General features: G+C 70.7%; 55 protein-coding genes and 1 tRNA gene (1 of these 56 cut by a window edge). 18 read left to right on the forward strand and 38 right to left on the reverse strand.

Features of this window, described 5'->3' with window-relative positions:
• The first annotated feature begins 237 nt into the window (after window positions 1–237).
• Together ACFY6U_RS26855 and ACFY6U_RS26860 are read left to right on the forward strand one after the other, a co-directional pair.
• Window positions 238–1,098 carry an aldo/keto reductase gene (locus ACFY6U_RS26855; protein WP_390042204.1) on the forward strand — a complete coding sequence of 287 codons (861 nt, stop codon included), beginning with the start codon at window positions 238–240 and terminating at the stop codon, window positions 1,096–1,098.
• Between the two features lie 48 nt (window positions 1,099–1,146).
• On the forward strand, window positions 1,147–2,079 hold the full coding sequence (locus ACFY6U_RS26860; RefSeq protein WP_390042206.1) for an aldo/keto reductase family oxidoreductase: 933 nt from the start codon (window positions 1,147–1,149) through the stop codon (window positions 2,077–2,079).
• A gap of 93 nt (window positions 2,080–2,172) precedes the next feature.
• On the opposite strand, the gene ACFY6U_RS26865 is transcribed toward ACFY6U_RS26860, so the two are convergent.
• Window positions 2,173–2,246 (reverse strand) — tRNA-Thr (locus ACFY6U_RS26865).
• A gap of 229 nt (window positions 2,247–2,475) precedes the next feature.
• Between ACFY6U_RS26865 and ACFY6U_RS26870 the strand changes: the two genes are divergently transcribed.
• The 3 genes from ACFY6U_RS26870 (at window position 2,476) to ACFY6U_RS26880 (ending at window position 5,139) form a co-directional block, all read left to right on the forward strand.
• On the forward strand, window positions 2,476–3,612 hold the full coding sequence (locus tag ACFY6U_RS26870; protein ID WP_390042208.1) for an ABC transporter ATP-binding protein: 1,137 nt from the start codon (window positions 2,476–2,478) through the stop codon (window positions 3,610–3,612).
• A gap of 237 nt (window positions 3,613–3,849) precedes the next feature.
• Window positions 3,850–4,311 (forward strand): hypothetical protein, encoded by a 462-nt coding sequence (locus tag ACFY6U_RS26875; protein ID WP_352360789.1) that lies wholly within the window; start codon window positions 3,850–3,852, stop codon window positions 4,309–4,311.
• 96 nt (window positions 4,312–4,407) lie between these two features.
• Entirely contained in the window at window positions 4,408–5,139 is a 732-nt protein-coding gene (locus ACFY6U_RS26880) for a nucleotidyltransferase family protein (RefSeq protein ID WP_351484376.1), read from the forward strand.
• A 229-nt stretch (window positions 5,140–5,368) separates the two neighbouring features.
• On the opposite strand, the gene ACFY6U_RS26885 is transcribed toward ACFY6U_RS26880, so the two are convergent.
• The 6 genes from ACFY6U_RS26885 to ACFY6U_RS26910 all read right to left on the reverse strand — a co-directional run bounded on the left by ACFY6U_RS26885 (window position 5,369) and on the right by ACFY6U_RS26910 (window position 11,693).
• The gene (locus ACFY6U_RS26885) at window positions 5,369–7,039 is read right to left on the reverse strand and encodes a DoxX family membrane protein (protein ID WP_390042210.1); all 1,671 of its coding nucleotides are present in this window, start codon (window positions 7,037–7,039) and stop codon (window positions 5,369–5,371) included.
• Window positions 7,040–7,156: 117 nt separating this feature from the next.
• Complete coding sequence (rlmB, locus tag ACFY6U_RS26890) at window positions 7,157–8,098, reverse strand: 23S rRNA (guanosine(2251)-2'-O)-methyltransferase RlmB (protein WP_390042212.1); 942 nt, start codon at window positions 8,096–8,098, stop codon at window positions 7,157–7,159.
• A gap of 100 nt (window positions 8,099–8,198) precedes the next feature.
• Entirely contained in the window at window positions 8,199–9,596 is a 1,398-nt protein-coding gene (gene cysS / locus ACFY6U_RS26895; protein WP_390042214.1) for a cysteine--tRNA ligase, read from the reverse strand.
• A 117-nt stretch (window positions 9,597–9,713) separates the two neighbouring features.
• Window positions 9,714–10,205: a 2-C-methyl-D-erythritol 2,4-cyclodiphosphate synthase gene (gene ispF, locus ACFY6U_RS26900; protein ID WP_351484383.1), complete on the reverse strand. Its 492-nt coding sequence runs from the start codon at window positions 10,203–10,205 to the stop codon at window positions 9,714–9,716.
• Window positions 10,195–10,959, reverse strand: coding sequence for a 2-C-methyl-D-erythritol 4-phosphate cytidylyltransferase (ispD, locus tag ACFY6U_RS26905; protein WP_390042216.1), 765 nt, complete (start codon window positions 10,957–10,959; stop codon window positions 10,195–10,197). Before ispD ends, ispF begins: the two co-directional genes overlap by 11 nt.
• Window positions 10,960–11,210: 251 nt before the next feature.
• Complete coding sequence (locus tag ACFY6U_RS26910; RefSeq protein WP_003953493.1) at window positions 11,211–11,693, reverse strand: CarD family transcriptional regulator; 483 nt, start codon at window positions 11,691–11,693, stop codon at window positions 11,211–11,213.
• A 638-nt stretch (window positions 11,694–12,331) separates the two neighbouring features.
• Between ACFY6U_RS26910 and ACFY6U_RS26915 the strand changes: the two genes are divergently transcribed.
• On the forward strand, window positions 12,332–13,009 hold the full coding sequence (locus ACFY6U_RS26915; protein ID WP_390042218.1) for a DUF461 domain-containing protein: 678 nt from the start codon (window positions 12,332–12,334) through the stop codon (window positions 13,007–13,009).
• Window positions 13,010–13,281: 272 nt separating this feature from the next.
• Here the strand turns inward: ACFY6U_RS26915 and ACFY6U_RS26920 are convergent, their stop codons facing one another.
• Window positions 13,282–13,962, reverse strand: coding sequence for a response regulator transcription factor (locus ACFY6U_RS26920; RefSeq protein WP_010358452.1), 681 nt, complete (start codon window positions 13,960–13,962; stop codon window positions 13,282–13,284).
• A complete protein-coding gene (locus ACFY6U_RS26925; RefSeq protein ID WP_390042220.1) occupies window positions 13,959–15,215 on the reverse strand; it encodes a sensor histidine kinase in 1,257 nt (418 codons plus the stop codon). Before ACFY6U_RS26925 ends, ACFY6U_RS26920 begins: the two co-directional genes overlap by 4 nt.
• Before the next feature lie 222 nt (window positions 15,216–15,437).
• On the opposite strand from ACFY6U_RS26925, the gene phoU reads away from it, so the two are divergent.
• Both phoU and ACFY6U_RS26935 read left to right on the forward strand, forming a co-directional pair.
• A complete protein-coding gene (phoU, locus tag ACFY6U_RS26930; RefSeq protein ID WP_390042222.1) occupies window positions 15,438–16,127 on the forward strand; it encodes a phosphate signaling complex protein PhoU in 690 nt (229 codons plus the stop codon).
• A gap of 156 nt (window positions 16,128–16,283) precedes the next feature.
• Window positions 16,284–16,439 (forward strand): hypothetical protein, encoded by a 156-nt coding sequence (locus ACFY6U_RS26935; RefSeq protein WP_177233040.1) that lies wholly within the window; start codon window positions 16,284–16,286, stop codon window positions 16,437–16,439.
• A gap of 44 nt (window positions 16,440–16,483) precedes the next feature.
• Here ACFY6U_RS26935 and ACFY6U_RS26940 read toward each other — a convergent pair whose 3' ends face one another.
• Complete coding sequence (locus ACFY6U_RS26940; protein ID WP_390042224.1) at window positions 16,484–17,014, reverse strand: hypothetical protein; 531 nt, start codon at window positions 17,012–17,014, stop codon at window positions 16,484–16,486.
• A 100-nt stretch (window positions 17,015–17,114) separates the two neighbouring features.
• Between ACFY6U_RS26940 and ACFY6U_RS26945 the strand changes: the two genes are divergently transcribed.
• Window positions 17,115–17,363 (forward strand): SCO4226 family nickel-binding protein, encoded by a 249-nt coding sequence (locus ACFY6U_RS26945; RefSeq protein ID WP_390042441.1) that lies wholly within the window; start codon window positions 17,115–17,117, stop codon window positions 17,361–17,363.
• 245 nt (window positions 17,364–17,608) lie between these two features.
• Complete coding sequence (locus ACFY6U_RS26950) at window positions 17,609–19,660, forward strand: PA14 domain-containing protein (RefSeq protein ID WP_390042226.1); 2,052 nt, start codon at window positions 17,609–17,611, stop codon at window positions 19,658–19,660.
• A 35-nt stretch (window positions 19,661–19,695) separates the two neighbouring features.
• Here ACFY6U_RS26950 and ACFY6U_RS26955 read toward each other — a convergent pair whose 3' ends face one another.
• Both ACFY6U_RS26955 and ACFY6U_RS26960 read right to left on the reverse strand, forming a co-directional pair.
• On the reverse strand, window positions 19,696–20,892 hold the full coding sequence (locus ACFY6U_RS26955) for a CapA family protein (RefSeq protein WP_390042228.1): 1,197 nt from the start codon (window positions 20,890–20,892) through the stop codon (window positions 19,696–19,698).
• A gap of 136 nt (window positions 20,893–21,028) precedes the next feature.
• Window positions 21,029–21,436 carry an NUDIX domain-containing protein gene (locus ACFY6U_RS26960; protein ID WP_390042230.1) on the reverse strand — a complete coding sequence of 136 codons (408 nt, stop codon included), beginning with the start codon at window positions 21,434–21,436 and terminating at the stop codon, window positions 21,029–21,031.
• Window positions 21,437–21,669: 233 nt separating this feature from the next.
• Between ACFY6U_RS26960 and ACFY6U_RS26965 the strand changes: the two genes are divergently transcribed.
• A complete protein-coding gene (locus tag ACFY6U_RS26965; protein WP_390042232.1) occupies window positions 21,670–22,212 on the forward strand; it encodes a DUF4262 domain-containing protein in 543 nt (180 codons plus the stop codon).
• A gap of 231 nt (window positions 22,213–22,443) precedes the next feature.
• Here ACFY6U_RS26965 and ACFY6U_RS26970 read toward each other — a convergent pair whose 3' ends face one another.
• Window positions 22,444–23,205, reverse strand: coding sequence for a phosphoglyceromutase (locus tag ACFY6U_RS26970; protein WP_351703278.1), 762 nt, complete (start codon window positions 23,203–23,205; stop codon window positions 22,444–22,446).
• 165 nt (window positions 23,206–23,370) lie between these two features.
• On the opposite strand from ACFY6U_RS26970, the gene ACFY6U_RS26975 reads away from it, so the two are divergent.
• On the forward strand, window positions 23,371–24,636 hold the full coding sequence (locus ACFY6U_RS26975) for an MDR family MFS transporter (protein ID WP_390042234.1): 1,266 nt from the start codon (window positions 23,371–23,373) through the stop codon (window positions 24,634–24,636).
• 75 nt (window positions 24,637–24,711) lie between these two features.
• On the opposite strand, the gene ACFY6U_RS26980 is transcribed toward ACFY6U_RS26975, so the two are convergent.
• Together ACFY6U_RS26980 and ACFY6U_RS26985 are read right to left on the reverse strand one after the other, a co-directional pair.
• Window positions 24,712–25,830 carry a hypothetical protein gene (locus tag ACFY6U_RS26980; RefSeq protein ID WP_390042236.1) on the reverse strand — a complete coding sequence of 373 codons (1,119 nt, stop codon included), beginning with the start codon at window positions 25,828–25,830 and terminating at the stop codon, window positions 24,712–24,714.
• 131 nt (window positions 25,831–25,961) lie between these two features.
• The gene (locus ACFY6U_RS26985) at window positions 25,962–26,447 is read right to left on the reverse strand and encodes a DUF2000 family protein (protein WP_390042238.1); all 486 of its coding nucleotides are present in this window, start codon (window positions 26,445–26,447) and stop codon (window positions 25,962–25,964) included.
• Here ACFY6U_RS26985 and ACFY6U_RS26990 point away from each other — a divergent pair.
• The gene (locus ACFY6U_RS26990; protein ID WP_390042240.1) at window positions 26,446–27,264 is read left to right on the forward strand and encodes an AraC family transcriptional regulator; all 819 of its coding nucleotides are present in this window, start codon (window positions 26,446–26,448) and stop codon (window positions 27,262–27,264) included. The genes ACFY6U_RS26985 and ACFY6U_RS26990 overlap by 2 nt on opposite strands.
• Here ACFY6U_RS26990 and ACFY6U_RS26995 read toward each other — a convergent pair.
• From ACFY6U_RS26995 to mshA, 3 genes are all read right to left on the reverse strand, one after another.
• Window positions 27,243–28,919, reverse strand: a complete 1,677-nt coding sequence (locus ACFY6U_RS26995; protein WP_390042242.1) for a glycosyl hydrolase family 28-related protein — start codon at window positions 28,917–28,919, stop codon at window positions 27,243–27,245. The two genes, ACFY6U_RS26990 and ACFY6U_RS26995, sit on opposite strands and share 22 nt — an antisense overlap.
• A 131-nt stretch (window positions 28,920–29,050) precedes the next feature.
• Window positions 29,051–29,560, reverse strand: a complete 510-nt coding sequence (locus tag ACFY6U_RS27000) for a YbjN domain-containing protein (protein ID WP_390042244.1) — start codon at window positions 29,558–29,560, stop codon at window positions 29,051–29,053.
• The gene (mshA, locus tag ACFY6U_RS27005) at window positions 29,553–30,890 is read right to left on the reverse strand and encodes a D-inositol-3-phosphate glycosyltransferase (protein ID WP_390042246.1); all 1,338 of its coding nucleotides are present in this window, start codon (window positions 30,888–30,890) and stop codon (window positions 29,553–29,555) included. The genes ACFY6U_RS27000 and mshA overlap by 8 nt, the downstream gene beginning before the upstream one ends.
• A gap of 310 nt (window positions 30,891–31,200) precedes the next feature.
• On the opposite strand from mshA, the gene ACFY6U_RS27010 reads away from it, so the two are divergent.
• From ACFY6U_RS27010 to ACFY6U_RS27020, 3 genes are all read left to right on the forward strand, one after another.
• Complete coding sequence (locus ACFY6U_RS27010) at window positions 31,201–31,968, forward strand: class I SAM-dependent methyltransferase (RefSeq protein WP_390042248.1); 768 nt, start codon at window positions 31,201–31,203, stop codon at window positions 31,966–31,968.
• A 183-nt stretch (window positions 31,969–32,151) separates the two neighbouring features.
• Window positions 32,152–33,270, forward strand: a complete 1,119-nt coding sequence (locus ACFY6U_RS27015; protein ID WP_390042250.1) for an NlpC/P60 family protein — start codon at window positions 32,152–32,154, stop codon at window positions 33,268–33,270.
• 286 nt (window positions 33,271–33,556) lie between these two features.
• Window positions 33,557–34,867, forward strand: coding sequence for a PP2C family protein-serine/threonine phosphatase (locus ACFY6U_RS27020; RefSeq protein WP_390042252.1), 1,311 nt, complete (start codon window positions 33,557–33,559; stop codon window positions 34,865–34,867).
• Between the two features lie 121 nt (window positions 34,868–34,988).
• Here the strand turns inward: ACFY6U_RS27020 and ACFY6U_RS27025 are convergent, their stop codons facing one another.
• From ACFY6U_RS27025 to ACFY6U_RS27075, 11 genes are all read right to left on the reverse strand, one after another.
• A complete protein-coding gene (locus ACFY6U_RS27025; RefSeq protein WP_362598354.1) occupies window positions 34,989–35,339 on the reverse strand; it encodes a DUF2516 family protein in 351 nt (116 codons plus the stop codon).
• A 109-nt stretch (window positions 35,340–35,448) separates the two neighbouring features.
• Window positions 35,449–36,081, reverse strand: coding sequence for a hypothetical protein (locus ACFY6U_RS27030; protein ID WP_390042254.1), 633 nt, complete (start codon window positions 36,079–36,081; stop codon window positions 35,449–35,451).
• 77 nt (window positions 36,082–36,158) lie between these two features.
• Window positions 36,159–36,632 (reverse strand): helix-turn-helix domain-containing protein, encoded by a 474-nt coding sequence (locus ACFY6U_RS27035; RefSeq protein ID WP_390042256.1) that lies wholly within the window; start codon window positions 36,630–36,632, stop codon window positions 36,159–36,161.
• Between the two features lie 105 nt (window positions 36,633–36,737).
• The gene (locus ACFY6U_RS27040; RefSeq protein WP_390042258.1) at window positions 36,738–37,262 is read right to left on the reverse strand and encodes an HAD domain-containing protein; all 525 of its coding nucleotides are present in this window, start codon (window positions 37,260–37,262) and stop codon (window positions 36,738–36,740) included.
• A 33-nt stretch (window positions 37,263–37,295) separates the two neighbouring features.
• Window positions 37,296–39,302, reverse strand: coding sequence for a HelD family protein (locus tag ACFY6U_RS27045; RefSeq protein ID WP_390042260.1), 2,007 nt, complete (start codon window positions 39,300–39,302; stop codon window positions 37,296–37,298).
• Window positions 39,303–39,353: 51 nt separating this feature from the next.
• On the reverse strand, window positions 39,354–39,959 hold the full coding sequence (locus tag ACFY6U_RS27050) for a TetR family transcriptional regulator (RefSeq protein ID WP_390042262.1): 606 nt from the start codon (window positions 39,957–39,959) through the stop codon (window positions 39,354–39,356).
• A gap of 24 nt (window positions 39,960–39,983) precedes the next feature.
• Window positions 39,984–40,787: a hypothetical protein gene (locus ACFY6U_RS27055; protein WP_390042263.1), complete on the reverse strand. Its 804-nt coding sequence runs from the start codon at window positions 40,785–40,787 to the stop codon at window positions 39,984–39,986.
• Between the two features lie 159 nt (window positions 40,788–40,946).
• A complete protein-coding gene (locus tag ACFY6U_RS27060) occupies window positions 40,947–43,160 on the reverse strand; it encodes a phosphotransferase (RefSeq protein WP_390042265.1) in 2,214 nt (737 codons plus the stop codon).
• A gap of 244 nt (window positions 43,161–43,404) precedes the next feature.
• Window positions 43,405–44,277, reverse strand: a complete 873-nt coding sequence (locus tag ACFY6U_RS27065; protein ID WP_390042266.1) for a winged helix-turn-helix domain-containing protein — start codon at window positions 44,275–44,277, stop codon at window positions 43,405–43,407.
• Window positions 44,278–44,542: 265 nt separating this feature from the next.
• A complete protein-coding gene (locus ACFY6U_RS27070; protein ID WP_390042268.1) occupies window positions 44,543–45,256 on the reverse strand; it encodes an HAD family hydrolase in 714 nt (237 codons plus the stop codon).
• Window positions 45,257–45,285: 29 nt separating this feature from the next.
• Complete coding sequence (locus ACFY6U_RS27075) at window positions 45,286–46,155, reverse strand: FadR/GntR family transcriptional regulator (protein ID WP_390042270.1); 870 nt, start codon at window positions 46,153–46,155, stop codon at window positions 45,286–45,288.
• A gap of 145 nt (window positions 46,156–46,300) precedes the next feature.
• On the opposite strand from ACFY6U_RS27075, the gene ACFY6U_RS27080 reads away from it, so the two are divergent.
• The gene (locus ACFY6U_RS27080; RefSeq protein WP_093501330.1) at window positions 46,301–46,492 is read left to right on the forward strand and encodes a hypothetical protein; all 192 of its coding nucleotides are present in this window, start codon (window positions 46,301–46,303) and stop codon (window positions 46,490–46,492) included.
• 14 nt (window positions 46,493–46,506) lie between these two features.
• On the opposite strand, the gene ACFY6U_RS27085 is transcribed toward ACFY6U_RS27080, so the two are convergent.
• From ACFY6U_RS27085 to ACFY6U_RS27095, 3 genes are all read right to left on the reverse strand, one after another.
• Window positions 46,507–47,427, reverse strand: coding sequence for a winged helix-turn-helix domain-containing protein (locus tag ACFY6U_RS27085; protein ID WP_390042272.1), 921 nt, complete (start codon window positions 47,425–47,427; stop codon window positions 46,507–46,509).
• A gap of 387 nt (window positions 47,428–47,814) precedes the next feature.
• Complete coding sequence (locus tag ACFY6U_RS27090; protein WP_390042274.1) at window positions 47,815–49,059, reverse strand: GNAT family N-acetyltransferase; 1,245 nt, start codon at window positions 49,057–49,059, stop codon at window positions 47,815–47,817.
• Window positions 49,060–49,189: 130 nt separating this feature from the next.
• Window positions 49,190–49,783, reverse strand: coding sequence for an aerial mycelium formation protein (locus ACFY6U_RS27095; protein WP_390042276.1), 594 nt, complete (start codon window positions 49,781–49,783; stop codon window positions 49,190–49,192).
• A 157-nt stretch (window positions 49,784–49,940) separates the two neighbouring features.
• On the opposite strand from ACFY6U_RS27095, the gene dtd reads away from it, so the two are divergent.
• A complete protein-coding gene (gene dtd, locus ACFY6U_RS27100) occupies window positions 49,941–50,366 on the forward strand; it encodes a D-aminoacyl-tRNA deacylase (RefSeq protein ID WP_294005195.1) in 426 nt (141 codons plus the stop codon).
• 27 nt (window positions 50,367–50,393) lie between these two features.
• Here dtd and ACFY6U_RS27105 read toward each other — a convergent pair whose 3' ends face one another.
• From ACFY6U_RS27105 to ACFY6U_RS27130, 6 genes are all read right to left on the reverse strand, one after another.
• Window positions 50,394–51,359 (reverse strand): YgfZ/GcvT domain-containing protein, encoded by a 966-nt coding sequence (locus ACFY6U_RS27105; RefSeq protein WP_390042278.1) that lies wholly within the window; start codon window positions 51,357–51,359, stop codon window positions 50,394–50,396.
• A gap of 10 nt (window positions 51,360–51,369) precedes the next feature.
• Window positions 51,370–51,846, reverse strand: coding sequence for a transcriptional repressor (locus tag ACFY6U_RS27110; protein WP_350779213.1), 477 nt, complete (start codon window positions 51,844–51,846; stop codon window positions 51,370–51,372).
• Window positions 51,847–51,880: 34 nt separating this feature from the next.
• A complete protein-coding gene (locus ACFY6U_RS27115) occupies window positions 51,881–52,456 on the reverse strand; it encodes an FABP family protein (RefSeq protein WP_390042280.1) in 576 nt (191 codons plus the stop codon).
• Window positions 52,457–52,688: 232 nt separating this feature from the next.
• Window positions 52,689–53,720 carry a hypothetical protein gene (locus ACFY6U_RS27120; RefSeq protein WP_390042282.1) on the reverse strand — a complete coding sequence of 344 codons (1,032 nt, stop codon included), beginning with the start codon at window positions 53,718–53,720 and terminating at the stop codon, window positions 52,689–52,691.
• A complete protein-coding gene (locus tag ACFY6U_RS27125) occupies window positions 53,717–54,646 on the reverse strand; it encodes a hypothetical protein (protein WP_390042284.1) in 930 nt (309 codons plus the stop codon). The genes ACFY6U_RS27120 and ACFY6U_RS27125 overlap by 4 nt, the downstream gene beginning before the upstream one ends.
• Window positions 54,643–54,995: the 3' portion of a hypothetical protein gene (locus ACFY6U_RS27130; protein ID WP_390042286.1), read on the reverse strand. The gene runs 319 nt beyond the window's last position; 353 of the gene's 672 nt are visible here — the last part of the coding sequence; its start codon lies off the right edge, out of view; it ends in the stop codon at window positions 54,643–54,645. Before ACFY6U_RS27130 ends, ACFY6U_RS27125 begins: the two co-directional genes overlap by 4 nt.

Here is a 54,995-nt window from a genome sequence, read left to right on the forward strand (position 1 = left end):
GGACGGGCCCGCGGCCTGCGCCGCGACGACCTCCCCGAGCACACGCTTTATTCATCCATGCCGCTTCTCAATGTCATGACGAGCGACTGTTGGACTTGTGAATCATCGATTCCTAGGCTCGCTCAGGCAGGCCTTCGGTGAGCGAAGCCCCCGCGCGAGACGACCGCGCGAGACGACTTCGTACGAGAAGGCTTGGGCCACCTGTCTTCTGTCTTCCACATCCGGAGGAGACGTTCGATGATGCAACGCACGATCGGCGGGCGGACGGTGTCGGCGATCGGGCTCGGCGGCATGCCGATGTCCATCGAGGGCCGGCCCGACGCCGGCAGATCGATCGCGACGATCCACGCCGCGCTCGACGCCGGTGTCACGCTCATCGACACGGCGGACGCGTATCACCGCGACGCCGGCGAGGTCGGACACAACGAGGAGCTCATCGCCCGGGCGCTGCGCGAGTACGGTCCGGGAGCGGGCGATGTGCTCGTCGCGACGAAGGGCGGTCACCTGCGGCCCGGTGACGGCAGCTGGACCGTGAACGGCGACCCGGCCCACCTCAAGCAGGCCGCCAAGGAGTCGGCCAGACGCCTGGGCGTCGAGGCGATCGGCCTCTACCAGTTCCACCGCCCCGACCCGCGCGTCCCGTACGCCGATTCCGTCGGTGCGATCCGTGACCTGCTGGACGAGGGCGTGATCCTCATGGCGGGCATCTCGAACGCGACCGTGCAGCAGATCGACGAGGCGAACGAGATCCTGGGCGGCCGACTCGCCTCGGTCCAGAACCAGTTCTCGCCCGGGTTCCGCTCAAGCCAGGGCGAGCTGGAACACTGCGCCGAACTCGGCATCGCGTTCCTGCCCTGGAGCCCGCTGGGCGGCATCGCCGGCGCGCCCGCGCTCTCGGCGCGGCACTCCGTCTTCCAGGAGGTCGCTGACGAGGTGGGCGTCAGCGTCTACCGGGTGACCCTGGCCTGGGAGCTCGCCCTCGCGCCCGTGGTGGTGCCGATCCCCGGGGCCTCTCGCCCCGAGAGCATCCGCGACTCGGCCGCCGCCACCGACGTCACGCTGACTCCCGAGCAGATCTCCCGCCTGTCGACGGCCTGAGACGCCCGATACCGGCACCACGCACCGCTTACGGACAAGGAACCCACCGTGAAGACCTTCAAGCTGCCCGGCACCGAGATGGTCGTCCCGAACATCGTGCTCGGCCTGATGCGCATCCAGGACAAGAGCGACGCGGAGGTACGAGAACTCCTTGCCGCCGCAATGGACGCCGGCATCACCTTCCTCGATCACGCCGACGTGTACGGCAGCGAACTGCACGGCTGTGAGCGCCGTTTCGCCGAGGCCATGCAGCTGACCGCCTCGCAGCGCGAGAAGCTGATCATCCAGTCGAAGGCGGGCATCGTCCGCGAAGGCCCGTACTTCGACTTCTCCTACGAACACATCGTCGAGTCGGTGGACGGCTCGCTCAAGGCTCTCGGCACCGACTACCTCGACATCCTGCTCCTGCACCGTCCCGACGCGCTGGTCGAACCCGAGGAAGTGGCGCGGGCGTTCGACGAACTCGCGACGGCGGGCAAGGTGAGGGCCTTCGGCGTCTCGAACCACACGCCCCGCCAGATCGACCTGCTGAAGCGCCACGTCACGCAGCCGCTGGTGGCCAACCAGCTCCAGCTGTCGATCACACACGCTCCGCTCGTCGCGCAGGGCGTCGCGGCCAACATGCAGGGCTTGGAGCAGTCGGTCAGCCGCGACGACGGGCTCCTGGACTACTGCCGTCTGCACGACATCACGGTGCAGGCCTGGTCGCCGTTCCAGGCCGGATTCTTCGACGGACCGTTCCTCGGCTCGGAGCGCCACGCAGGACTCAACGCCGTCATCGACCGCCTGGCGGCGAAGTACGGCGTGCCCGCGATCGCGATAGCGACCGCCTGGATCACCCGGCACCCCGCCCGGATGCAGGTCGTCATCGGTACCACCACACCGCAGCGCGTCACGGACGCCGCCCTCGGATCGGACGTCCCGCTGACCCGCGCCGAGTGGTACGAACTGTTCCGCGCCGCGAACTACATCGTTCCCTGACCACCTCACCCAGAACAGCCTGGTGCCGGAGCGCGTATGCGCGGTCACAGGCAGCGCCGCCAGTCGAAGCACTGGCGGCGCACCTGCTGGAGGAGCCCCCTGTCGGATTCGAACCGACGACCTTCGCTTTACAAGAGCGGCGCTCTGACCAGCTGAGCTAAGGAGGCGTGCGTGCACCGGGGGTGCGTGCCAGTGCAGTGTACCCAGGTCCCAGGCGGGGCCTGTCGAAAATTTCCGCGAAGTTCACAGGGCTCCAGGTACTGACATACGGGGTGAACGCCAGGTACCGTCCTGATCCAGTTCACTCGCGTGGCCTACCCGAGCGGACTACACCAACCACCTTCCTACAACGGATCGTCCGGCACGTTCCTGCCGGTAGAAGGGGGCCTCTGAGCCATGGCCACTGTCACGTTCGACAAGGCGACCCGGATCTACCCGGGCTCCACCAAGCCCGCCGTCGACGGCCTCGACATCGCGATCGAGGACGGCGAGTTCCTCGTCCTGGTCGGCCCGTCGGGTTGCGGCAAGTCCACCTCGCTGCGGATGCTCGCGGGCCTGGAGGACGTCAACGCCGGCGCCATCCGCATCGGCGACCGCGACGTCACGCACCTGCCGCCCAAGGACCGGGACATCGCCATGGTGTTCCAGAACTACGCGCTCTACCCGCACATGAGCGTCGCCGACAACATGGGCTTCGCGCTCAAGATCGCCGGCGTCAACAAGGCGGAGATCCGGCAGAAGGTCGAAGAGGCCGCGAAGATCCTCGACCTCACCGAGTACCTGGACCGCAAGCCGAAGGCGCTCTCCGGCGGTCAGCGCCAGCGTGTCGCGATGGGCCGCGCGATCGTCCGTGAACCGCAGGTCTTCCTCATGGACGAGCCGCTGTCCAACCTGGACGCCAAGCTCCGTGTCTCGACCCGTACGCAGATCGCGTCGCTGCAGCGCCGCCTCGGCATCACCACCGTCTACGTCACCCACGACCAGGTCGAGGCCATGACGATGGGCGACCGGGTCGCGGTCCTCAAGGACGGTCTGCTCCAGCAGGTCGACTCGCCGCGCAACATGTACGACCGCCCGGCCAACCTCTTCGTCGCCGGCTTCATCGGCTCCCCCGCCATGAACCTGGTCGAGGTCCCGATCACCGACGGCGGCGTGAAGTTCGGCAACAGCGTCGTCCCGGTCAACCGCGAGGCGCTCAAGGCCGCCAGCGACAAGGGCGACCGCACGGTCACCGTCGGCGTCCGCCCGGAGCACTTCGACGTCGTCGAGCACAACGGCGAGGCCGCCTCCGCGCTCTCCAAGGACACCGAGGACGCCCCGGCCGGTCTCGCGGTCTCCGTGAACGTCGTCGAGGAGCTCGGCGCCGACGGCTACGTCTACGGCAGCGCCAAGGTCGGCGACGACCTCAAGGACCTGGTCGTCCGCGTCAGCGGCCGCGCGGTCCCGGAGAAGGGCGCCACGCTGCACGTCGTGCCGCGGCCGGGCGAGACCCACGTGTTCTCGACCTCCACGGGTGAGCGGCTCTCCGACTGAGCGATCCGACTGGTCGATCAAGCAGAGAAACCTCCGACCTGGGTGAATTCACCCAGGTTGACGGAAAGGGCCCCGCGACCTGCTGCGGGGCCCTTTCCGTTGCCCCGTTTTACCCCGGCAAGCGGGTGGTTTTCGAGCAGTGTGCGTCAACCCCGTACCCGAAACACGGCACTTCTCCATCCCCCGAACCGGTGACTAAATGTCGCCAAATCATTACCGCACGCTACCCTCACACGCGTGAAGCACTCCACCACCCCACAGACACGACGCGGCCACCGGGGCGGCCCTGCCCGCCGGATCGGCCGCACTCTCGCCCTCGTCCTGCCCGTCGTCCTGGTGCTCTCCGGGACCCTCGCGGTCACCCGCGTCAACTGGACCGGGTCCCCGCGGAGCTCGGTGCTCACCGCGACCGACGTGACCGATGCGCACGTCTCCTCCAAGGCCGTCACCCAGGCCCCGCAGGACGCACTGCGCGAGCAGCTGATGACCGAGCTCCAGGACAAGAACCCGGGCCAGGTCCTCACCCACCTCCAGCAGGCGGTCAACGGCCACCCGTCACTGGCGAAGCACTGCACGTCCATCGCCCGTGCGCTGGGCCGGGCCGCGGTGCGGATGTACGGCGCCTCGCGCGCCCAGTCCTACGCCCGCCCGGTCTGCGACACGTCCTTCGCGTCGGGCGTGCTGGCCGCGCACAGCTGAGCGCAGGTGAACGCAGGTCGGTAAGCAGGTAACGGGTCCTTAAGGGACCTGCCTGCGACAGGAAGCCGCCCCCGGGGCGCGTCGTACAGTTCGGCCATGACCCATCCGAACGCCGCGTTGCGCCCCACTCAAGCCGTGGTCCTGGCCGGTGGCCAGGGCTCACGGCTTCGTCCGTACACCGACGACCGGCCCAAGCCCATGGTCGAGATCCCGGGCACGGGCACGCCGATCATCGGCCACCAGCTGACCTGGCTCGCCGAGGAGGGCGTCACCGACGTGGTGGTCTCCTGCGGCCATCTCGCCGAGGTACTGCAGAAGTGGCTGGCGACCGCCGACCTGCCGCTCTCCGTCACCACTGTGGTGGAGAACGAGCCGCTGGGCCGGGGCGGCGGCCTCAAGTACGCGGCCGCGCACCTGCCCCACGCCGACCGGCCCTGGTACGCCACGAACGGCGACATCTGGACGCGGTTCTCGCTGCGCGACATGGCCGACTTCCACACGGAGCGGGACGCGGTGGCGACGCTGGCGCTGGCGCGTCCGCGGATCCCCTGGGGCGCCGTGCAGACCGACGGCTTCGGCCACATCACGGACTTCATCGAGGCACCGCCGTCGACGTTCGAGATCAACGCGGGCGTCTACGTCTTCTCCCCCGAGTTCGCCGCGATGCTCCCCGAGCGCGGGGACCACGAGCGGACCACGTTCCCGCACCTGGCGCGGAGCCGGCAGCTGGCCGGGTTCCCGATTCCGCAGGGGGCGTACTGGCGGGCGATCGACACGGCGAAGGACCTGACGGAGGCGGCAAAGGAACTGGCCGCGCTGGGGCGGTAGGCCGAGGGGGTGGCGGCGGCCGGTTCGTCGGCTGCGGGCGAGTGGGGGCTTTCCGCGCAGTTCCCCGCGCCCCTTCGGAGGCGGCTCGGCAGCGCCCCGTAAGGGGCGCGGGGAACTGCGCGGCCAGCCACGACGGCGCCGCAGTCGGCAGACGGCACATCGCGCCCCTTCGGTACGCCGCAGCCCCGCGACTCTGAAGCGCGGGGCTGCGGCATAGTGAAGCGGCTGTCTAGCCGAGGAGGCCGCCCACCAGGCCGGGCTGGCCCGAGGAGGAGGCGCCGCCGGAGGTTCCCGTGCCGGTGCCGGTGCCGCCGCCGCTGGTGGATGTGCCGCCGGTCGCGGTGCCGCCCGACGACGGGCCCGCTGTCGTCGGCGCCGGGGCGGTGTGCTGGGGCGGGGCCTGACCCATGGTGCCCTGGGTCTCGCTGGGGGTCGTGGTGGTGGCGCCGCTCGTGGCGCGGTCGGCGCCCGGGGTGGTCACCGCCTGCGAAGGGCTCGCCGTGGCGCCCCCGGAGGGAGCCGTGGAGGCCGACGGAGCCTTCTGCCGGGACTTGGCCGACTCGCCGGGCAGCGGGGAGCCGGGGAGGTTGTTGCGCGGCGCCTCGCCGGGGCCGGGGACGACCACACGGCTGGAGTCGCGGACCGCGCCGCCCAGGAGCGAACCGACGAGGAGGGTGAGGCCGATGGTGATGCCCGTGATCAGGGCGCCACGGCGCAGCACGTACGCGCGCAGCTCCCAGATGTCGGAGCGGGGGCCGAGCCGTCGCCAGGCGCTGCCCGCGAGGCGGCCGTCCACGGAGTAGACGGGGGCGCCCGCGATGATCAGTGGGGACCAGGCGGCGAGGTAGATGATGTCGGGGGCGTCGTACGCGGGGACGGTCTTCCAGCTGACGGTGACGATGAGCGCGGCGGAGAGCAGCGCGCCGACGACCGCGGCGACCCGCTGCCAGCAGCCGAGGACGGTCAGGACGCCCACGATCACCTGGAAGAAGGCGATGACGAGGCCGGAGCCGACCGGATGCTGGAGGGCGAACTGGCGCAGCGGCTCGGCGACCTCCCAGGGGTGCAGCGTGTTGAGCCAGGTGACCATGGAGCCGCGCTTGCCGCCGTCGAAGTAGACGGGGTCGCAGAGCTTGCCCATGCCGGCGTAGATGGAGATGAAGCCGAGGAAGATGCGGAGCGGGAGGAGGACCACGCCCAGGTTCATCCGGCGGCCGGGGTAGTAGGCGTGCCGGGCCGGGTCGCCGTCGCCGTGCCGCCGGGCCGACCGCGACTCCTCGAAGTCCTCGAACTCGTCGTCGCCGTAGGCGGGTTCGCCGTAGGCCGCGTCGCCGTAGGACGGGTCGTCGTAGGCGCTGCCCACCGCGGGCATGTTCGGGAGCAGCCGGTTCTCGCCGGAGGCCGGGGAGCGCGGGTGACCGACCAGGGGCGTCTCGACGGTCTGGTCGAGGGCGTCGTGGCGGTCGTCGACGCGCGGGATGACCCGGGTCGCACCGGCCGGTCCGGCGGGCTCCTCCGCGTGCCGGACGCTGCCGCCCCGGACGGCCTGGAGCAGCCGGTGGGCGCCGGTGTCGTCGGGCGCGGACCTGCCGCTCCAGACGACCGGGCGGCGCCGGCCGGGTGCCGCCGCCGCTCTGCCCGCCGTGCCGACGACCGGGATGCGCGCGGTGTCCTCGGTGGCGCTCAAGTGCCGTGCGACCCGGGGGGATTGGGTACGCCGTGTCGATACGCCCAGCTGCACGCGGAAGCTCGCGTGGTTGACGATGACCTGCGCCGGATCGCTCGGCACCTTCACCATGCTCAGCGCGGGAGCGTCGTCGAGACCGGAATCGAATCCGGAGCGGAATCCCGACGAGCGGTCCCCCGTGGGCGTGCGGGGTGTTCTGGTGTCCACACTCATCTAACCGAGTGACGTGGAGTTAGGACACTGCTTTGACCGGCCGGATGTGTCCGGACCCCGTCAAGGATGTCCCGGACGCCGGAATTGACCCGCCCAGGTGAGGTTACGGATGTGTGTTCACCCGCGTCGGCGCGCCGCCTCGTACAGCACGATCCCCGCCGCCACACCCGCGTTGAGCGACTCGGCACCGCCCGGCATCGGGATCCGGACCCGGAAGTCGCAGGTCTCGCCGACCAGCCGGGACAGGCCCTTGCCCTCGCTGCCGACGACGATGACGACGGGCCCGCCGAGGGCCTCCAGGTCGCCGATCTCGTGCTCGCCGTCCGCGGCGAGGCCGACGACCACGATGCCGGCCTTCTTGTAAGACTCCAGCGCCCGGGTCAGGTTGGTGGCGCGGGCGACGGGCGTACGGGCCGCCGTACCGGCCGACGTCTTCCAGGCACCGGCGGTCATGCCGGCCGCGCGGCGCTCGGGGACGACCACGCCGTGGCCGCCGAAGGCGGAGACCGAACGGACGACGGCGCCCAGGTTGCGCGGGTCGGTGACCCCGTCCAGGGCGACGATCAGCGGGTCCTCGCCCTCGTCGTAGGCCGCCTCGGCCAGGTCCTCGGGGTGCGCGTACTCGTACGGCGGGACCTGGAGGACCAGACCCTGGTGGTTGAGGCCGTTGGTCATGCGGTCCAGCTCGGGGCGGGGGGCCTCCATGAGGTTGATGCCGCCGCGCTCGGCCGCGAGCTGGAGGGCCTCGCGGACCCGCTCGTCGTTGTCGATGAACTGCTGGACGTAGAGGGTGGAGGCCGGGACGCCCTCGCGCAGCGCCTCGACCACCGGGTTGCGGCCGACGACCATCTCGGACGTGCCCTTGCCGCCCCGGCCGCGCGCCACCGGACGGCGCTGGGCCTGCTTGGCCTTGGCCGTGGCGATGCGGTTCTTCTTGTGCCCCTTGCGCATCTCGGCGGGCGGGGTCGGCCCCTTGCCTTCCAGGCCCCGGCGCCGCTGGCCGCCACTGCCGATCTGCGCGCCCTTCTTGCCGGACATGCGGCGGTTGTTGGCTGCCATGAGTTACCCGTCTCCGTGAGCTTCGTTTCGTACGTACGTCTTATGCAGTGTGCCGCCCGGGGGGCCGGGCGGCACAGTCGATCTTCAGATCCAGGGGAGGTCAGGACTTGAGGGTCCAGCGCGGGCCGGACGGGCTGTCCTCGATCGCGAGTCCGGACTGGTTCAGCTGGTCGCGGATGGCGTCTGCGGTCGCCCAGTCCTTGCGGCCGCGGGCGGACTCGCGCTGGTCGAGGACGAGGCGTACCAGGGCGTCGACGACCCCGTGCAGGTCCTCGCCCTTGTCGGCCCCGCCGGACCAGTGCGCGGCCAGCGGGTCGAGGCCGAGGACGCCGAGCATGGCGCGGACCTCGGCGAGGCGGGCGACGGCGGCTTCCTTGTCGTCGGCGGCGAGGGCGGAGTTGCCCTGCCGGACGGTGGTGTGCACGACGGCGAGCGCCTGCGGGACGCCCAGGTCGTCGTCCATCGCCTCGGCGAACGCCGGCGGGACCTCGGGCGAGGGCTCGACGGCTCCCCCGGCCAGCTCCACCACGCGCTGCACGAACCCGTCGATCCGCGCGAACGCGGCCTCGGCCTCGCGCAGCGACTCCTCGCTGTACTCGATCATCGAGCGGTAGTGCGGGGTGCCGAGGTAGTAGCGCAGCACGATCGGGCGCCAGTGCTTGACCATCTCCGAGACGAGCACCGAGTTCCCGAGGGACTTCGACATCTTCTCGCCGCTCATGGTGACCCAGGCGTTGTGCACCCAGTACTGGGCGAAGTCGTCGCCGAACGCCTTGGCCTGGGCGATCTCGTTCTCGTGGTGCGGGAAGATCAGGTCGAGGCCGCCGCCGTGGATGTCGAAGGCCGCGCCGAGGTACTTGTGGGCCATCGCCGAGCACTCCAGGTGCCAGCCCGGCCGGCCGCGCCCCCACGGCGTCTCCCAGCTGGGCTCGCCCGGCTTCACGGCCTTCCACAGCGCGAAGTCCCGCTGGTCCCGCTTGCCGGTCTCGCCCTCGCCCTCGGGCTGGCGGAGGTTGTCCAGCTCCTGGTTGGAGAGCTGGAGGTAGTCCGGGTAGGAGCGCACGTCGAAGTAGACGTTGCCGTCGGCCTCGTAGGCGTGCCCGCGCTCGATCAGGCCGCGCATCATCTCGATCATCTCCGGTACGTGCCCGGTCGCCCGGGGCTCGTACGTCGGCGGGAGGCAGCCGAGCGCGGTGTAGCCGTCGTTGAACGCGCGCTCGTTCTCGTAGCCGATCGCCCACCAGGGGCGGCCCTGGTCGGCGGACTTGGCGATGATCTTGTCGTCGATGTCCGTGACGTTCCGGATGAACGTCACGTCGTAGCCCCGGTATTCGAACCAGCGGCGCATGATGTCGAAGTTCAGGCCGGAGCGGATGTGCCCGATGTGGGGCGCCGCCTGCACGGTGGCACCACAGAGGTAGATCGAGACACAGCCCGCGGTGAGCGGGGCGAAGTCACGGATCTGCCGGGCGTTGGTGTCGTACAGGCGAATAGTCACGGGACCTAGGGTAGTGGGCGGAGGGTAGTGGGTGGCACCGGTGCGTGAAGCGCCGTTGTCAGGTGCGGGTGCGCTGTGGCTTGTCGCGCAGTTCCCCGCGCCCCTGAAAGAATCCTGTCACGCCGTTTTCACGACCAACGCCGTTGCCACCGCCATAAGGCCTTCGCCCCTGCCCGGGAAACCCAGGCCGTCCGTGGTGGCCCCGGAAACCGACACAGGCGCCCCCGCCGCATCGGAAAGGATCTTCTCGGCCTCGTCCCGCCGCTTTCCGATCTTCGGGCGCGGGCCCACGACCTGTACGGCGACGTTCCCGATCAGGAAACCGGCGTCGCGGACGATGCGGGCCGCCTCCGTCAGCAGGGTCACCCCGGAGGCACCCGACCACTCGGGCCGCCCCGTGCCGAAGTGCTGCCCCAGGTCGCCCAGGCCCGCAGCGGAGAACAGCGCGTTGCACGCCGCGTGCGCGACCACGTCCGCATCCGAGTGGCCGGCCAGGCCCGGACCCTCGCCCTCCCACTTCAGGCCGGCGCACCACAGGTCGCGGCCCTCCTCGAAGGCGTGGATGTCGGTGCCGATGCCGACCCGGGGGAGGATCACCTCAGAAGCCATCGTTGAGCCTCCTGCGGGCCAGGACCGCCTCCGCGAGGACGAGGTCGAGGGGGCGGGTGACCTTGAAGGCCTCCTCGTGGCCGGGGACGACCACGACCCGTTCGCCGAGCTGCTCGACCATGCTCGCGTCGTCGGTGACGTTGTCGGTGACCGTCTCGTGGGCGCGGACCAGGGTCGCGCGGTCGAAGCCCTGGGGGGTCTGGACGGCGCGCAGGCGGGCCCGCTCGGGGGTGGCGAGCACCGGCTCCGGGTCGCCGGGGGCGGCCGCCGGCTCGACCTCCTTGACCGTGTCGGCGAGCGGGAGGGCGGGGACGACCGCGGGAGCGCCGTCACGGACCGCCTGGATCACGGCGTCGACCGTGTCGACGGGGACCAGGGGGCGGGCGGCATCGTGGACCAGGACGATGTCGTAGTCCGGGGACAGCGCGTCCAGGCCGAGCCTGACCGACTCCTGGCGGGACTCGCCGCCGGGGACGACGAGGAAGTCGGTGCGGTCGGGCAGCGCGTGGGCGTCGAGGAGGGACTTGACCTCGGGCGCGCCGTCGGGCGGGGCCACGACGACGACCAGGGAGACGGCGCGGGAGGCGGCGAGGGCGCGTACGGCGTGGATGAGCATGGGCGTGCCGTTCAGCGCGCGTAGCGCCTTGGGGGCGCCCGGACCGAGCCGTACGCCTCGGCCGGCGGCGGGAATCACGGCTGCCGTGCGCAGTGCGGTACGCGGTTCCGTACGCGAAGGACGCGAATCGTCAGACATCGGTTCCTGTCAGGTTTGTGTGCGGGCCTGGCGTGGGTATGGCCTGGGAAGTGCCGGGCGCGACGCCTTGACCGGACCCTTCCGTGACACTGGTCGAGCCAGCAGCCCGGGCCCGGCACGCCTAGTATCGGGGGTTCCCCGAGGGCGGACGCAAACATGCCGCAGCGCCCGGCGACAGGGAGAGTGTCATCGGGCACCGCGGCATTTCGGGTGTGCGGAGCTTCAGCGTGCTGAGCCGGACTGCGCCTGCGTCAGGACGCGAGGACCTCGTCGAGCAGGGCCTCGGCCTTGTCCTCGTTCGTGTTCTCCGCGAGGGCGAGCTCGCTCACCAGGATCTGGCGGGCCTTGGCGAGCATGCGCTTCTCACCGGCGGAGAGTCCGCGCTCGCGCTCACGACGCCACAGGTCACGCACCACTTCCGCGACCTTGATGACATCGCCGGAGGCGAGCTTCTCCAGGTTTGCCTTGTAACGACGGGACCAGTTCGTGGGCTCCTCGGCGTACGGTGCGCGCAGCACCTCGAAGACCCGGTCCAGCCCGTCCTGACCGACCACATCACGCACGCCGACGAACTCCGCATTGTCCGCTGGCACACGTACCGTCAGGTCACCCTGGGCGACCTTCAGCACCAAGTAGGTCTTGTCCACGCCTTTGATCTGGCGAGTTTCGATGGCCTCGATCAGCGCGGCCCCGTGATGGGGATAGACCACGGTGTCGCCAACCTTGAACGTCATGTGACAGGTACCCCTTCCGTGGCTATCCAGGGTAACACGGAAACCGGCGGTTCTGAATGGCGTTTTCGCAGGTCAGGGCATATCTCGGGGCTTGACAACAGCAACAGGAACGTGCTTCGCGGGCCGCCCGGAAGCAGGTATTCGCAGGTGGGAGCGGCTCTCCGGGCGAGGGGAAACGCCCACGTTACACACGTCCGGACGCCCACCCGAGTGACGGAACATCCCCATATGTCCACTTCCAAGCGTACGACTTCCGCTACTCCGTTCGGTTGCCGACGCCGGATCCCGGACGTTTCCGGAATTGATCACGGGTCCGGCCGAACGCCCGACTGAACGGTACGTGAAGCCGCACCTGAAGCAGTGCGTGATCAATTTTCCCGGCGGTCGCGCATTCCTTCACGGAAATTTTGCGCGTGGTGTTGCGGACGGGTTATGTGAATGCCGGACGGGCGTCGCTCCAAAGTGGCCGAAGGGGCACTTGCGGATGCCCGTGCGTACCCCCCGCGTGCGGCAAGCGAGGGGCTTGGGGAGGGTCGGGTGCGGCCGCGCGGGAACGGCTCGGTAACCTAAGGCCGCTGACAGACACTTAGGGCGGCTTTATAGGGGGCCGCCCGTGCGTTCAAGGAGTTGCCGCCGCCGTGAGCAGCAGCCTTCGACGCGGCGCCCTCGCCGCCTCCGCCATCGCCTTCTCCGTCGCCGCGCTCTCCGCCTGCGGCGCGGGCAACAACTCCCAGACGCTGGAGATCAAGCCGGACAACGCGGCGACGAGTGTCGGCGACATCAAGGTCCAGAACGCGACCGTGATCACCCAGCCCGACCTCACGTCGACCGGCCCGGCCGTGGTCTCCGCGACCATCTTCAACACCGGCACCGAGCCGGAGACGCTGCAGTCGATCGTCGTCGCCGGCACCGGCAAGACCGCCGAGCTGCACGCCACCAAGACGCAGCCGCTGACGATCCCCGGCGGTGGCCGGCTGATCCTGGGCGGCAAGGACAACGCCTCCGCGGTGCTGGGCAGCAGCCGCGAGGCGGTCCAGGACGGCAACGCCCAGAAGATCACCTTCACCTTCAGCAAGGCGGGTGACGTGAGCCTGCGCGCCTTCGTCGTGCCGGCCGAGAGCTACTTCACGGGCTGGGGCCCGAGCGCGGTGCCGTCCGCCTCGGCCTCCGCGTCCGCCTCGTCGTCGACCTCCGCCTCCGGCTCCCCGGCCGCGGGTTCGACGGCGAGCGAGAGCGCCAAGGCGGGCAAGAAGAACAAGGAGTCCGCGAGCGCCACCCCGTCCGACTCGGCCTCGGAGTCGACGAACGCGGGCTGAGCGGCCACCCCGAAACCGACGGGAGGGCGGCACCCCGAGGGGTGCCGCCCTTCGCTGCCGAGGAGAACACTCCGTGGTCGGGTGCGCCCCGTAGGGGCGCGGGGAACTGCGCGGCCCGCCCCCACCGGCCCGCGGATCCGTCTCTTCGGATGGGACGGGTGGTAGGCGACGGGCCCGGCCGAACACCATCCTCGACGCACCCCTCGCACCGCTGCGCGGGCTTCGGCGTGCCGCGTCGGACTCCGTCCGCCGACTCGCCGCAAGGCCGGTCTCTACGGCTCGAACTTGTAGCCCAGACCCCGCACCGTCACCAGGTACCGAGGCGCACCCGGGTCCGGCTCGATCTTGGCGCGCAGGCGCTTCACGTGGACGTCGAGGGTCTTGGTGTCGCCGACGTAGTCGGCGCCCCAGACGCGGTCGATGAGCTGCATGCGGGTCAGGACGCGGCCGGCGTTGCGCAGGAGCATCTCCAGGAGGTCGAACTCCTTGAGGGGGAGGTCGACCTTGGAGCCGGAGACCGTCACGACGTGGCGGTCGACGTCCATGCGGACCGGGCCCGCTTCGAGGGCGGCCGGCGTCACCTCCTCCGGCTCGCCCCGGCGGCGCAGGACGGCCCGGATACGGGCGACCAGCTCGCGGGAGGAGAAGGGCTTGGTCACGTAGTCGTCGGCTCCTATTTCGAGCCCGACAACCTTGTCGATCTCGCTGTCCTTGGCCGTCACCATGATGACGGGGACGTTGGAGCGGCCGCGCAGCTGGCGGCAGACCTCGGTGCCCGGCAGGCCGGGCAGCATCAGGTCGAGGAGGACGAGGTCGGCGCCGTTGCGCTCGAACTCGTCGAGTCCGTCGGGGCCCGTGGCCGCCACGGCGACCTCGAAGCCCTCCTTGCGGAGCATGTACGACAGGGCGTCGGAGAAGGACTCCTCGTCCTCGACGACGAGCACTCGGGTCACGGAAGGACCTCCGGGGCGGGAAGCGGTTCGTACGGGGATGACTCGGTGGTACCGGCCTCGTCTTCGAGGTCGGGGTCGGGGTGCTGCGATGCGCGATCGCGGGCCACGCCCGCCTCCGGCAGCCTGAGGGTGAAAGTGGAGCCCTGGCCTTCGGCGCTCCACACCGTGACCTCCCCGCCGTGCGAGGCGACCACGTGCTTGACGATGGCGAGGCCGAGGCCGGTGCCACCGGTGGCCCGCGAGCGGGCCGGGTCGACGCGGTAGAAGCGCTCGAAGATGCGCTCCTTGTCCTTGTCGGTGATGCCGATGCCCTGGTCGGTCACGGCAAGCTCGATCATGTCGCCGCCGGTCGCACCGACCCGGCGGGCGGCTATCCCGACCCGGGTGCGGGCCGGGGAGTAGTTCACGGCGTTCTCGACCAGGTTGCCGAGGGCGGCGGCGAGCTGGCCGCGGTTGCCCCAGACATGCAGGTCGGCGGTGCCGCCGGCGGCCATGGTGATCTGCTTGGTGCCGGCCTGGTGCCGGCACCGGTCGATCGCCTCGGCGACCAGCTCGTCGACCCGGACGGGCTCGGCGTCCTCCAGCGGGTCGTCGTTCTGCACTCTCGACAGATCGATGAGCTCCTGGACCAGGTTGGTCAGGCGCGTGGCCTCGATCTGCATGCGACCGGCGAAGCGCTGCACGGCCTCCGGATCGTCCGAGGCGTCCATGACGGCCTCGGACAGCAGGGAGAGCGCGCCGACCGGGGTCTTCAGCTCGTGGCTGACATTCGCCACGAAGTCCCGTCGTACCGCCTCGATGCGGCGGGCCTCGGTGAGGTCCTCCACGAGGAGCAGTACGAGCCGGGAGCCGAGGGGCGCCACCCGCGCGGAGACGGCCAGGGCCTCGCCCCGTCCGGTCCCCCGCCTCGGGAGGTCCAGCTCGACCTGCCGTATCTCGCCGTCCCGCCGGGTGTCGCGGGCCATTCCGAGCATCGGCTCGATGGCGAGTTTGCCACCGCGCACGAGTCCGAGGGCGTACGCCGCCGAGCTCGCCTTGACCACGGTGTCGGCCTCGTCGAGGACGACCGCGGAGGAGCGCAGCACGCTCAGTACGGTGTCCACGCCCGGGGGCAGTACGGGGTCGGTGTGCAGAGAGGTCCTGGTCGGTCGCTTCTGGTCGCGTTCGCTCCAGCGGAACGCCAGCATGGCGATGACACCGGTGAGCACCCCGGCGATCGCTGCCGCTGCGGCGACCGCCGCGTTCACGTCCATGCAAACAGGTTAAGCAGGGGGTACGACATCCCCACAGTCCGCGAGGTGTCAGCTCGAACACTCGTCGCCCAGAGTTCACCTTGGAGCCAGTATTGGTTCATTTGGGGTGGCAGAAACGGACGCGTAGGGACCGGAACGTGGGAGCGTGGGGTTCGCAGCTGGTTTCGGCCACGGGCCCCGGCCCCCGGAACCCCTGGACCACGCATACGAGAGGGAACCCTGATGCGGGACGCGTACCACGAGGAACTCGATTCGATCGGCGACAGCCTGGTCGACATGGCCCGACTGGTCGGATCGGCGATCGGACGCGCCACGACGGCGATCCTCGACGGCGACCTCAAGCTCGCCGAGAGCGTCATCGAGGCCGACCAGAAGGTGGACGAGCTCCACCACGACCTGGAGGCGCGCGCGATAGCCCTGCTCGCCCGCCAGCAGCCGGTGGCGACCGATCTGCGGATCGTCGTCACCTCGCTCCGCATGTCCGCCGACCTGGAGCGCTCCGGGGACCTCGCCCAGCACGTGGCGAAGCTGGCCCGGCTGCGCTACCCGGCCAACGCCATCCCGCACGACCTGCACGCCACCATCCTGGAGATGGGCCAGCTCGCGCAGCGCCTGATGGCCAAGGCCGCCGAGGTGATCATCACCAAGGACGTCGACCTGGCCCTCCAGCTGGAGCAGGACGACGACGAGATGGACCTGCTGCACCGCACGATCTTCCAGCACCTGCTGGACGACCGCTGGCAGCACGGCATCGAGACCGCCGTCGACGTGACCCTCCTCGGCCGCTACTACGAGCGGTACGCCGACCACGCCGTCGCCGTCGCCAAGCGCGTCGTCTTCCTGGTCACCGGCGAGCACGCGGACGAGCTGCAGCCCGACATCCAGCCGGTGACGGGCGCCGAGGGGGCGTAACCGCTCGGGTGGGCGGGGCTCGCGAGGTGCGCGGCGGGCGCGAGGCACCCCCATGCGCCGCCGTGCGCTGTTGATGCGCCCAGTGAAACGGGCATGGAATGGGCAAAGGCACCACGCCCTGCCTCCAGGGCACCTAGGGACCTCTAGGAGGGATCCATGGCCGAATCCCCCAGCACCACGCCCGACCCCACCCAGCAGCACGAGACCGACCAGCCCGCCGAGATCAAGAACCTGCTGGTCATCGGCGCCTGCGGGTGCGGCTCGGGCTGCGGCTGCGGCTGCCAGTCGGGCAGCCCCTGCCAGTGCGGCTGAGCGGACACGTCCGCGCACGTCAGCTACGGCGAAGGGCCCCGGACTCAGGTCCGGGGCCCTTCGTACACCCTGAGGACGACCTCCGTGGTGGCTCGGATCAGGTCGTGGTCCAAGGGCTCCGTCTGCAGGTCCACTTCGACGATCTCGGTGCCGCTGTCGACCACCTCGTCCAGCCGCGCCACCACCGCCACCCCCGGGGCCACGATCTGGGGCACGTGCCCGCACAGCCCGACGGACTTCGGGTCCGGGCCGACGTCCCCCACGCCGAACCGGCCGTCGTCGAGCCGGTCGAGGCCCGATGCCACGATGCGATGGGCGCGCAGACAGGCCTTCATCGCCGTGCGGGTGCTACGGAAGGCGATGGCCAGTTCGGGATCGCTGCCGGTGGCCCCGCGGTCGGGGACGTAGTGCACGTCCCGCGCACCCTTCGGCAACGGCAGTCCGGTCACGTCGATCATCTGCTGCAACGGCACGTCGCTGCCCTCACAGGCCCGCGCGTCCCCGAAGGGGTACCCGTGCTGCCCGAAGGCGAGCCAGCCGCCGGTGCCGAGCGCGACGAGGAGAACCGTGCCCATGATCCACCGAACCCGATGCCGCCCCACGCCCCGAACGGTAGCGCGCGGGCCCGCTGCGACGGGCGCAGCATGAGAAGGAGCGAGACAGGAGGTGGCAGCCATGCCCCAGTTCATGGATGTCCATCATGGAATGACGGGTCTCACCGCCGACCAGCTCAAGGAGGCCCACGAGGCCGACCTCGCCATCGAGAAGGACGAGGGCGTCCACTTCGAACGGACCTGGGCGGACCCGGACTCCGGCAACGTCTACTGCCTCTCCGAGGCACCCTCGGCCGAGGCGGTCAAGCGCGTCCACGAACGCGCGGGCCATCCGGCGGACGAGGTCCACCAGGTGCCGTTGTCGATCTGACGACGGGGGGGCGACCGGGTACGCCTCGATGGCGTCGAGAGACCCCGCGCGGCTCGTCGGCCCATCGGCCCCCACCCCCCACTCCACGTTCACCTGGCCGGACCACCCACGGGCCGCCACCCACCACCACGGCGCCGCGCAGTTGCCGTGACCGGCGGGGCAACCCTGCCCCCGCCCCATGAGTCACACAGACGCCACCTGTTTCACATGCTTCTCATAGGCCCGGAAGGCGCCCGCTCTCTGTGATGACTCGTACCCGGCTGACCGTGACGGCCGCGACGGCCGTGTTCGCCGCCGCCGGCGGCCTGATCACGGCCTCCCCCGCCTCCGCAGCCGTCACCTGCGCCTCTCCCGTCTGGAAGGCGCAGTACTTCGGCAACTCCACCTTCAGCGGTACGCCGAAGCTGACCGCCTGCGACTCCGCCATCGCCGAGAACTACGGCTACGGCGACCCGCCCGGCGTCACGCTCCCCAAGGACAACTTCTCCGTCCGCTGGTCCCTCACCCGGGACTTCGGCTCCGGCGGTCCCTTCCGGCTCTCCGCCGCCACGCAGGACGGCATGCGCGTCTACGTCGACGGCGTGCGGAAGATCGACCTGTGGAAGAACGTCTCCGTCACGGCCCGCAGGACCGTCGACCTGGCCGTCCCGGCCGGCAAGCACACGCTGCGCGTGGACTACGTCGCCTGGACCGGCACCGCCAACGCCGCGTTCACGTACGCCCCGCGCACCGAGGCCACCGTCGACAAGGTCAAGCCGCTCGCGCCGACCGGCCTGACCGCCGCGTACAAGCGGGACACGAGTCGAACCACCCTGCGCTGGGCCGCGAACAAGGAGATGGACCTCGCCGGTTACCGCGTGTACCGCCGGCTGAGCACCACCCAGTGGGCGAAGGTCAGCGGTTCGTCGCTGCTCGCCTCGCCCACTTTCGTGGACGCGACGCCCGCCACGGGCCAGACCTTCCTGTACGAGGTCCGCGCCGTCGACAAGGCGGGCCGCGAGTCAGCCGGCAGCCCCGACGCCACCGCCGTGACCGTGGACCGCACGGGGCCGGCGGCGCCGACCGGTCTGACGGTCACCGGGGACGCCTGGTGGGCCACGCTGGCCTGGCACGGGACCGCCGACTCGGCGACGTACGAGGTGTACGCCGCCTCCGCGGCCACCGGCCCGTTCACGCTGCTGGGCACGACGACCGCGACGTCGTACCGCACCGACGCACCCGTGAACACCGTCCGCTACTACCGGGTCCGCGCCCTCGACGCGCTCGGCAACCCGTCGGCGTACGCCGGTGTCACCGGCGACGGCGTCGACCGGACGCCGCCGAAGTCCCCGACCTCCCTGGGCTCCGTGGTCCGCGCCGACTACACCGACGTGCACTGGAAGCAGCCCGACGGCTTCGACGAGGACTTCTCCAACGGCGGGACCTACCACGTCTACCGCTCGCCCGGCCGGACCCTCGCCCCCGCCGCGCTCACCCGCGTGACCTGCGCCCAGGGGAGCGACGAGACCGGCACCGGCGGCGTCTGCCACGACCTGGGCATGCCTGCGGGCACGTACGTGACGTACGCGGTCGCGGCCGTGGACCCGGCCGGCAACGAGTCGGCGCTGTCCGCCCCGCTCGTCGTCCGCACCGGCGACCGCGTCGCGCCCGGCCCGGTCACCGGTGTGAAGGCCACCCCGCGCGCCGACGGCGTGCTGCTGAGCTGGGCGGCCTCGACCGACGACGACGTCGAGCGCTACGTGGTCTGGAACGGCACCCGCCAGTCGGACGGCACGGTCAAGTGGCTCAGCTCCACGTCCTGCTGGGAGGGCACGAGCGACCCGCTCGCGGTGCTGTGCGGCGACCTGCCGGACGGCGAGACGCACGTGTACGCGGTCGTCGCCAGGGACCGCTGGGACAATGCGCTGCCCCCGGACGACCCGAAGGTGCCGGTCGTCGAGGCCACCGAGCTGGACGTCCGGCCGTCCGTGACGGTCACCCGGGACTGGGACCTCGGCAGCATGGGCTACGACACCCTGACCGGCGGACCCGGCGTGGCCGGGCCGTCCATCAACTGGAGGTGCGACAAGACGGTCGAGTGCGACACCGTCGCGGGCTACCGGATCAACCGGTGGAACGCGGCCACCAAGTCGTACGAGCCGCTGCACACCGGACTGCTGCCTGCGGGGACCCGCGCCTACACGGACACCACCGCCGTGCGGGGGACCACGTACTTCTACACGCTGGAGGCGGTGCGCGCCGACGGCGGCGTCGCGGGCACGCACGTGTGGAACTGCGTCTTCCAGGACCGGGTCTGACCGGCCGAGGTTCACCCCGGTTCACCTGCGCGATCTCACTTGGACGCGCGCACCGGGCGTCGGATCGTCCCGTCCGTCGAGATCCGGGCGGCGTGTGACCCGAAGTCGTCCTCCGAAAGGCTGGAGACGAGGTCGATCGCGTCGCCGCCCGGCTCCGGCGTGCCGGGCTCCACGATCTCGGTCGGGCGCAGGCGTCCGGACACGTAGGTGCCGTCGGCGCCGAGGGTGACCTGCAGCACGCCGCTGGTCGAGAGCGTGCCGCCGAGGCCGAGCACCTTGTAGCCGGAGAAGTTCCCCAGGCTGTAGGCGATCAGACGGCCCTTGTAGAACTCCATTCCCCGCATCACGTGCGGGCCGCTGCCCACGACGAGGTCGGCGCCGGCGTCGATCACCGCACGGCTGAAGCGGTAGCTGTCGCCGCGGTCCTCTCCGACGAAGTACTCGGTGCCGGGTTCCACGTGGGTGCGGTCCGAGCCCTCCGCACCGGCGTGCATCGTGACGACCACGATGTCCGCCATCTTTGCGGCGCGGGCGGTGAGCCGCTGTGCCGCGGGGATGTCCGTGAGGTCGTTCGCCCCGCGGTCGGGAGCGAACCCGACCAGCGCGACCCTGATGCCGCGCACCCGCTGGACGGTGATCTGGCCCAGGCGGCCGGTGAACGGCAGGTTCACGGAGCGCAGCGCGGCGAACGTCTCCCGCCGGCCCTCCGCCCCGAAGTCGTCGATGTGGTTGTTCGCGGTGTTCAGCACCGTGAACCCGGCCTCCTTGAGCCGACGGCCGTAGGACGGCGGGGCATGGAACGCGAAGCAGTTCGGACCCTCGATGTACTCGCACTTGCTGGAACCGCCGGTGGTGAGCGTGCCCTCCAGGTTCCCGAGCACCACGTCGCCGGTGAGCAGGTCGGCGACAGGGTCGAAGAACGAGGCGCCGTCATCCGGCGGCAGGTCGTCCGGCAGCGAGCCCATCACGATGTCTCCCACGGCGGCGATCCGCACGTTGCCGGTGGGGTGGTACGGCGGCGCCGGCCGCCCGGACGCCGTGGTCCCGGGCTTCCGTTGGGGTGTCCGGGCGGGGCCGGCGGACGCCGCGTCCTCGGGGCCGGCCCGGAATGCGAACACCGCGGCGACCACCACGACAACGGCCCCGACCAGACCGAGAACGAACAGCCGCTGCCGACGCACCGGCTCCTGCCGCTCGCGCCGCCCGGGGCGCCGCCCTACGGACCTGATCATGCGCTCATGTTACGAAGCGATCACCCTTCCTCCACGGAGGGTGAACGGCTGGCGTGTTTCCGGAGGTGGCGGCGGCAGCCGGCCCGCGGTGCCAACCGGTGGCTTCCACGTACTGGTCGGTACGGCAGTCACGGGATCAGGAGAGCCGCCCAGCCCCGTGAAGCGCGTCGAAAGCCAGCTCGTCGACGGCCGAGACTCGGTCCCGATCGGCATAGCGGAACCACGCCTTCTCGGCAATCTCCCTCGACGGGGTCAGCTCACCGCGGTGATCGGCGGTGTAACAGATCATCCGGAAAGGGCCGTGCTCAGGATGGCCCTCGCCGATCTCGAACGTGCCGAAGTGCGCCATGGAGCCGGGGTCGATCGCCGCCTGCAGTTCCTCGTCGATCTCCCGCACCAGGGTCTCGCCGTCGGACTCGCCCGGCTCACGATGACCGCCCGGGAGGTAAAAGCGATCTCTGCCGTGACTACGCGTCACCAACACCCGGTCGTCCCGAACCAGGATCCATGCCACCTTCTCCGGCACATCACTGCCATTCGCCATGGCTCGGGACCGTATCGGAGGGCGTCGTCTGCGTCAGCACCGTCCAGCCTCAGCCACGCTGCCGGCGACGCCCGGCTGAGGAGGCCGTGCCGGCGAAAGCGCAGCGGTGAGCCTGGGGAACCACCGCTTCGTCCCGAAGCAGCTGGGGCGGGTGCCGTTGGTCGCTGCTGCCGCTGGTCGGCCCAGGGCGGCCCGGAGACGGACCCGGGTGCGAGCAGGCTTACTCTCCTCCGATGGACGTCTCCCCCTGCTTCTGCCTCCTCTGCGCCCCGACGGAATGGGGCGGCCCCGTGTGGGAGGAACGCGACAGCCGCATTGCCCAGAGTGTCGCGGACTCTGGTTGGCACGTCATGGGCGTGGCCGGCGGTGATGCCCCCGGCGACTGGGGCTACTCGATCGGTCTGTGGCACACACTGCGCAGTCCCGAGGTAAGCGTGTTCGGCCTTCCGTCACAGACCGCGATGCGCGTGGCGAACGCCGCTGGGGCAGCAATACGGGACGGCAGCCCACTCGAGCCGGACCAGCGCCGGAGCGACGTCCTCAACGGCTACGACGTGGCGGTTCGGCCCGTGCATCCCAGCTGGTACCACGACTTCTTCGGCGCGGGCATCGACTTCTACCAGACACCGCCACTGCCCATCACGCAGCTGTTCTGGCCGGACAAGGCCGGGCGGTTCCCCTGGGAAGAGGGAGCGGACGAACGCTGCCGCATGCTTCAACCACTGCTCTGGGTGCCAAAAGACGAGACCACCGGCCCATGGGCCGACATCACGTGAGGTCGGCGCGGCTGCGTATCCGGCCATGACCGCCTCGGGTACGACGTCGTAGAGATCTACAGGGATCGAGTCAAGATCGCCCGCGTTGAGGTACGCGTGAACGACCGGCAGCGCGGCTCCGCCCGTGGCCTTGATGGTGGTGCCGTAGGGAGCCGGCAGCTGACGGCCCGACGGCAGCGAAAAGCCCCCACCCGCAGCTGAAGCGCGGGTGAGGGGCTTGACCGTTCCGCGTTACTTCTTCTTGCCCTGGTTCTTGACCGCCTCGATGGCCGCGGCTGCCGCGTCCGGGTCGAGGTACTGGCCGCCCGGGGTGACGGGCTTGAAGTCGGCGTCGAGTTCGTAGGCGAGGGGGATGCCGGTCGGGATGTTCAGGCCGGCGATGTCGGCGTCCGAGATGCCGTCCAGGTGCTTGACCAGGGCGCGCAGGCTGTTGCCGTGGGCGGCGACGAGGACCGTGCGGCCGGCCAGGAGGTCGGGGACGATGCCGTCGTACCAGTACGGAAGCATGCGGACGACGACGTCCTTGAGGCACTCCGTGCGGGGACGCAGCTCCGGGGGGATGGAGGCGTAGCGGGGGTCGGCCGCCTGGGAGAACTCGGAGTCGTCGGCCAGCGGCGGGGGCGGGGTGTCGTACGAGCGGCGCCAGAGCATGAACTGCTCCTCGCCGAACTCGGCCAGCGTCGCCGCCTTGTCCTTGCCCTGGAGGGCGCCGTAGTGGCGCTCGTTCAGGCGCCAGCTGCGGTGGACCGGGATCCAGTGGCGGTCGGCGGCTTCGAGGGCGAGCTGCGCCGTGCGGATGGCCCGCTTCTGGAGGGACGTGTGGACCACGTCGGGGAGCAGGTCGGCGTCCTTCAGGAGCTCACCGCCGCGGACTGCCTCCTTCTCGCCCTTCTCGTTGAGGTTGACGTCCACCCAGCCGGTGAACAGGTTCTTCGCGTTCCATTCGCTCTCGCCGTGGCGGAGGAGGATCAGCTTGTACGGTGCGTCGGCCATGGGTCAGAGCGTAATCCACGTATTCGGGGCGGCGGGCGGGCGGCCGCGGGGCGTCCCAGCGGGCGGACAGTCGACTGCATCTGTTAATTGACTGGCTCAGGCGAGCGACCTGTAAGTAAGTTCCACTCAGCACACGCATCACTTACATCCTGCCCTGGGGGAACCATGTCGTCCGCCGCCCTGCGACGCGCCGTCCGGGAGACCGTCTCCGGTCTTCCCCGGGAGTTCTGGTGGCTGTGGACCAGCACCCTCGTCAACCGGCTGGGTGCTTTCGTGGCCACGTACATGGCCTTGTACCTGACCCTGGACCGGGGGTACAGCGCCTCGTACGCCGGGCTCGTCGCCTCCCTGCACGGGCTGGGCGGAGTGGTCTCGTCCCTGGCGGGCGGGGTGATGGCCGACCGGCTGGGCCGACGGCCGACCCTGCTCGTCGCCCAGGGGTCCACCGCCGCGGCCGTCGCGCTGCTCGGGTTCGTACAGGACCCCGTCGCCATCGCCGCCGTCGCCTTCCTCGTCGGCGTGGCCTCCAACGCCTCCCGGCCGGCCGTGCAGGCCATGATGGCCGACATCGTGCGGCCCGAGGACCGGGTGCGGGCCTTCTCCCTCAACTACTGGGCGATCAACCTGGGCTTCGCCGTGTCCTCCATGGGAGCCGGGTTCATCGCCGAGGTCAGCTACCGCGCCGGGTTCCTGATCGAGGCGGGGATGACCGCCGTCTGCGCCGTCCTCGTCTTCCTCCGGCTGCCCGAGTCGCGGCCTCGGCGGGCCGCCGCCGAGGCCGCCGAGGACAACGAGGTCAGCCTGCTGACCGTGGTGCGCGACGGGCGGTACATGGGCGTCGTCGGGCTGTCGTTCCTCGTCGCCCTGATCTTCCAGCAGGGGTCGGTCGGGCTGCCGGTGGCGATGGGGGAGGCCGGGTTCTCGCCCGCCGACTACGGCATGGCCATCGCCGTGAACGGGATCCTCATCGTGGTGCTGCAGATCCCGGTGACCCGGGTCATCCAGCACCGGGATCCGCGGTCCCTGCTCGTCGTCTCGTCGCTCCTCGCGGGGTATGGGTTCGGGCTCACCGCCTTCGCGGGGTCGGTCGGGGTGTTCGCGCTCACCGTGTGCGTGTGGACGCTCGCCGAGATCGTCAACGCGCCGACCCAGACGGGGCTGGTGGTACGGCTCTCGCCGGTGCACGGGCGGGGCAGGTACCAGGGGATGTACACGCTGTCCTGGTCGGCCGCCGCGCTCATCGCGCCGCTGATGTCCGGGGTGGTCATCGACCGGTTCGGGGCGCGGTGGCTGTGGGGGGTGTGCGCCGTCGTGGGGACGGCGGCGGCTCTCGGGTACGGGCTGCTGATGCGGCGGCTGCCGGCGGAGCGGCCGGTGGCTGCGGCGGCCGTGGCGGGGGCGGACGCGGACGCGGGGGTGCGGGCGGGTTGAGCGCGGGGCGGGCCCCGGCCCCCGTACGACGGGGGCCGGGGCCTTTCCCATGGCCGCGGGTGGCCGCGGGCGGCGTCAGTCCGTGCAGCCGGGTACCAGGCCGACAGAGCAGTTGGTCGGGATGTTGCGGGTGACGGTGGAGTCCGTCACCGAGATCAGCCTGTTGGTGAAGACCCCGCCGGGTGCCACCGTGGAGGCGTTGTTGCGGACGGTGCTGTGGTCGAGGGTGACGGATCCGCTGTCGTTGGCGATGCCGCCGCCCAGGGAGGTGCCGGGGCCGTTCGCGCTGTTGCGGAAGACGTCGGTGCCCTTGAGGGTGAGCCCGCCCGTGTTGTAGATGCCGCCGCCGCGACCCGAGGTGCCGCCCACGACGTTGCCGCTGACCTCGGACTTCACCAGCTTCAGGATCCCGCTGTTGGCGATCCCGCCGCCTCTGTTGCCCGTGTCGGTGTTGTTCGTGATCTTGCTGTCGTCGATCTCCATCGTGCCGCTGCTGACGTAGATGCCGCCGCCGATCTTCACGCTCCCGGCTGCAGTGTTGCGCCGGACCACACTCGTGCCGACGAAGGTGTTGCCTCCGACCTCGGCGATCCCGCCGCCGGCGGTCCGGGCGTGGTTGCGGGCGAACTCGGAGTTCTCGGCGTACACGGACCCCGCGGTGTAGAGGCCACCACCCGTGTCCGCGTTGTTGAACGCCACGTAGCTGCTCCTGATGCGCGCCCAGGCGTTCGACGCCACCGCGATGCCGCCGCCGTTCGCCGAGGCGGTGTTGTCGACTACATCGACCTTCGACAGCGTGAGCCGACCACCGCTGGTGACGCGGATCCCGGCGCCGTCCCCGTTGACGACATATCCGCCGCGGACAGTGAGGTCCTGCAGGCGCAGGTCACCGCCCGAACCGACATCGAAAATCCGGAACGCGGCGGTATTCGCACCGTCACGGAGGATCGTCGCACCGTTGCCCCGGATCGTGAGGTCCTTGCCGATGGCCGGCAGGGCGGAGCTCAGGTGGTAGGTGCAGTCACGGCGGAGATCAAGGGTCTCGCCATTCCGCGCGTAGTTGATGGCAAAGGCCAGCGCGGCCCCGCTGCACGGAACAGTGTCCGGCTCCGCCGCACTCGCCGTCCCGCCCGTCAGCCCCGTGACCATCGCCGCCGCAACCGCGGCCACACCGCAGAATCTGATGTATCGCATGACTGTCACATGCGACATCCAGCCCCGGCCTCAACAATTACGATGATCAGATCACCCGGTCACCGGACGGGATTCCTCCTGTCGGACGACTGCCGGACGACTGCCGGACGACTGCCGGGCGAAGGAGCGGGTCACGGATGCATCCGTGACCCCTTCAGCACCTTGTCCACCGCGTTCCGCGGCCCGTACACCGCGAGCCCCACCAGGTCCAGCTCCGCCGTGGGTACGGCACGTACCGCCGCCCGGTTGTCCCGGTCGTTTCCGGTCGAGAACAGGTCCGCGGTGAAGACGGCCCGGGGCAGGGCGCGGCCCAGCGCCCGCTCGTGTGCGGCCTTCAGGGTCTCCTTGCCGCCCTCGAAGACCAGCACCGGCTGCCGGAACATCGGCAGGTAGGCGACCCCGTCGGCGTCCTCGTACGGCTCCCCGACCACCTCGGGAAGCGTCGCGCCCAGGCCGCTGACCAGGAACGCGGTGACGTTCAGCCGTTGCCAGGGCTCCAGGTCGTCCCGCAGCAGCACGGCGATCTTCGTGTCGAAACGGACGGCGTCCGTACGGGGAGTGCTCATGCCCCGAGACTGCCGGGCGCCGTCCGTCCGGGTCTTGTACGTTCTTTGCATGGCCGCCCGGCAGTCCGCCACGCAGGAAGTAACCGCCTGGCGCCCCAGTGTCCCGGGCGTCACCGAGGTCTTCCACGCCCGTTTCACCGAGTACGCGTACCCGATGCACGTCCATGACGCCTGGACGCTGCTCATCGTGGACGACGGCGCCGTACGGTACGACCTCGAACGCCACGAGCACGGCACCCCGGCCGACACCGTGACCCTGCTGCCGCCGCACGTCCCGCACAACGGCTCCCCCGCCACCGCGGACGGCTTCCGCAAGCGCGTGGTCTACCTGGCCGAGAGCGTCCTCGGAGCGGGCCTGATCGGTCCTGCCGTCGACGGGCCCGACCTGCGCGACCCCCTGCTGCGGCAGCGGGTCGGACTGCTGCACGCCGCCCTCGTCCGCCCCGGCGACGAGCTGGAGGCCGAGAGCCGGCTCACCCTCATCGGCGAGCGGCTGCGGGGGCTGCTCCGCCCCCGGCTCACGGCCCGGGAACCCGCCGCCCCGGTCCCCGACCCGGCCCTCGCCCGCGCCCTGCGCGAACTCCTCGACGAGCGGGTCGCCGACGGGCTCGCCCTGGCGGAGGCGGCCCGGCTGCTGCACGCCCACCCCGCCCACCTGGTACGGGCGTTCAGCGGCGCGTACGGCATCGCACCACACCAGTACCTGACGTCCCGCCGGGTCGGCCGGGCCCGCCGGCTGCTGCTCGACGGCGTACCGCCCGGCGAGACGGCCACCGCCACCGGCTTCTACGACCAGGCCCACCTCACCCGGCACTTCAAGCGGCTGGTCGGGGTGACGCCGGGCCGCTACCGGGGCAGCGCGCGCTGAGCCTCGTACAGGTTCCGCGGCCTTACCGCGTCCCAGGTGCCGTACAGCTCCAGGCGGGAGTTGAGGTCGCCGGTGAAGTCCGGTACGTCGATCTGGTCGAAGTCGGTGACCGTGTTGAGGCCGACCGTCGCGGAGTACGGGGCGAGGCCGTCGAGGCGCATCAGGCCCGCGCGGCCGTTGGTCACCCGGACGTTCCAGTGGGTGAAGCGGGCGCCGAAGAGCGGTCCGGCGTTGGCGTCGCCGCCGTGCCGGCCGTTGTTGTTCACGGTGATGTCGGTGCGGACGTTGGCGAACGGCAGACCGCGGTGGGAGTCGAAGGTGCCCATCTGCATCTCGCCACGCGACCACACGTTGTGGGAGGAGAGCCCCTCGACGTTGATGCCGTGCAGCTGGGTGTCGGCGGGGGCGGGGACCGTGCGCTGCTCGACGGTGAAGTCCTCGATCAGGTTGTCGTGCGAGCCCTCGCGGCAGAAGTAGGGGTGGTGCTCGCCCCGGCCGCCGACCCGGGTGCGGCGCAGGGTGCAGGCGGAGGCGGCGACCAGGCCGAAGCCGTTGTCGACGTTGCGGACGGTGACGTCGTCCACCCAGCAGTCGTACGCGCACTGCAGGACGACCCCGTTGTAGCCCTTGTCGAGGAGGTGCGGGGACTGCGGGGTCTCCATGACGTCGAGGGTGAGGCCCTCGACACCGGAGCCGGTCAGCTCGCGGACGTGGGTGGTGAACCGGGGGTTCCACTCGGGGCGGAGGTCCAGCGGCAGCGGACGTTCCAGCGTCACCCTGCGGCCGCGCACCGCCGTGACCCGGACGGGCCACTCGTAGGGGACGTACGACAGCAGCTTGGTCTTGTCCTCCCAGTAGTACGACGCCGGTCCCGGGCCGCCGCCGGACATGTGCTGGAGGAGGGTGTGGGCCGGGTCGTCGGCGATCCGGAGCAGGACCAGGCGGCCGGGGCACAGCCGGGAGGGGTCGGCGACGGTGACCGTCCAGTCGCCCTGCCGGGCGGGTTCGACGGGCGTCAGCGGCTCCCACTCGTCCCGCTTGTTGCCCGTCCAGCCCTCGAAGGGCCAGGCCTGCGCCTTGATCGCGGCGACCAGGGAGTCCCAACGGGGCTCGGGCGCCAGCCAGATGAGCCCGCCCGCCCAGGACCACGCCGACTTCGTGCCGCCGTAGCGTGAGCCGTACGGGCCGATCAGCTCGGTGAGGTTCTTCGTCGCGTACAGGGTCGTACGACCGCTGCCGGCGCCGCGCAGCACCACGTTGTCGTGGCCGATGCGGATGAGGCCGTCGATGCGGAAGGTGCCGGGCGGGATGGTGACCGTGCCACCGCCGGCCCGGGCGGCAGCGGCGATGGCACGGTTGATCGCGGGGGCGCAGTCGGTGACGCCGTCGGCGACGGCGCCGTACGCCCGGACATCGGCGACGACGGGGAGGCGGCGGATGCGGGCCGCCCCGGCCCGGCCGACGTAGGGGATCTGCGGGTGGGTGAAGGGGGTGCGCCGGAACTCCCGCCAGAGGGAGGGCACTTGTCCGTCGGAGGCGTGGGCCGTGCCGCCCGTCACGGCGGTCGCGGCCACGGCCGTGGCGCCGGCGAGCAGGGTCCGTCTGGTGATGGGGCCGGTCAGGGAGCCGGTCGTGCCGTGGTGGGCGGTGCTCATTCCGTACGTCCTTCCCATGGCGGCTTTCATGGTTGTGAACGACGTTCATATGTGCGTCGGCCGTGAGCATGCCATGGTGGCGCGGCACCTTGAAAGAGTCGTGCAGGCCCCAATCAGGTATGGACCTGCAGTCAGTCGGTGGAGCGTTCGATCAGGTGCGTGAACGCGTCCAGGTTCCGCGTCGACTCGCCCCGGGACACCCGCCACGCGTACTCCTTGCGGATCGCGGAGGCGAAGCCCAGCTCCAGAAGGGTGTTGAAGGCGCCGTCCGCGGCCTCCAGGACCTGGCCGAGGAGCCGGTCGAGGTCGGGGGCGGTGACGGAGGAGAGCGGGAGGCGGGCGGTGACGTAGACGTCGCCGAGGCGGTCGACGGCGTAACTCACGCCGTACAGCTTGAGGTTGCGCTCCAGGAGCCAGCGGTGGACGGCCGGCTCGTTCTCGTCCGGGTGCCGGATGACGAAGGCGTTCAGGGAGAGGGAGTGGCGGCCGACGATGAGGGAGACGGTCGTCTTCAGCTTGCGGGTGCCGGGGAGCTGCACGACGTAGGTGCCGGACTCGGGGCTCTCCCACTCCAGTTCGGCGTCCTTCAGGACACCCTCGACGACCTGCGCGGCCTGCCGTTCCTGTGCACCATCACCCATGGGCCGAGCGTACGCGACGGCGGTGGGACTGGGTCGCGGCCAGGTAGACGTCGGCGGTGGCGGCGGCGGCCGTGTCCCAGCCGAAGTACTGGGCGTGCCGGGCGGCGGCCGTGCCGAAACGGTCCGCCAGAGTGGCGTCGTCGGCGAACCGGCGCAGCACGCGCGCGTAGTCGGCGGGATCGTGACCGCGCACCAGGAAGCCGGTCTCACCGTCCCGTACGGCCACCGGCAGGCCGCCGACCGAGGCGGCGAGGACGGGGGTGCCGGCCGCCTGGGCCTCTATCGCCACCAGGCCGAAGGACTCGCTGTAGGAGGGCATGACCAGGACGGAGGCCGCCCGGAACCAGTCCGCCAGCTGCTCCTGGCCGACGGGCGGCCGGAACCGGACGACGTCCGCGATGCCGAGCCGCGCGGCCAGCTTCTGCAGGCCCTCCGGCTTGGCGAGACCGCTGCCGCTGGGGCCGCCGACGATCGGTACGACGATCCGGGAGCGGAGTTCGGGGCGTTCGTCGAGGAGCACGGCCACCGCGCGCAGCAGCACGTCGGGGGCCTTGAGGGGCTGGATGCGGCCGGCGAAGAGCGGGATCAGGGCGTCCTGCGGGAGGTCGAGGCGAGCGCGGGCCGCCCTGCGTCCGTCCGCCGGGCGGAAGCGGTCGAGGTTCACTCCGGGGTGGACGACGGCGACCTTGGCGGGCTCGGCGCTGTAGTGCCGGACGAGTTCGTCGGCCTCCTCGGCGGTGTTCGCGATGAGGCGGTCGGCCGCGGCCACGATCTGGGTCTCGCCGATGACCCGGGCGGCGGGCTCGGGGGTGTCGCCGTCGGCCAGGTTGGCGTTCTTGACCTTGGCCATGGTGTGCATGGCGTGCACCAGGGGGACGCCCCAGCGCTGGGCGGCGAGCCAGCCGACGTGGCCGGAGAGCCAGTAGTGCGAGTGGACGAGGTCGTAGTGGCCGGGGCGGTGGCCGGCCCAGGCCTGCATCACGCCGTGCGTGAAGGCGCACAGCTGGGCCGGGAGGTCCTCCTTGGCGAGGCCCTCGTAGGGACCGGCGTCGATGTGCCGGACGAGGACGCCGGGGGCGAGTTCGACGGTGGGCGGGAGGCCGCCGGAGGTGGCCCGGGTGAAGATCTCGACGTCGATGTCGATCGCGGCGAGGCGCTGCGCGAGCTCGACGATGTAGACGTTCATGCCGCCGGCGTCGCCGGTGCCGGGCTGGTGGAGCGGTGAGGTGTGTACGGAGAGCATGGCGACGCGGCGGGGCCGGCGGGCCCGGCGGAGCCGGGAGGCAGCCGACGGGGAGCGGCGCCCGAGCCTGCTGACGTACTGGCTCACGTGGCGGTCCTCTCGCGGTGCGGGCATGCCGGTGGGAGGGCATCGAGTGCCGTCCAACGGGGTGCAACGCGGAGGGGAGGATTCCCATTCCGAGGGTGGGCGATTTTGCCGACACATTGCCTTTGGTCGCTCAACCGTTCGAGGGTGGGATGCGTGGGATGGTGCGGGTGGGGGGTCGGGTGCGGGTGGGTGGGGGTTGAGCGCGCAGTTCCCCGTGCCCCTGACGGGGCGCTTTACTCTCGTAGGCATGAATGCCCGCGCCGCTTCCCTCCCCCACTCTCGGCTTCGCTCGAGCGGGGGGACCCCCGTCGTGGGAACGGTGACGCGCGGGACCACGAACCCCAATCGGCTGCGCCGGATGGACCGCTGGATCGCCGCCACGCACGGTGGCGCGCTGCGCCGTGCCCTCGACCCCGTTGCCGTCGACCTCGGTTACGGCGCCGCGCCCTGGACCGCCGTCGAACTCCTCGGCCGGCTGCGTAGCGTCGCGCCACGCGCGCGGGTCGTCGGGGTCGAGATCGAGCCCGCACGGGTCGCCGCGGCCCGGCCGTACGAGCGCGAGGGGCTCGCCTTCCGGCACGGCGGGTTCGAGATCCCGCTCGCCGCACGGCCGTTGCTCATCCGGGCGGCCAACGTGCTGCGGCAGTACGACGAGGGCGAGGTCGCCGAGGTGTGGCGGCGGCTGTGCGGGCGACTGGCACCCGGCGGGCTGCTGGTGGAGGGGACCTGTGACGAGATCGGGCGGCGGCACGTATGGGTCGCGCTCGGGGCGGAGGGGCCGCGGACGGTGACCTTCGCGACCCGGCTCGGGTCCCTGGAACGCCCGTCCGACCTCGCCGAACGACTGCCCAAGGCGCTGATCCACCGCAACGTGCCGGGCGAGCCGGTGCACGCGTTCCTGCGGGACTTCGACCGCGCCTGGGCGGCGGCCGCGCCCTACGCGTCGTACGGCGCCCGGCAGCGGTGGATCCGGGCGGTGCGGGACCTGTCGGCCGACTGGCCGGTGACCGACTCCGCGGCGCGCTGGCGGCAGGGCGAAGTGACGGTGGCGTGGGGAGCGTTGGCACCGAAGGCCTGATGGGGCGGGGTGGGAACGATCTCGATGAGTCGTTCGTCACAAAGGCTGGGAGATCGTCATGCCCGGGGGGAAACCGGGGAGGAACCCACCTGCCGTTACCTCTGTCGCTTTGCGCCACGCCGTGGCACGATCCTCCACGTGCCATAAGTTACTGACGGTTAATCAGTTTTGGAGGGGCGGGTCATGGGACCGGACAAGCACACCGTCCGGCCGGGTCGGCGCGGGATCCTGGCGACGGCGGTGACGGTGGTCTGCGCGGTGACGGTGCTGGCGGCACCCGGCGCGGCGTTCGCGGCGCCCGGTCCGACCCCCTCGACCAGCCCCTCACCCAGCACCTCCGCCGCCGCCTCCGTGACCGTCCCGCCGGACAAGGACCTCGAGGCCGTACAGGCGAAGCTGGACAAGCTCTACCACGACGCGGCCGTCGCCACCGACGCGTACAACGCAGCCGAGGAGGCGGCCAGGAAGCAGTCCGCCGAGATCGTCGGCCTGGCGAAGAAGATCGTCAAGGGGCAGCAGAAGCTCGACACGCTGAAGGAGCGGGCGGGCCGGGCGGCCGCCGCCCAGTACCGCACCGGCGGTCTGCCGGACACCGCCCAACTGGTGCTGAGCGACAACCCCTCCGAGTTCCTGGACGGGGCCGGGCGGGTACTCCAGGGCCAGCGGGCGACCAAGGCCCTGATCAGGGAACTGTCCCGGACCCAGCAGGACTTGAAGCAGTACGCGGCGGACGCGGCCGACCAGTGGAACAGGCTGGAGGCGGGCCGCAAGGCGAAGGCCGCCGCGAAGAAGAAGATCACGCAGCGGATCGCCGCCGCCGAGAAGCTCGAGTCGACGCTGGAGAAGAAACAGAGGGAGCGTCTCGCCGAGCTGGAGAAGGAGTCCGCCTACAAGGCGCAGACCGCCTGGCTGGACACCGGGATACTCGACGAGATCCACACCAAGGCGTCCGCGGCGGGCAAAAAGGCGGTCGCGTTCGCCACCGCCCAGCTCGGCAAGCCGTACGTGTGGGGCGCCGAGGGCCCGGACTCGTACGACTGCTCCGGGCTGACCTCGCAGGCCTGGGCGAGCGCCGGCAAGCCGATCCCGCGCACCTCCGAGGAGCAGTGGAAGCAGCTCAGGCACATCGACGTGAAGGACATGCGCCCCGGCGACCTGATCATCTACTACGACGACGCCAGCCATGTCGCGATGTACATCGGGGACGGCGCGATCATCCAGGCCCCGCGCCCGGGGCGGACGGTGTCGCTCGGCGGCGCGGGGTCGATGCCGATCCTCGGGGTGGTACGACCGGATGCCTGAGCGCCGAGTGGTTTAGGTGTGATATCCCTTTCGTGAGCTGGGCCATGTGACCCAGTGCACCGCAACGCCCGCTCAAACTCCGGCGGCACGTGACCTTCGTCATCCCTGTCGGACGGCCCTCTTGTCCAACTGCGGTACGGCAAACGGCATATGACGCTGGCCTGAGACAGAGCGACGCGGCTCACACCATTCCGCTGCGGCGCCCAGTACCGCTATGGTCCCCGTCGGGTGGGTCGAGGTCCCTCGCCCCGCCATGCCCTCGGGGGGAGGGAAGGAACCCAACACGATGCCCGTACCCGTACCGCGGCAGAGAGCGATCCCGGCCGTGGAGAGTGGTCAGGCGCCGGCCGCCGCGCCCGCACAGGGCGGCGGCCCCCTCAAGGAAGAGGCCAACCGCACGGAAGCCGTCACCCCGAACACCGGCGGCACCACTCTCACCCTGCTGCTGATCGAGGACGATCCGGCCGGTTCGCCGGTCCTGCCCGAGTTGCGGGACGCGTCCGGCACCTCGATCCGCGTCCGCACCGCCCGCAACCTCACCGAGGCCGAGCGGCTGCTGACCGACGACGTCCACTGCATCCTGCTGGACCTGGCGCTGCCGGCGCCGGGCGGCAAGGAGACGGAGGGCGAGCTTGCCGTGCTCAAGCACGTGCTGGAGCTCGCGCCCCGGCACGCCGTGCTGGCCCTCACCGCCTCCGGTGACGCCGAGCGCGGCACCGAGGCCGTGCGCGTCGGCGCGCAGGACTACCTCTTCCGGGACGAACTGGACGGACGGCTGCTGAGCCGCGCCATCCGCTACGCCGTCGAGCGCAAGCGTTCCCTCACGACCGAGCGCAAGCTCGCGGAGGGGCGGCTGCGCGCCCAGGAGAACCGCCGCCTGGAGCGGGGCCTGCTGCCCACGCCCCTCCTCGACGGCTCCTCGCTGCGCTTCGCCGCCCGCTACCGCCCCGGCCGCTCCCGTGCGCTGCTCGGCGGCGACTTCTACGACACCGTGCGCACGCCCGACGGGACCGTGCACGCGATGATCGGCGACGTGTGCGGGCACGGCCCGGACGAGGCCGCGCTCGGTGTGGAGCTGCGGATCGCCTGGCGGGCGCTGACCCTGGCGGGGCTGTGCGGCGACGAGCTGCTGTCCACGCTCCAGGAGGTGCTGGAGCACGAGCGCTCCGACGAGGAGATCTTCGCCACGCTCTGCACCGTCGACATAACGCCGGACGGGCGCCGGGCCGGGCTGTGCCTGGCCGGGCATCCGGCGCCGCTGGTCGCCCGGCCCGGGCGGCCGGCCGAGCTGCTGCCGTACGAGAACAACGGCCCGGCGCTGGGGCTCCTGAAGGGTGCGCGGTGGCCGCGGATGCAGGTGGAGCTGGGCGCCGAGTGGAGTCTGATGCTCTACACCGACGGCCTGATCGAGGGCCGGGTGGGCTCGGGCGGGGAGCGGCTGGGGCAGGACGGGATGGTCGAGATGGTCCGGCGGCAGCTGGCCTCCGGCCTGACCGGGGAGGCGTTGCTGCGGGCGGCCGTCAATGAGGTGCGGCAGCTCAATGGGGGCGAGCTGACGGATGACGTGGCCGTCGTTCTTTTGGATAGGGACGTTTGAGAGCGGCTGCTCGCCGTAGGGTCTTCTGCCGTCAGCCGGGTGCGGGTGGTTCGTGGCTGATCGCGCAGTTCCTCCCCCAGCCTTAGGCCGGGGGTACCCCCAGCGCCCCTTACGGGGCGCCTCAGCGGCCGCCGTTGTAGGGGCCGTACGGGCCGTCGCTGCTGCTGCCGCCGCGGCGGCCTCGCCAGCCGCCGCCACCGCCCGACACCTGCTTGACCGCGGGGCGGACGTCGACGAGGTAGACGATGCTCGCCACCAGGCCCGCGATGGGGAGGATGGAGAGGATCGAGAAGAGGTAGCTGACGACCAGTGCGATGGCCAGGATGATCAGCCAGAACATCTTGTTCTGCTTGTCGGCGGCGCGGAAGGCGTCCTCGCGCCGGAACACGGCGTCGACCAGTCCGAACGCCGCCAGGGCCATCAGGACGATCTTCAGCAGTCCCAGGAACCCTGCGAATCCCAGCATCAGCATGCCGTCACCACCCGCTCTCTCCCGATCCCTACGCGGCCACCGTACCCGTAGAACGGACCGGGCACCCTCAAGGTGCCCGGTCCGTATGTTCCGCTGACGCGTGCGCCGGTTACTTGGCCGGCGGGGTGGTCTTCCTGACCGGGGTGGCCTTGCGGGGGGCCGGGGTCTTCTTGGCGGCCGGGGCCTTCTTCGTCGCGGCCGGCTTGGCCTCGGCGGCCTTCGGCTCGTCCGCCTTCTTCTCGCCCTCCTTGGCCGGGGCCGTCTCGGGCTTGCCCTCGACGGCGATGGCCAGGTCCTCGATCTCGTCGGCGGCCTCGCCGCGCCAGGTCTTCACGGCCTGCTCGCCGTGCTCGGCGACCTTCTCGTAGGTCTCGCGGGCCTTGACCGCGTACTCGGCGGCCACGCCGACCTGGCGCAGCGCGAAGTCCTGGGCGGACTCGCCGAGCTTCTTGAGGTCGCCGTCGAGGGAGACGATGAAGTCGTTGACCTTGGACTGGAGGCTGGCCTGCGCCTCCTTGGCCTTGACGCCGGCCTCCTTGGCCCGGGCGGCGGCCTTCTCCTGGACGGCCTTCGGGTCGGCCTTGCGGACCGCCTCGATCCGGGCCGGGGCCTCGGCACGCAGCTGCTCGACCAGGCCGGGGACCTTCTTGGCCTGCTGGAGGGCCAGGTCGGCGGTGCCGGCGGCGAAGTAGAGCGGGGTCGGGTCGCTGAGGGTCTTGCGCAGGTCGTCGGTGATGGCCATGGTGATGGTCCTCCCGTATTAAAGTTCGGCTGAGGGTTTTGTGGTCCGCGGCGCGGCGGTCGGCGCGCTTGGCCGGCTCATCCGGCCGTCCGCCGCGGATCGGTCTCGCTGTCGTCGGTGTCGCTGCCGACGTCGCTGCCGACGTCGTCGTCCTCGGCGACCGCCCGGGGGTCCGTGTCGTTCGCGCGCTCCTCGCCCGACCCGAAGCCGTTCTCTTTCCTGAACGACTCGTAGATCTGCAGCAGCACCTGCTTCTGCCGCTCGTCGAGGGTGGGGTCGGCGAGGATGACCGCACGGGTCTCCACCTCGTTCAGATCCCGCTCGGCGTCGAGGATTCCGGCGCGGACGTACAGCGTCTCGGCGGAGATCCGCAGGGCCTTGGCGACCTGCTGGAGCACCTCCGCGCTCGGCTTGCGCAGCCCGCGCTCGATCTGGCTCAGGTACGGATTGGACACCCCGGCGGCATCGGCGAGCTGCCTGAGCGACAGCTGCGCGTTGCGCCGCTGTTCACGCAGATACTCACCGAGATTGCCGACGTTCAGCGATGCCATACCTCTACCCTGCCCCACCCTCGCTAACAATTGCAAGCACCTGCTTGCAAAAGTGTGCCGCGCCATACCCGGAAGCCACCTGGATGGCCGAGCGGGCCGACCGGCTCAGCAGGAGCCGGAGGCGGGTGAGCAGGGCGAGGAACCCGGGGCCCCGCTTCCATGGACCGCCAGCCAGTCCGCCAGCACCGCGAAGTCCGCGTCCGTCAGGCCGGACTCGTGGTCGACGCGGTGGAGGAGGGCGGGCCGGTGATGGTGGGCGGCGACCCAGGCGCGGTCGGCCTCGGTGAGCTCGTCGTCGAGCCAGACGAACGGCCGCTCCCCCGCCCACGCCACCAGCGGCCGGGTCTTCCAGTGCAGCGGGGCCGACGGCTCCTCCTCGTCCGGCCACTCCACGACCGGCAGCGGGGGCAGGCCCAGCCAGGGGGCGACGCAGGCGTTGGCGTCGTCCATCCACGTGGTGGCCCACACGAGGTCGCAGCGGAGGGCTCCCAGGCGGGGGCCGAGGGCGGGGTCGATGCGGGCGAGCAGGGGGTTGGGTGGGGTGTGGCCGGTCCTGTGGACCGGGTAGGGGCGGTCGGCGGGGGCGCCGAAGGGGATGAGGGTGCCGTCGACATCCAGGAAGAGGAGCATCGGGGACAGGATCGCAGAGAGTGCCGCCGTCCCTCAGAACGGCAACGGCCTCGTGTGCACCACGTCCAGACGGGACACCGCCCTTGTCAGCACCACGTACAGCCTGTGCAGCCCCCGCTCCTCACCCTCCGCCACCGCCGCCGGTTCCACGGCCACCACGTGGTCGTACTCCAGGCCCTTGACGACGCTCGCCGGGACCACGGCCACCCGTGCGCCCAGTTCGTCCGGGCCCGCCGGTTCGATGCCGGCGGCGGTCAGCGCCTCGCGTACCGCGGTCACCTGCGCGTCCGCCGCCACGACTCCTACCGACCCCTCGTGGGCCAGGGCCTCCCGCACCGCGGTGACCGTCGTCGCGGGCACGTCTCGGGTCGGACGGATCGTCACCTCGCCGTCGCCGCGGTAGGACTTGGCCGGCGGTACGTCCGTGCCGAGGCGCTGCAGCAGCCGGTTGGTCAGGGCCACGACCGCCGCCGGGACCCGGAAACCGGTGGTGAGCGGGACGACGGCCGCCTCCGGCTTGCCCAGGTGGCCCAGTACGGCGGCCCAGCTCCGCGCCGACCAGGGTGTGGTGGCCTGGGCCAGGTCGCCGAGGACGGTGAGGGAGCCGAAGACCGCCCGGCGGGCGATCGCCCTGCACTCCATGGGAGACAGGTCCTGGGCCTCGTCGACGACGATGTGGCCATAGCCCTCGGGGTGTTCGACGAGCCCCGCGACCTCGTCGAGGAGGACCAGGTCGGCGGCCGACCAGCGGGCCGACTTGTACGAGCGCGGCGGCCGGGCCCAGAGCAGGTCCCGCTGTTCGCCGGGGGTCAGCAGCCCGTCGGCGGCGGCCGCCAGCACCCCGCCGTCCGTGAGGAGTCCGGCCACCACCTCCTCCGGGCGCACCTTCGGCCAGACGGTGTCGAGGCAGGCGCTCATCGCACGGGAGCGTTCGAGGCGCCGGGTCCAGGCGGAGGGCTGCGTGCCCGCCCGCCGTTCGGCCTGGAGCTGTACGGCCCGCATCGCCCGCCCCCGCACCCGTTCCCGCCCGACGGCGTACGGCGGCTCCTCCTCCCGTACCCCCTCGGCGATCCGCGCCAGCGCGGCGGCGGAGACCCGCCAGGTGTACGTGCCGTCGGAGAGCGAGAGCGGGCTGACGGCGTCGGTGCGGACGTGCGCGTACAGGGCGCGGCGCAGGACCTCGGCCATCCGCGGGTCGTGCTTGAGGGCGGCGGTGCGGTGGGGGTCGGTGCCGGTGACCGGGTGGCGGCCGATCTCCTCCGGCAGGGTCCGCTGCCGTACGCCCGTCTCGCCCAGGGCCGGGAGGACCTCGGAGATGTAGGAGAGGAAGGTGCGGTTGGGGCCGAGGATCAGGAGGCCGGCGCGGCGGATGCGCTGGGGGTGGGTGTAGAGGAGGTAGGCGGCCCGGTGCAGGCCGACGGCGGTCTTGCCGGTGCCGGGGGCGCCCTGGACGCAGACGGAGTCGGCGAGGCCGGCGCGGACCAGGTCGTCCTGGTCGGGCTGGATGGTGGCGGCGATGTCGCGCATGGGGCCGACGCGGGGCCGTTCGATCTCCCGGGTGAGGATGGTGCTCCCGGTCCCGGACTCCCCCCTGCCGAGCCGCTCGTCCTCCATCCCCGTGAGATCGGCGGAGTCACCGCGGCTGCCGGGCGCCCAGCCGAACCGCCGCCGTACCGCCACGCCCTGCGGGTCGTCGGGGCCGGCCTGGTAGAAGGCGCGGGAGACGGGGGCCCGCCAGTCGACGACGAGGGGCGGGGCGGTCGGCTCCTCGCTGATCCGCAGCCGGCCGATGCGGTAGCTCTGCCCGGCGTGCTCTCCTGCCGCGAAGTCCAGCTTGCCGAAGAAGAGCGGGCCCTCCGGCAGCTCGCGCATCTCCTTGGCCCGGCTGCGCAGCCGGTACCCGAGCACTTCGGCGTCGGCACCGGACGCGGAGACGTCCTCGCCGGTGACGACGTGCTCGACAGCGCCTTCGACCATGCGGGCGAGGGCGGCTCGGCAGGTGTCGTGGTAGGCGCGTTCGACGTCGAGTTCCTGCTGCATGGGGACAGCGTAAACGAGAAAACGTAACCTGGTTAAATTTTTTACCCGACCTCAGTCAGGGTCGGTCATGGCCCGCTCCAACCGCCCGAACGCCCGCTGCGCCGCCCGGACCGCGTCCTCCCGCACGTCCTCGACCCGCTCCCCCGCCACGATCCGCCGCCAGTTGTCCTGCGCGAGGATCCGCTGTACGGCGATGATCTGGCCGGCCGACAGCCTGGCCTCCAGGGTGCCGCCGAGGGCCTCGGCGAGCGCGGCCTCCGACCGCTCCAGGTAGGCGTACTGCCGGGCGACCAGGGTGGGGGTGCTGTTGAGCAGAGTGTGGAAGGCGAGCACCTGGGGGTGGTCGTTGAGGCCGGTGATCGGGTCGTTGCGCCCCAGCCCGTCAAGGAAATGCGCCCTCAGTACGGCGACCGGCGACCCGGCCCCCGCGACCAGCCGCGCCGCCTCCGTCTCGTGGTCGGCGATCCGGTGCAGGACCAGGTCCTCCTTGGCCGGGAAGTACCGGAACAGCGTCGGCTTGGAGATCCCGGCCGCGGCGGCCACCTCGGCGACCGACACCGCGTCGAACCCCTTCGCCAGGAACAGCCGCACGGCGATGTCCGACACGTCCTCGTACATCCGCCGCTTCTTGCGCTCACGCAGGCCCATGTCACCCATGCGCCCGAGCCTACGCAGCGCGGGTCAGGCCGACGGGACCTGTCGCCACTGCGGGAGCTTCGCGAGGTTCCACAGATCGTCGAAGTGCTTGGTCCAGGTCGCCACCGCCGCCCCGGCGACGCCCTCCCGGGACCACACGTTCAGGTCGGTCCGGTAGCCCTTGGGGTCGTAGTACTCGTCGCCCAGGTGGTGCAGCCGCATCCGCACGGACAGGTCGTACAGACCGTGCAGCACCTGCTGCCGGTTGAAGATGCAGATCTTGTCGCGCGGGATTCCGGGATACAGCCGGTACTCGCACTCGACACGCACCCGGCCGGCGGCCGTGAGCCGCTCCGCGAGCTCGGAGAGGATGCCGTCGTATTCACGGCACCGCTGCTCCATGCGCTTGCGGAAGTCGGGATCGTCCACGGGCACGTCCTGCTCCCCCACCTTGGAGGGAACCGTCATCGGCTGGCCGAAGTCCGGGACGAGCATGCGGACCAGCACCCTGCGGGTGGGACCGGGATGGTCGAAGAGGTCTTCGAGGTGGTGGTACAGGGTGCTGTGAAGCGTCTCGCCCGTGTAGCCGAGAAAACTGATCTCGACTCTCCGCGCCTCGAAGGCCTCACTCACGAAGCTGCCCAGCTGACTGGAGTTCACCAGCGCCCGGGTCGGGGCGCGGACCGACGACGTCAGCTCCTTCACCTGGTCGTACAGGACGTAGCCGACCAGGCTCAGCAGGGCGCCGCCGAGAAAGGCCTTGCCCTCCAGGGCGTCCCCGACCGGCTTCACGAACTGGGCCGTGAGGCCGGTGACGAAGATGCCGAGCAGCAGGATGCGGGTCACCACCGGCTCGACTCGCTCCTGAAAGCGCTTCAGCCGCGATATCCCGTCCTCACCCGCCGAACCACCGTTCCGCCCCGACATGCACGCCCCCTCCGCGCAGCGCTGCCCGGCCGGCCCTGCAGACCCGTGGGCAAACGGGTATTCGGAGCACTCATGTTCTCTCTAGGCCAGAGCACGAGCAAGATGGGGATTGGCGGTGGCGCGGGCCGGCAGGCCCAGCGAGGCGATCGCCGCCGCCAGTGTCATGGCGTACGAGTCCACGGCCCGGCGGACGTTGGGGGCGTCCAGGCTCGCTCCCGTGACCAGCCGGTCCAGGTCCACGTAGGCGGAACGGACGATCTCGATCCACCGGTAGACCTGCCAGTCCTGCTGCCAGTCGTGTGTGTAGGCCGACGGCAGCAAACGCTCCCAGCGGCGGAACATCCGGTCCCGGATCTCCGGCCGGGTGGGGGTGAGATGCATGTGCCGCACCAGGTCGTACAGGGGGTCGCCGACGACCGCCATCTCCCAGTCGATGATGGTCAGCGCCATCTCGTCGTCCCGCCGCACCAGGTTCCAGGGGTTCAGGTCACCGTGCAGCAGGATCGGTTTGCGCGTGCTCACCCCATGCCGGTCCAGTATCAGCCCCAGTCGTCCGGCGTTCGGCAGGCCGAGTTGCCGGGCGAGTTGTTGGGACTCCTTTGGCAGGTTTTCCACCAGCAGGACGAGTTGCTCGCGAAGGTAGTTGTAGAAGCCGAAACCCTCTTGACCGGCGGCCGGGTCGAGCTTGGAATAGTCGACGTCCTTCAGCGCACAGAGCTGGTCGACAAGACGGTCCGCTTCATGCGGCAGCAGGCCGTGCACCGGATGATTGGGCGGCCGGTCGATGTCGAGCGGCCCTTCGTAGGTGTGGATGGCGAAGCGGTCCTTCTGGTATTTCCCTGGATAGCTCTCACCGAGCGCCAGGATCCTTGGCGCCGCCACTGAAACACCCGAATTCTCGATGGCCTTGAGCACCGCGTGCTCGCTGAGAAAACTGCGTTCGCGGCGGAATACATTTTTCACCTTGCGCCGCACCACGACCGGGAATTTGATTCCGGGGACTCGCACCACGGAATTCAGGTGACCGGTCCCCTTGAACACCCGGCCGGCTGGGGCCGCACCCTCGGCCTGCAGCGCTCCATGCACCGCCAGATAAGAGAAATCCGGACGCTCGGGAACACGCCTGTCGGGTGTCCAGGGTGCGGTGCCGAAGGTGGAGAAAAGGCCCTTGCGGGCTTCCCTCCGGGAAATCCGCCACCGGAACAGAACACGCTCGATCTCGGCTTCACTGGGCAGCTGCCGCAGCTGCAGGGGGGCCTGGGCCACTTCCAGAGCGCGGCGCACCGCCAACGTGGCCTCGTCCAGGCCCTTCTGGTCGAACGATTCATCCAGGGAGGTGGCGGCCCGCATCACGTCCGGGTAGACGGACTGCGCCTGCTCGAAAGCGATGTAGTGCCGTAGGTCCCTGCCCACTCCGTTGACTGCACCGGGCCGGATCCCTCTCATGGCTTCGGCCCAGGCCTCGACCACCTCGGACCACTGATGGCTGGGGTACTGCATGCGCACCAGGTGGATCGCCAGGTCGTGGAGGGGGTCGCCGTAGGTGGCGAGTTCCCAGTCGACGCAGATGAGCGACGGATCACCACCGTAGGTGACGATCAGATTGTCCCGGTGCAGGTCCGCGTGGAGCAGGCTGTACGGCCGCCGAGTCATCACCGGCACCCGTTCCGCGAACCGGGTCAGCGCGTCCTCCGGGATATCCAGCGCCGCGAACAGCCCGCCGAAGACGTCAAGATGTGTACGCCGGATCTGCCGGTCCGCACAGTGTGCCAGCGCCTGCAGAAAACCCTGGCTGTCCTGGTCGTTGCCGGGCCACGAAGTCGGCAGCGCCGGCAGTGCACCCCGGCGCACCTGGGCCATCTGGGCGAGAAGCTGGGCGATTTCCTTGACGAGCAGCGTGTCGACGGGCTTGCCGTTGCCACAGACGCTGGACAGCGGCACTCCTTCCACATAGCTGTGGATGGCGAAGCCGTTTCCCTCGAGGAGGCATTCCGGGACCGGAGGCAGAACGGCCCTGACGGCCCGTAGAATCTCGGCCTCGTGCTGCCAGGTTCTGATCACCACGGGCAGCGCGTCCGCGCGCCGGATGCGCACCGTCACCGAGGTGCCGGCTTCACGGCCCAGCAGCTGTGCCATGGGACCGGTCAACGGCAACACATAGTTCCTGTTGTGATACCCGCTGTGCTCCTCGCCGTTTTCTTGGGCAAGGCGCACGATCTGCTGGTAAAGCGCATGACCTGCGCCGGGCTTGGCGCGTTCCCCAAGGGAAAGAGAGGGAACAGAAGGTGCGCCCACTGGCCGCTCCGGGATTGCTAGCGCTGGCTGGAAAGTACGGCAAACGGTAAACGCGGCTGACTGCCCGCACGACCAGAGGCGCAATCGAGTAGCCACAACGGGTGGGTTTGGTGCCCCGCTGCGTCAGGTCGTTCTGAGATCGGTGTGCTTGACCTTCTCATACGTAGGAATCGGAGCGGTTGCTCACATAATGCGGGCATGTTAGCGCACCGCGCTTGTCCCCAACCTTTGGTCCAGCGAAGAGCTACTCGGCGAGCAGGTTCCAGACCGACTCGAACCAGGACCGCATCTTCAGCACGAAGACCGATCCCGGCGAGTCCTTGTCGGCGTCCTCCACGTGGTGCGTCAGCGTCGCGCCCAGTCCCAGCACGTCAAGTGCGTCGATCTCCTCGCCCGTGTCCAGGATGATGGGCCGTTCGATGACGTCGTAGAGGCCGTGCAGCACCTCTGTCCCGTTGATGACGTAGAGCTTGAAGGCCGGAACCAGCCGCACATGCCTGACCTGTACGTCGACGGACGGCACCAACCACTCCGTCTGCAGGTCCCGCAACGCGGTACGCAGCGATTCCGTGTGCCGGTCGGTGACGGCGCGCAGCCGCTCCCGCAGGCGCGGATCGTCCTTGTCCTGCCTGACCACGGGATACGGCATGTCGAGCTGCGGATCAGGCAGCAGCAACCGTACGACGATGCTGCCGGGGGCGATGGCGCCGGCCCGGATCCGCTCCGCCTGGAGCCGGATGTGGGTGTCGAGGGACTCCGAGGTCAACGTGAAGACGTCCAGGGAGACTTGGGACTGCTCGAACGCCTCGCTTATCAGCGGCCCCAGCACCATCACCTGCCGCGACCTGCTGGCCCTGGCCGTGGTGGACTGCACGCGCTGCGTCTTGACCACCCGCGCCGGGCTGCCCTGGCGGCATGCGATCCACCCCTCGTTGCCCAGTTCGCGCACCACCCGCTGGACGGTGTCGCGGGACACCCCGAACTCCTTGGCGAGCCTGCCCTGAGCGGGCAGTTCGGAACCCAGCTGGTACGTCCCGTCCAGCATCCGGGTCCGCAGCGCCTCGGAAACCTGCCGGAACGCCTCGCCCCCACTGTCACGCACCTGCCTGGCTGCCATACAGCGAGCGTTCCTTTCCCCGGTTTTCCGCAAACCCGGGCATGCTGGGATGGTGACTGGCAACCGGGCGGGCGCGCCCGGGGCTACACGGCCGACCGGAGCTTGCAAGGGGCGGACGCCATGGAGTTACAGGTAGTCGGGATCACGCTACAGATGGATGACCTGGTCCAACTGGTTGTGTACGTATCGGGTTTGATCGGCATGCTGGCGGCCTGGCGCCGCAGGCGCGCCATCCCCCGGAGCCTCCCGCGCCACCCGCCGCCCCCTAGTGCCGCAGTATCTCCAGCAACGGCCACAAGGACCCCACCACATGCTCCGCGCCGGCCTCGGTCAAAAGCTTGGCTTTCCGTGCGTTACGCGCGTAGCCCAGAAACGGGACACCGGCCGTCCGGGCCGCCTGGAAGTCCGTGGGGGAGTCGCCGATCATCAGGGCCGCGCCGGGGGCGGCGCCCATCGCGCTGAGGGCTCGGTTGAGGCAGTGCGGGTCCGGCTTGAGGCGGTGCAGGTCCTGGGTGCGGCCGTAGATGTGCGGGGCGAAGCAGGGGGTCAGGGCGCGGTCGTCGAGGTAGGCGCGGACCACCCGGGGGGAGTTGTTGGTGGTGACCGCCATGCGCGCGCCGCGCGCCCGCCACGTCTGGATGAGGATGTCCGCGAACGCCGTGGGCATCGCCGTCGACGTGGCCCGCAGTTCCTCCTTGGTGAGACGTTCCTCCAGCTCCGCGACCAGGTCGCTGCCGGGGTGCCTGCGGTCCACGGCGCGCAGGACGAGGTGCGGGTCGAGGGAGTCCCGCTCCGTCTCGGTGACCAGGCCGTGCAGGCCGCGGACCGCCAGCCAGTCGACCAGTTCGCCGGCCACGCCCGCCGCCGAGTGTCCCGCGAACAGCCGGCAGATCGGCCCGTCGAAGTCCCAGAGGACGACACGGGCGCTTCTGACCAGTTCCGCGATCTCTTCGGTCGTGTTCTTGCTCTTGGCTGCCACCAGTTCAGTCTGCGTCGTATCAGAAGTCACTAAGAGAGTGTCAGGTCCGTCGTGATGGTTTCCCAGAGGGCGTTGAACCACTTCTGCGATTGCTCCACGAACGCGGCGTCCCGTTGGCCGGTCCGCCTCTCGAAGGAGAAGAGGAGGGACTCCGAGCCGACGGCGTCGTACATGTCGAGCAGGCCGTCCTCCGTCTGCTCCTCGCGGCGGGTGACCGTGTAGTACGCGAACAGCGCCTCGGCGTCGTTGAGCAGGTACAGCTTGATCGGCGGGGTGAACGGCAGGGCCCGGAAGGTGACGTTCACGTCGATCTTGTGGGTGGAGCGCAGGCCCTGGAGGTTGTACTGGAGGACGTGGCCCTGGGCGTTGCGCATGCCGAGCCAGCGGTTGTGGACCGTGTCGTCGTCGCCGTCGACCGCCGTCGGGAAGGCGAGGGCGATGTCCCGGCTGGGGAGCAGGACGCGGACGTCGATGCGCTCGGGGCGGATCCGGCCTTCGTGGATCATGCGCAGGGGCTCGGCCAGCGCCGGCAGCAGGCTCTGGGCGGTCAGGCAGGCGGCGTCGATGCGGACGTGCGCGGCGGCGAACGCCTCCGTCATGCGCGGGCCGAGGCCGACCATCGTCGGCTGGGGTTCGTCCAGCGCCGCGGGCCGGGGCTCGGCGATGCGCGGCGGGCTGCCCTTGCCGACGTCGACGAGGTAGCCGTCGTCCTGCAGTACGCGCACGGCCTGGCGCACGGTTCCCCGCTCCACGCCGAACGTCTCGGCCAGTTCGGCCTGGGTGGGCAGGCGGTCGCCGGCCTTGAGGTCGCCCGAGCGGATGCGCTGCCGCAGGGTGTCGGCGATCTCCTGAGGTGTGCTGCCGGCGTTCACTGCCACGTTCTCCTGAGTCACGACCAAACGCTACAACTTTGATCCATCTGGCGGGAGTTGTTTGAAGGTTGTTTATAAGTAGTGGCCAACTGGGGACAACTTAATCAGAGTTGGTAACCAACTTGGTTGAGTTGGCGGAAGCCTTGCTTCCCGACTGATGGGGGGAACCACCATGCCCGCCGCCCTCGCTCTCCTCTCCGCCGTCTTCGTCATCGGCTTCGAGCAGATGGTCCAGTCGAAGTACGGTGCCACTGGCATTATCGGCCTGCTGTTGCTCACCGTGGGCATCAAGGCCAAGAGCCCGGCGTTCAGCTCCGCCGGTGCCGTCCTGCTCGCCCTGATGCTCGCCGGCCCCGCCCTGTAGGTACGGGGGCGGTCCTACGCCGTCAGGTGCAGCTCCGAACTGATCGTCTCCCACAGGGCGTCGAACCACCGTGTGGACTGGTCCACGAACGTGGTGTCCCGCAGCCCCGCGCCCTGTTCGAAGGCGAAGAGCATCGACCGCGTGCCCTCGGCGTCGTACGTCTCCAGGTGCTCGTGGTCGATCTCCCGCTCGTGGCGCCCCAGCGTGTAGTACGCGAACAGCGCCTCCGCCCCGTTGAGCAGGTACAGCTTGACCGGCGGGGTGAAGGGCAGCGCCCGGAAGGTGACGTGCACGTCGATGCCGTGCGTGGCGCGCAGCGCCAGCAGGTTGTGCCGCAGCACCTGGCCCTGTGCGTTGCGCTGGGCCAGCCAGCGGTCGTGCACCGCGTCCCCGGCCGAGGCGTCGGCCACCACCGCCGTCGGGAACGCGAGGTCGATGTTCCGGCTCGGCAGCAGCACCCGGACGTCGATCTTGGCCGGTTCCAGCCGCCCCGCGTGGATGAGCCGCAGCGGCCCGCCGAGCGCGAGGTTGAGCGAGACCGAGGTCAGGCAGAGCGCGTCGATCCTCACGTGCGAGGCCGCGAAGGCCGCCTCTATGCGCGGGGTGAGGGCCACCATGGTCGGCTGCGGCGGCGCCTCCGGTCCCACGGCGAGCCGTACCCGGCCCGGACCCGCGGCCACCGTCGCCGGAGCACCCTTCGACACGTTGGTGAGCAGATGCTCGGACTGCAGGATGCGCAGCGCCTGCCGCACCGCCCCGCGCTCGACGCCGAACTCGTCGGCCAGCTTGGCCTGCGTGGGCATGCGCTGGCCCGGCCGCAGCTCCCCGGACCTGATCCGGGTGCGCAGCTCGTCGGCCACCTCGTGGTGTGACGCCTGAGGCCGCTGTGACCTCTTCCGTCCATTGACGGAGGCGTGTTCCGGGTCCACGGACAAACAGTACAACTTCCCGCCATCTTTCGGCAGTTCACGGGAAGGTGGTTATGAGTCGCATCCAAGTGGAGATAAGTACTGTGGAGTTGGTCACCAACTCCAGCGACATGGTCATACTTCCTCGACGGTTGGCCATCCGGGTTCCCTTCCGGAGGGGAGCCGGGAGCCCGGTCCACCTGGGCCGGCCGTCGGGGCGCGCGGCCAGCACGACCGGCACAGTCACAACTGAACACCGACAACCGAACACAGGCAGACCCGCACAGCCACAACTTCACAGCTCGCTACGGATGAGCAGCACGGCTCAGCACAGTCACAACAGCACAGTCACAACAGCACAGCCACAAGTGAACACAGGTGATTCAGGCACCGTCCCCGGGAGGAAGGAGCGCCTCAGAAGATGTCCGGGCACCAAGGCCGCCCGGACGCGCGCAACAGGGCGTCGGCCTCCCGGGCGGCGCCCACTCGCTCTTCCTGGACCCGTCCGAGGGCGTGCAACCGCGCCACGGACTGGTCACCGAGCCAGACGCTCGCCAGCTCGGCGATGTCGAGGGCGAGGTCGGGGGCGTCGGTGGTCGGGGTGCAGGACGCCCCATCGGGGGAGGCGTCCAGCCGGAACCGGCCGCCGGCCAGCCCCTGCCGGTCCGCCACCTCCAGGACCAGCGACCCGGCCCTGTCGTACGTCCGCGCCTCCAGGGCCCGTACGACGTCCAGGATCCGCACCCACAGCCAGTCCGCCTGGTTGGCGATCCGCGCGGCGCGCGGGTCGGGAAGGTAGTGCGGCAGCAGGTCGTCCGGCGACCGCCAGCCGCTCTTCACCCTGGTGATCCAGTCGATCGAGCACAGGTAGTGCCACAGCGCGCGCTCGGCCGCCGGGGTGGCGCCGAGCAGCCACTGCACGTCGGCGGTGTCGTACGGCTGCTTGCCCTGCCAGTTGTCGTCCGACTCGTAGGACGCGATGCCCTCCACCTCGCCGGCCGCCGAGCGGTACACCGCGAAGTAGGGCTCCTTCCACTCCTCGTCGAAACGGACCACGCCGGTGCGCAACTGCCACCACAGCTCGCTGCGGCTGACCGCGCCCGGGGTGCTGCGGCGGATGCGTTCGTGCAGGTCGGGGCCGAGCTTGCGGATGTCCTCGCCGTCGACGAGGTCGATCCGGCCGCCGTCCTCGGGGCGCGCCCAGCGCGGGTCCAGGCCGGTCCGCGGGACCTCGACCGTCCACTCCGTCAGCGTGGTCGCCGGGCCGAAGCCGTAGCGGCCGTAGATCCGGTACTCGGCGGCGATCAGGGTCGCGACCACGTCTCCGCGCTCCTTCGCCGCGGCCAGGTCCTGGCTCATCATGCGGGTGAGCAGGCCGCGGCGGCGGTGGGTGGCGGTGACCGTGACGTTGGAGATGGCGTCGGCGGGGACGGTCGCGCCGCCGACCGCGGTCAGCTCCTGGTCGAAGGAGCGGAACGTCGCGACGCAGCGGGGGCCGTCGAAGGCGCCGAGAAGTCTGCCCGGCACGAACTGCCTCCGGCGGGCGTCGAGTTGCTCTGCCGAGAGGGTGGGGCGCTGGAGGAAGCCGGTGGACAGGGCACGGTGCCAGTCGGCGAGTTCGGGTTCGGTTATGGGGCGGACTTCGACGGCGTCAGTCATGACAGCACGGTAGGTGTTGGGTGGGGGTGGTGCCGATTGAATTTCGGGTGCGGGCCGGTGGGGGCTGGTCGCGCAGTTCCTCCCCCAGCCTTCGGCCGGGGGTACCCCCGGCGCCCCCAAACGGTCAGCCTCAGGTCAGCAGATCGTCGACCTGGGCTTCGCCTTCCCGGTAGCGCCTCGTGATCTCCCCGCTCGAATCGTCCGCCGTCCGCTGCAGGCGCTGCCTTCGCCGCGACACCTCCTGCTCGTAGCCGACCAGGCGGCCCATCGCCGCCGTCAGCTCCGTGTCCGTGCGGGCCTGGAGGTCGGAGAGTTCGACCTCGGCCAGCATGTCGGCCGCCAGCCTGCCGTACTCCTCGTTGTGCGGGGTGCCGAGGGTGACGTGGCGGGCGGAGGAGCGGTGGCGGGCCGGGGCGTCCGTGAGGATCTCCGGGAGCCGGTCCACCACGGCGGCCGCGCCCGCCGGGGAGCGGCGGGCCAGTTCCGCGCGCAGGATGTCGATACGGCCCTGGAGCAGCCGCCGTACGTAGCTCAGGTCGGCCTCGTCGCGCTGCGCGTCCCGGCGCAGGACGCGCAGTTCGGGCAGGCTCAGGCGGGCCAGGTCGTGCTCCGGCGGCTCCGCCGGCAGCGGGATGTCCTCGCCGCGCTGTGCGGGCGGCCGGGGCAGGCTCTGCACGCTCTGCGTGCCCTGCGTCTTCAGTCGCCCGGTGCTCGGTGTGCTCATACGTCTCAACCGTCCCCTCGACCGGCGTGTGGAAGCATGGTGCCACCCCAAGTGGCCGCAATGTGACCGAGTGCCCCCGAACGGCCCTAGTTGGGACGTTAAGGATCCAAAATAGGCCCTTGCGAGGTGCATGTGGGCACCGGGCATGATGGTGCGCATGCGAGCGGTGGTACAGCGGGTGGACGGCGCGAGCGTCGTCGTGGACGGCGAGACGGTGGGCGCGATCGAGGGCGAGGGCCTGTGCGTGCTCGTCGGGGTGACCCACGAGGACACCAAGGAGAAGGCGGCCCAACTCGCCCGGAAGCTCTGGTCGATCCGCATGCTGGCGGACGAGCGGTCGTGCAGTGACGTCGACGCGCCGCTGCTCGTGATCAGTCAGTTCACGCTGTACGGCGACGCCCGCAAGGGGCGGCGGCCGACCTGGAACGCGGCGGCGCCCGGCGAGGTGGCGGAGCCGCTGGTGGACGAGGTGGTCGCGCAGCTGCGGTCGCTGGGGGCGACCGTGGCGACCGGGCGGTTCGGGGCTCAGATGCGGGTGTCGCTGACGAACGACGGCCCGTTCACCGTCCTGCTGGAGATGTGAGCGGCGGAGAAGGAACCCGCGGCGGCCCTACGGCTCGACGATCACTTCCTGCGCCGCGGCCGTCTCCCCCGCGACCAGCCGGGCGTCCGCCGGAACGTTGCGCTTGACCAACGCCAGGGCCACCGGCCCCAGTTCGAAGTGGCGCACCGACGTCGTCACGAAGCCGATCTTCCGGCCGTCCTCGCCCTCGTCGGCCACCCGGATCTCGGTCCCGTGCGGCGGCAGGTGCACCTCGCTGCCGTCCAGGTGGAGGAAGACCAGGCGGCGCGGCGGCTTGCCGAGGTTCTGCACCCGGGCCACGGTCTCCTGGCCGCGGTAGCAGCCCTTCTGGAGGTGGACCGCGGTGCGGATCCAGCCCAGCTCGTGCGGGATGGTCCGGTGGTCGGTCTCGAAACCGAGCCGGGGCCGGTGGTGCTCGACGCGCAGCGCCTCGTAGGCGAGCAGCCCGGCGGCCGGGCCCGCCTTCCCGGCGTACGCCTCCAGGTCGGCACGGGGCAGGAAGAGGTCACGGCCGTACGCCGTCTCGCGCACGACGGCACCCTCCGGGGCCTCGGCGATCGAGCCGGCGGGCAGGTGGACGACCGCGAAGTCGGCGGTGCGGTCGGCGACCTCCACCCGGTAGAAGAACTTCATCGACTCCAGGTAGGCGATCAGCGCCTCCTGGGTGCCCGGCTCCACGTGGGCCCAGACGGTCGTGCCGTCGTCGACCAGGTACAGCGCGTGCTCGATGTGGCCGTGCGCGGAGAGGATCAGCGCCTCGGTGGCCTCGCCGGCCGGCAGCTCGCTGACGTGCTGGGTGAGGAGCAGGTGCAGCCAGCTGAGGCGGTCCTCGCCGGTGACGGCCACGACCCCCCGGTGGGAGAGGTCGACGAAACCGGCGCCGTCGGCGAGGGCGCGCTGCTCGCGGAACAGGTCGCCGTAGTGCGCGGCGACGCCTTCGTCCACGCCCTCGGCGGATACCGCGCCGGGCAGGGACAGCAGGGGGCTCTTCATATGCATAAGCCTACGACTCGGTAATTGAACTCTGGACGGACGCGGACGCGGGGGATGCCGCCTTGGCTCTCTTCAGCGTGCAGTCCTTGCAACGCCCGAAGATCGCGAAGTGTTTCATGTCCGTCTCGAAGCCGAAGTCGCGCCGCAGCTTGGCGGTGAACTCCGCGGCCACCGCCACGTCCGCCTCGATCACGTTCTCGCAGTCGCGGCAGACCAGGTGGATGTGGTGGTGCCGGTCGGCGAGGTGGTACGTCGGCGCACCGTGCCCGAGATGGGCGTGGCTGACCAGCCCCAGCTCCTCCAGGAGCTCCAGGGTCCGGTAGACCGTCGAGATGTTGACCCCCGACGCGGTCTTCCTCACTTCACCGAGGATGTCGTCGGGGGTCGCGTGCTCAAGGGTGTCCACGGCTTCGAGCACGAGTTGCCGCTGCGGCGTCAGCCGGTAGCCGCGCTGCCTGAGGTCGCTCTTCCAGTCGGTGCTCACCACACCGAAAGTCTAGGACTACTTCCGAAATCCAGTACTACTTGAAGAACGCGATGCCGTCGTCCGGCATGTCGTCGGGGAGGGCCTTGGCCCAGCGCTCGACGTCCTCCGGGGTGACGACCTTCTTCAGGTGCGCCGACATGTAGGGGCGCAGCTCGACCTCGGGGGTCTGCTTCTCGCCGACCCACATCAGGTCGCTCTTGACGTAGCCGTAGAGGCGCTTGCCACCGCTGTACGGGGCGGAGGCGGCGGTCCGGGCGACGGCGTCGGTGACAAGGTCGATCTGGGGCTTCTGGTCGGCCATCTCGCCGTACCAGATCTCGATCACGCCGTCGTCGCGGACCATCGTGACCTCGACCTTGCGGTGGGCGTCGATGCGCCAGAAGCCGGACTCCGACTCCAGCGGGCGGACCTTGTTCCCGTCGTGGTCCAGCACCCAGGTGTGGGAGTGGTACTCCAGGAAGTCCCGTCCGTCGTGGCTGAAGGTGACCTCCTGGCCGAAGTTGCACTTCTCGGAGCCCGGGAAGTCGTGGACACCGGCGCCGGCCCAGCTGCCGAGCAGAAAGGCGAGCGGGACCAGGTCCCTGTGCAGGTCGGACGGAATCTCGATCATGGGTGGTGGTTCCTAGACTCGGGCTCGGACTCGGTTCAGCGCTGGCCCTGGTACAGCTTCTTCACGGCCAGCCAGGCGAAGGCGAGGACGCCGACGCAGACCAGGACCAGCAGGGTTTCGAAGAAGGCTTCCACGGGTGCTCCTTGAGCGAGGGCGGGCGTACGTACAAGAGCCGGGCCCCAGCTTACGCGGCCCGGGCCCGGCGCTCTTGGCGAGGTGTACCCCTGCGGGGTCAGTCCAGCAGCTCGCTCTGCAGGGTCACCGTCTGCTCGAAGGGGACGGCGGGCGCGCTGCCCTTCCGGGACTGGATGATCACGCCGACGGTGTCGCCGGAGGCCAGGTAGGCCTGCCGGGCCTGCCGGGCGCCGTAGGGCTTGAGCTCCGTGTAGGGCGCCAGTAGGACGTGCTCGATCCTGGCCGGGTCCGGGAACTTCCCGTCGAGTTCGTACTGGTCGCCGTCGCGCAGCGCGTAGGTCGGCGCGGCCTGGCTCATGAGCTTCCCGTTGAGGATCGCCTCCGCGACGGCGGCCGTGTCGAACTGCAGCAGGTAGATCCGGGTGTGCGTGCCGTCGGGTGTGGTCCAGCCGCGGGCCGCGATGTGCCGCAGGCCGTTGTCGACGAGCGTCTGGCGCAGCTCGTCGCGGTCGTCCGCGGTGGCGAACTCGGCGAGGAAGCCCTTCGTCGGCAGCCAGCCGTCCGTGCCCTTGAGTGCGGCGTCGGCGGTGGCGCCCTCCGGCGCCGGAAGGACCAGTTTCCGCAGGTCGGCGTAGTGGGTTCCGGCCGGGTTGCGGGTGTCGTCGTTCGGACCGGGGCTGCCGGAGGGCAGCGGGGGCTTCACGAGGACGGGGTACGTCCAGCGGCCGTCGGAGTGCGTGGCGAGACCGGGTACGTCGGTGCGGTCGAGCCGCGTGATGCCGTACGCCGTGCCGGTCCCGACGACGCCGAAGACGGCGACGGCGGCGACCCAGCGGAGCGTCGCCCGCAACAGCCGCCGGTCCTTCTTCACGGGCTCCGCGACGTCCGGGGCCGGGAGCGGGTCGGGGCCCGGCAGCGTGGCCGGGGCCTGGGCCGGGGCCTGGGCCTGGGCCGGGAACGGGTTCGGAGCCAGAGCCGGGGCCGGGAGCGGTTCCGGGGCCGAGGCCGCAGCCGGAGCCGCGGCCGCAGCCTGAACCGCAGCCGGAGCCGGAGCGGAGGCCGGGAGCGCGGCGGAGGCCGTGTTCGGGTCCTCGCTCGGGTCCGTGTTCGTGTTCGTCTCGGTGGTCATACGGCCGCCCCCGGGTCCTTGATCCGTTCGAGCTGGGCGTGCAGCATGTCCGCCGCGCTCTTCGTGTCCAGCGGCTTGGCCGCGCTGGCCGTGGCGGTGACCAGGACGTCCCCCACGTAGCCGTAACAGATCATCGAGTCGAGCTTCTCGCCCGAGTCGGCCGGCGGCAGGAAGCACGCGGTCGAGTCCTTGTACCCCGCGATCTCCGGGCCCTTCCGGAAGATGTCCAGCGAGTCGAAGAACTCCCGCTCGGCGTTGGCAATGGTACGGACCGTGGCCCGGTTCTCCATCTGGGCCAGCTGGACGCCCAGCGTGTACTCGTCGCCGTCGGCACCGGCGGTGTGCACGTAGCTGCGCATCACCATGCCCTTGACCGGGTTCTTGTCGATCTGCCGGTCCATCTCCTGGCGCTGCGAACGCGGCAGGTCCTGGACCGACTCCTTGCGCAGCGCGGTGGCCTGGGCGCCGCTCAACTGCACGTCCGAGCCGAATCCGGCCACGTCAGGGCCCCGCCTGTAGCGGTCCTTCTCGTACGGCAGCAGCATCCCCCGCAGACCGGTCTCCGTCGCCGCCCGCGCGCCCTCGGACTTCTTGGGCAGGCTCCAGACCGGGGCACCGGGGTCGCGGTCCGCGGCACGCACGGTCACGACCGTGTAGGCGGCACCCGCGACGACGGCCGCGGCGAGGACGCCGACGGTGGCGAAGACGGCGATACGACGCCGGGGCCGCGCCGCCGGGGCCGCAGCGTCAGCGTCAGGGGCGGGGAGGGGTACGTCGGAAGCGGCCTCGGGGACCGTCGGCTCGGAAACGGCCACGCGGACCGTCGGCTCGGGAACGGCCACGGGGGCCGCCGGTTCGGGGACCGCCGGCTCGGGAACGGCCGTTTCCGGCACCGCCGACTCGGGGTTCACGGATTGCTCGCTCACAGCCGCTCCATCTGCCGCTTCGCCAGATCCATGATCTTCGCCTTCGGGATCGGCTTCGTGTCGTAGACCCAGATCTCCATGGCGATGTCACCGCGCCAGGCGTGTGCCTCGGCCGAGTACATGTCCAGGTAGCCCGGCTTGCTGTCGGGCTTGTGGTGGACGTACGCCATGCCGTCACCGGTGCCGGGGACCGGCCAGCTCTCGGTGTCCTGCGCCGCCGAGTCGGCCCAGAAGTACGCGTTCGACGCCGCGTCCTCGGCAGCCCCGTCGGACTCCTCCTGGCGGTACTGGATCAGCCGGATCTCGACGCTGTAGGTGCTGCCCTCCCGCCAGTTGGTGGCGGCCGCCC

This window comes from Streptomyces sp. NPDC013157 (genome assembly GCF_042899865.1).
GTDB lineage: Bacteria > Actinomycetota > Actinomycetes > Streptomycetales > Streptomycetaceae > Streptomyces.

What these genes read in the sequence shown, in the direction of transcription:
- ACFY6U_RS26995 (WP_390042242.1), bottom strand. Translation starts at nt 28,919, where the DNA reads ATGAGCACCGCCCACCACGGCACGACCGGCTCCCTGACCGGCCCCATC.
- ACFY6U_RS27080 (WP_093501330.1), top strand. Translation starts at nt 46,301, where the DNA reads ATGCCCGCCGCCCTCGCTCTCCTCTCCGCCGTCTTCGTCATCGGCTTC.
- ACFY6U_RS26985 (WP_390042238.1), bottom strand. Translation starts at nt 26,447, where the DNA reads ATGCAAAGAACGTACAAGACCCGGACGGACGGCGCCCGGCAGTCTCGG.
- ACFY6U_RS27095 (WP_390042276.1), bottom strand. Translation starts at nt 49,783, where the DNA reads ATGAGCACACCGAGCACCGGGCGACTGAAGACGCAGGGCACGCAGAGC.
- ispD (WP_390042216.1), bottom strand. Translation starts at nt 10,959, where the DNA reads ATGTCTGACGATTCGCGTCCTTCGCGTACGGAACCGCGTACCGCACTG.
- ACFY6U_RS26935 (WP_177233040.1), top strand. Translation starts at nt 16,284, where the DNA reads ATGGCCGAATCCCCCAGCACCACGCCCGACCCCACCCAGCAGCACGAG.
- ACFY6U_RS26880 (WP_351484376.1), top strand. Translation starts at nt 4,408, where the DNA reads ATGACCCATCCGAACGCCGCGTTGCGCCCCACTCAAGCCGTGGTCCTG.
- ACFY6U_RS27050 (WP_390042262.1), bottom strand. Translation starts at nt 39,959, where the DNA reads ATGGGTGACATGGGCCTGCGTGAGCGCAAGAAGCGGCGGATGTACGAG.
- ACFY6U_RS27105 (WP_390042278.1), bottom strand. Translation starts at nt 51,359, where the DNA reads ATGAAGAGCCCCCTGCTGTCCCTGCCCGGCGCGGTATCCGCCGAGGGC.
- ACFY6U_RS26950 (WP_390042226.1), top strand. Translation starts at nt 17,609, where the DNA reads ATGACTCGTACCCGGCTGACCGTGACGGCCGCGACGGCCGTGTTCGCC.
- ACFY6U_RS26965 (WP_390042232.1), top strand. Translation starts at nt 21,670, where the DNA reads ATGGACGTCTCCCCCTGCTTCTGCCTCCTCTGCGCCCCGACGGAATGG.
- ACFY6U_RS26855 (WP_390042204.1), top strand. Translation starts at nt 238, where the DNA reads ATGATGCAACGCACGATCGGCGGGCGGACGGTGTCGGCGATCGGGCTC.
- rlmB (WP_390042212.1), bottom strand. Translation starts at nt 8,098, where the DNA reads ATGGCAGCCAACAACCGCCGCATGTCCGGCAAGAAGGGCGCGCAGATC.
- ACFY6U_RS26975 (WP_390042234.1), top strand. Translation starts at nt 23,371, where the DNA reads ATGTCGTCCGCCGCCCTGCGACGCGCCGTCCGGGAGACCGTCTCCGGT.
- phoU (WP_390042222.1), top strand. Translation starts at nt 15,438, where the DNA reads ATGCGGGACGCGTACCACGAGGAACTCGATTCGATCGGCGACAGCCTG.
- ACFY6U_RS27025 (WP_362598354.1), bottom strand. Translation starts at nt 35,339, where the DNA reads ATGCTGATGCTGGGATTCGCAGGGTTCCTGGGACTGCTGAAGATCGTC.
- ispF (WP_351484383.1), bottom strand. Translation starts at nt 10,205, where the DNA reads ATGGCTTCTGAGGTGATCCTCCCCCGGGTCGGCATCGGCACCGACATC.
- ACFY6U_RS27065 (WP_390042266.1), bottom strand. Translation starts at nt 44,277, where the DNA reads ATGGCAGCCAGGCAGGTGCGTGACAGTGGGGGCGAGGCGTTCCGGCAG.
- ACFY6U_RS26955 (WP_390042228.1), bottom strand. Translation starts at nt 20,892, where the DNA reads ATGATCAGGTCCGTAGGGCGGCGCCCCGGGCGGCGCGAGCGGCAGGAG.
- dtd (WP_294005195.1), top strand. Translation starts at nt 49,941, where the DNA reads ATGCGAGCGGTGGTACAGCGGGTGGACGGCGCGAGCGTCGTCGTGGAC.
- ACFY6U_RS27040 (WP_390042258.1), bottom strand. Translation starts at nt 37,262, where the DNA reads ATGCTCCTCTTCCTGGATGTCGACGGCACCCTCATCCCCTTCGGCGCC.
- ACFY6U_RS26940 (WP_390042224.1), bottom strand. Translation starts at nt 17,014, where the DNA reads ATGGGCACGGTTCTCCTCGTCGCGCTCGGCACCGGCGGCTGGCTCGCC.
- ACFY6U_RS26970 (WP_351703278.1), bottom strand. Translation starts at nt 23,205, where the DNA reads ATGGCCGACGCACCGTACAAGCTGATCCTCCTCCGCCACGGCGAGAGC.
- ACFY6U_RS26990 (WP_390042240.1), top strand. Translation starts at nt 26,446, where the DNA reads ATGGCCGCCCGGCAGTCCGCCACGCAGGAAGTAACCGCCTGGCGCCCC.
- ACFY6U_RS26945 (WP_390042441.1), top strand. Translation starts at nt 17,115, where the DNA reads ATGCCCCAGTTCATGGATGTCCATCATGGAATGACGGGTCTCACCGCC.
- ACFY6U_RS26960 (WP_390042230.1), bottom strand. Translation starts at nt 21,436, where the DNA reads ATGGCGAATGGCAGTGATGTGCCGGAGAAGGTGGCATGGATCCTGGTT.
- ACFY6U_RS27000 (WP_390042244.1), bottom strand. Translation starts at nt 29,560, where the DNA reads ATGGGTGATGGTGCACAGGAACGGCAGGCCGCGCAGGTCGTCGAGGGT.
- ACFY6U_RS27120 (WP_390042282.1), bottom strand. Translation starts at nt 53,720, where the DNA reads ATGACCACCGAGACGAACACGAACACGGACCCGAGCGAGGACCCGAAC.
- ACFY6U_RS26980 (WP_390042236.1), bottom strand. Translation starts at nt 25,830, where the DNA reads ATGCGATACATCAGATTCTGCGGTGTGGCCGCGGTTGCGGCGGCGATG.
- ACFY6U_RS27115 (WP_390042280.1), bottom strand. Translation starts at nt 52,456, where the DNA reads ATGATCGAGATTCCGTCCGACCTGCACAGGGACCTGGTCCCGCTCGCC.
- ACFY6U_RS27030 (WP_390042254.1), bottom strand. Translation starts at nt 36,081, where the DNA reads ATGGCCATCACCGACGACCTGCGCAAGACCCTCAGCGACCCGACCCCG.
- ACFY6U_RS27035 (WP_390042256.1), bottom strand. Translation starts at nt 36,632, where the DNA reads ATGGCATCGCTGAACGTCGGCAATCTCGGTGAGTATCTGCGTGAACAG.
- ACFY6U_RS26885 (WP_390042210.1), bottom strand. Translation starts at nt 7,039, where the DNA reads ATGAGTGTGGACACCAGAACACCCCGCACGCCCACGGGGGACCGCTCG.
- ACFY6U_RS27045 (WP_390042260.1), bottom strand. Translation starts at nt 39,302, where the DNA reads ATGCAGCAGGAACTCGACGTCGAACGCGCCTACCACGACACCTGCCGA.
- ACFY6U_RS26925 (WP_390042220.1), bottom strand. Translation starts at nt 15,215, where the DNA reads ATGGACGTGAACGCGGCGGTCGCCGCAGCGGCAGCGATCGCCGGGGTG.
- ACFY6U_RS26910 (WP_003953493.1), bottom strand. Translation starts at nt 11,693, where the DNA reads ATGACGTTCAAGGTTGGCGACACCGTGGTCTATCCCCATCACGGGGCC.
- ACFY6U_RS27015 (WP_390042250.1), top strand. Translation starts at nt 32,152, where the DNA reads ATGGGACCGGACAAGCACACCGTCCGGCCGGGTCGGCGCGGGATCCTG.
- ACFY6U_RS27090 (WP_390042274.1), bottom strand. Translation starts at nt 49,059, where the DNA reads ATGACTGACGCCGTCGAAGTCCGCCCCATAACCGAACCCGAACTCGCC.
- ACFY6U_RS26870 (WP_390042208.1), top strand. Translation starts at nt 2,476, where the DNA reads ATGGCCACTGTCACGTTCGACAAGGCGACCCGGATCTACCCGGGCTCC.
- ACFY6U_RS27020 (WP_390042252.1), top strand. Translation starts at nt 33,557, where the DNA reads ATGCCCGTACCCGTACCGCGGCAGAGAGCGATCCCGGCCGTGGAGAGT.